This is a genomic window from Halobacillus sp. BAB-2008, from assembly GCF_000328325.1.
Classification (GTDB): domain Bacteria; phylum Bacillota; class Bacilli; order Bacillales; family Halobacillaceae; genus Halobacillus.
This window is the reverse complement of the sequence record NZ_ANPF01000018.1, coordinates 1-57671: the sequence shown is the minus strand read 5'-3', so window position 1 is coordinate 57671 and position 57671 is coordinate 1. Positions and strand designations below refer to the sequence as shown.

Sequence of the window (57671 nt, the reverse complement as noted above, 5' to 3'; positions counted from 1 at the left end):
GCTGTGTTTGGAGAAGAATATCGATCTCCCCGTTTCGGATGGCTGTAGTTCGTGCTGTTTCATCCGGAATCGAACGCCACACGACTTTATCTAAGTACGGCAGTCCATCTTTAAAGTAGTCCTCATACTTCTCCAGGACCATTTCCTGATCCTTCGTCCACTCACCCAATGTGAATGGGCCGCTTCCGGCATCCGCACCAGCCAGGTCGCCGCCGTTCTCATCGACGATCGTTTTGTTGACAATGGCATTCATCGGATAAGCAAGGAATGTCAGGAACGGAGCGACCGGCTCAGCTAAAGTCAGAACGACTGTCGTGTCATCCGGCGTCTCGATACTTTCCAGGGACTCAAACTGAGCCGCCCTTACTTCGTTTTCTATAATTCTTTCAATGGAGTACTTCACATCTTCTGAAGTCAAAGCGTCCCCATTATGAAACGTCACGCCGTCGTGGAGGGTCAAAGTATAGACCGTACCATCATCAGAAACTTCATAATCCTCTACTAAGTCTCCTTCGATTTCTCCGTAGGTCCCTTTCTCATACTTGAACAAGGTGTTGTACATGTTCTCGATATAGCGCATGGAGGCTGCATCTGTCACGACGTGAGGATCGAGACTCTGTCCTTCGGATAGATCTGTGATCGTCAATGTTCCACCTTCCGAAGCCTCCCCTTCCTGATTTGTCTCCTCCGAACCGGAATCAGATGAACCAGACTCCGTCGGGTCCTGACAGCCGGCAAGCAAGAGCAGCAGGGATACGAGCAGCAACAACCAGTAGATTTTCTTCATTCAATAATGGCCCCCTTTTTATTTTCAGTAAATTTAAAAAATACAGTAATTTTATTATATTGTAGAAACCTGTCGTATTTATATGGGAGATGTTCCAAAGAATAAAAGCAAATGTTAGGAAAGTTTACAAATCAGGTGATCTTCAAATTTTATGGATTTGAACGTTACATTTCGGAGAGGACAGGGAATGCTTACAATGGACATTCCATAAAATTCTGGAAGGAGCAGATAAGATGAACCAGCAACAGCTCGACCGAATTAAAAACGGAAAAGGATTTATTGCCGCTCTGGATCAAAGTGGCGGAAGTACGCCGAAGGCTCTGGCTGATTACGGCATTCCTGAAGATGCCTACAATAATGAAGACGAGATGTTCGATAAAGTCCACGAGATGAGGACAAGGATCATCACCTCCCCTGCTTTCGATTCCGAAAAAATTCTAGGAGCTATTCTTTTTGAGAAAACGATGGACCGTAAAGTCGAAGGGAAATACACAGGAGACTATCTCGCGGAGAAGGGCATTGTGCCTTTTCTGAAAGTCGATAAAGGGCTTGCCGATAAAGAAAACGGCGTCCAGCTCATGAAACCGATCAACGATCTCGACGAAACGCTTCGTCGGGCGAACGAGCGGAAAATATTCGGAACGAAAATGCGCTCCGTCATTCACGATCCGGATGAAAGTGGAATCGAAGCAGTGGTTCAACAGCAGTTTGATATTGCCAAACGGATCCTCGCTTCCGACCTGATGCCGATTGTCGAACCGGAAGTGAATATTCACAGCGAAGAGAAAGAGAAATGTGAAGAGCTTCTTCGCAATCATATTCTTAAACACTTGAACGAGTTGGAAGAGGATCAGCAGGTCATGTTGAAGTTGACGATTCCAACAAAAACGAATGCGTATAAGGAACTTGTCGACCACCCGAAAGTCATTCGTGTCGTCGCTCTCTCCGGAGGTTATGAACGGGAAGAGGCCAACGAGAAGCTGACAGCGAATGATGGGTTAATCGCGAGCTTCTCCCGGGCACTGGTCGGCGATGTGTATGCAGACCAGTCAGACGAAACGTTTGATCAGGCCCTGCAGAATGCCGTCGATTCCATTTACGCAGCTTCTGTACAAAAAGGCAGATAACAGAATCCAGAAAAGGCGTACACCGTGGTGTACGCCTTTTTCATGAACGGGAAACCTATTCTAAGGAAATAGGAAATAGTAACGATATTCCTCTTTCCCTTTTCCTATCATTTGTTCATGATCCTTCCAATCTTTTATACTTTACTTAAAGAAAGGTGGTCCCCACTTATGGAAACGATGGAACAGCTTTACCAATCCAACTTCAAAGATAACGCCTACCCTTTTTATGAAAAAATGAGAGATAAACAACCCGTATTTCAAATGTCTGATGGCACTCCCGCTACGTGGCTTGTCACCAAATATGACGATGTCAAAGAAATGCTGAAGGCGCCGGGTTTCCTAAAAGATCAGACGAAGCTGATCCAGAGGACGCCTGACGATGACGGTGACAAAGAAATCACTATCTTCGAAAACATGATGCTTGATGTCGACCCCCCTGACCACACGCGCTTACGCAAGCTTGTCCAGCCCTACTTCCACCCGAAAACGATCAAGGAATTGACTCCACGGATCAGTGAAATCGCAGATGATCTAATCGAGCAAATGAAAAAGAAAGGAGGACCGGTGGACCTGATCGACGATTATGCCTTCCCTCTGCCGATCATCGTCATCAGTGAGATGCTCGGTGTACCGGCAGAAGACCGGGATAAGTTCCGGAAGTGGTCCAATTCCATCGTGGCCGCCTCCAACGAAGAGGACACGGATTTTGCAGCGGATGTGGAAGCCTTCACTACCTATTTGACCGACCTCTTTGAGAAGAGAAAGCAGAATCCGACCGACGATCTTGTTTCCTACCTTATCCAAACAGAGGAAGACGGAGAACAGTTGAGCCGGCAGGAGTTATATTCGATGATCTTCCTTTTGATAATCGCCGGTCATGAAACCACCGTCAATTTGATCGGTAACACGATGCTCGCCCTTTTTGAGCACCCGGACCAGCTGGATTTAGTCAAAAAAGATGCTTCCCTCATCCCGGGAGCCGTTGAAGAAGGACTGCGCTACTACAGTCCTGTCGACTTCTCGACAGCAAGATGGGCCGCCGACGACATGGAGTTTCACGGGCAGACGATCCGGCGCGGCGATATGGTCTTAGCCTCCATCAGCTCCGCCAATCGGGATAACGATAAATTCGAAAAGGCAGACGCGTTTGACGTTACAAGGAAGAGCAACGGTCACGTCGCGTTCGGCTTCGGCATTCACTTCTGCCTCGGTGCCCCACTCGCCAGATTGGAAGGGAACATTGCATTGGAGAAGCTGTTTTCATCGCTCCCTGCCATCACAATCGACCCGAACGGAGAGGCGCCCGAATGGCGCTCGATCTTTCTTCTACGCGGCCTGCGCAGTCTCCCTGTCACCTGGTAAACGAAAGAGGCACTCGTTATAGAGTGCCTCTTTTCCTATTTATCAAAAAATGTAAAAAAACCAACTGAGATACGATAAAATGTAGAAAAAGGAGAGATGAAGATGGAACAAACGTTGATTCAAGCAGATGACACGTGGCTGTTGTGGGCATTTCTTGCCGGCTGGGCAGCTGTAAGCATTTATCTGGAGCAAAAATACAAATGGGCAGCCAAAATGACCGGAGCCATCATCGCCCTCGTCGGTGCCCTGATCCTCGCCAACATAAAGGTGATTCCGACAGACGCACCCGCCTACGATGCCGTATGGACATATGTCATTCCTCTGGCTATCCCGCTGCTCTTATTTCAAGCCAATTTAAGAAAAGTGATCAAAGAAAGCGGACGGATGCTGTTCATCTTCCTGATCAGCTCCATCGGTACCGTCATCGGTGCGTACATAGCCTTCTTCTTCCTGAAAGATACCATTCCAAACCTGGATAAGATAGCAGCAATGGAAACAGGCTCTTACATTGGCGGAGGTGTGAACTTCGCCGCCCTGTCCGGCAAGCTGAACCCACCCGGAGAGCTCGCCGCTTCCGCAATCGTTGCCGACAACCTGTTGATGGCTTTGTATTTCTTTGTGTTGATCCTGATCCCGGCCTCCTCCTTCTTCCGCAGGAAATTCCGGACTCCCTACATCGATGAGCAGGAACGCACCGTCGACTCGTCTAAAAATACGGCAGCAGATTATTGGAAGAGGAAGGACATCTCTCTTAAAGATATTGCGCTTGCAAGCGGGAGTGCGTTCGTTTTGGTGGGTGTTTCCTTCAAGCTGGCGGATTGGATCAGCGCCTGGATTCCATCAGGCGAAGGAGTACCGGTGTATTTAAACATAATGAACGGATTATTTGGAGATGGTTATTTGATGCTGACGACCATCACCGTTCTTGCTGTCACCCTATTTGATAAATTTTTCGATAACATACGTGGTGCACAGGAATTGGGGACCTACCTTATATACATTTTCTTCGTCGTCATCGGTGTACCCGCATCCATTCCATTGTTGGTCCAGAATGCTCCGCTGCTTATCATCTTTGTCGCAATCATCGTTTTCTTCAACATGCTCCTGACATTCGGAGTCGGTCGTTTGTTCCGTTTCAGCCTGGAGGAAATGATCGTAGCAAGCAATGCCAACGTCGGCGGGCCGACGACCGCAGCAGCCTTTGCTATTGCGAAAGGGTGGCAGCGGCTGATTGTCCCTATCATGTTGGTCGGCACACTTGGATACATCATCGGCAACTACGCCGGCAGTATGATGTACTATGTCTTTCAATCTATGTAAACGGGACCTGACTGCCTGAACTATCCCTCAGGTAAAGCCTTTTTCCCTTCCTATCACTTTTCCAACAAGCGAAAGGCCCCTCCAGAGAGGGGCCTTTTTTACTTATATAGAAAGTTTCTTCGCGAGCGAATACATGGATTCATTCCGAACCGGCGTTTCTTTATCAATCTCTGACAGCTCATAAGTGATGAGCTCCTCTTCCTTCAAGCTGACATAGAAGCCTGTCTGGCCAGAATTCAGAAGTTCGACCGCATAGGCACCGAGACGTGTCGCCATCATCCGGTCTCTTGCAGACGGCGTTCCACCATATTGGGTATCATCCAAAATCGTTACCCTCGCTTCCACGCCGGCTTCCTCCTTCAACCTTGCTCCGAAATCCGCTGCATTTCCGACTCCCTCCGCCATGATGATAATGCGGTAACGGTGGTCCTCCTGATCTTTCATTTCCTCGATCACCTCATCAAGCTCCGCTTTTCTCTCCGGGATGATGATGGTTTCCGCACCACCGACCAAGCCGGCTGATAGAGCAAAGGTACCGGAATCTCTCCCCATCACTTCGACGATGGTCGTCTTCTCATGAGAATCCGCCGTATCCCGAATACGATCGATATTCTCCATGATCGTATTCAAAGCCGTATCGAAGCCGATCGCCGACGCTACATGAGGAATCGTAGAATTGATCGCAGCCGGGACTGCTATACAAGCGACACCCTTGTCTGCGAGAACATGCGCCATCTGCAATGCTTCCAGACCGCCGATTACGATTAAGGAATCGATTTCAAATTTAGTAAGCTGCCGCTTGATTTGTTCCTGTGCTTCTTCTTCGAACATATCCATATCCTGAGAAGACTGTAGAATCGTGCCCCCTCGGGAAAGAATCGTCCGTACCGCTTCCTTGTCCAGTGTCTCTACGGATTCTTCTAATAATCCGTGAAATCCGTTATGGATTCCTACCACTTCCTTGCCGGAAGCCATTCCTGACTTCACTACTGCCCGAATGACAGCATTCATACCGGGAGCATCTCCTCCACTTGTCAACACGCCTATTCGATTCATTATCATCACTCACTTTCTGTCGTTCACATCTGGATGTTCAGAGGCAAAAGGAATTCCACCTTTTCCCTGACCTAATCCTTATGATAACATTTTGCACCTTTCAAAGTCGTGGGAATGCTCTTCATCCATGATTTATAAAAAAATCCCCCGCCCGGCAGGATCCCGGACGGAGGATTTCGTTCTTATTTAAATAATGCTAACAATCGCTCAAAGAACCCTTTTTCTTCTTTCTTTTTCGGTTTCTTCTCTTCTTTTTCCTCCTGCTTGACCGCTTCCGTCTTCATGACGAATTGGACAGAATTGACCTGCTCATTTTTCTCAGAAACGAAGGACACCGGTTCATAATCCGATTTGTCGTATTCCTCTACCATCTGATCGATTTCGGACTGCATCTGGCCCGGGAGATCACTCGTTGCAGAAGCCAGCTCTGAAGTGCCGCCTTTCAACCGGCCGGCCCCCTCTTCAAGCTCTGCCGTTCCATCCGTCAAACCGGCGATTCCCCCGTGGATATCCTCATAGGAATTCGTCAGTTCCGCTACGCCCCCCGTGTACTGCTTCAAACCCTGATGGAAGGTCGCATAATTGGAAGTGAGCTGATCGAAACCCGTCTGCAGTTCTGCAATGGACCCTGCAATATCCATTCTTTCAAGACCGGCTCCGACCTGATCTGCTACGTTGTAAAGCTGGTTACTCATCTCTCCGAGAGAAGCGGAGCTCTGTTCCAAAGCAGGAGACACTGCCTGGAATGCCCCCTCTGCATCCGTGAAGGCTCCTTTAGCCGCTTGGGCTGCTCTGTATGTTTCCAAAAGCTGGTCAATGATATCCTGATCCGCCCCGCTGTCACGAAGTGCCTGAATATCCGCTTCTGTAATGTCATATCCCGGAATTGCTGCGATGGCATCAGCCAGTGCCTGATTCGCTTTTCCATACTGAGCATTCAAATCATCGATTTCCGACTGGGCGTTCTTCAGGCTGTCCGCCAACTCACGCAGCCCGCCCTCTACCTTCGTCAAATCATTTAAATCGACGTCACCAGTGCCGCCCTGAACCGCTTCATTCATCTGCTGAAGGGCGGATTGTATGGAAGCAGATCCTTCCACGAGTTCCGATGACCGGCTGTTCAGGCTTTCCATCCCCTGTTTGTATTGCACAGAGCCGTCATAGAGGCTCGCCACCCCGCCGTTCAATTCTTTAATACCATTCTGTAAATCGCCGACACCGTTATCAATGCTGGCGGTTGCCTCTGCTAAAGACCCCATGTCGTTTTTCACTCCACCGATATCCGGTGCATCAATGGCCATGGAGGAAGGTACAGCGGTGAACTCGATACTTTCCATCTCCATATTGTCAGCGTCCGCCGTAACGGTGAAATCACCTTCTTCTTCGGGGAGAACGGTAAAGGTCACTTGCCGGTCCTTCCCGGCATTGGCCACCGTTCCTTCCTCCGCTTCAATATTCTCGAATTTAGAAGAAGCCATCGGAATCGTAATCTGCATTAAATAGTTGTTGAAGAAACTAGCGTCCGCCTTCTCATTCTTCGTCGTCTTAATTTTAATTTCGAGCTTTCCGTCCTTACCGGCAAGTTGATCCGCAGAGATCTCTTTGCCATTAAGCACATAGGTCACGTCCAGGTCCCAAGGAAGAGGGGTATCCCCTTTCAAGTTGCCTTGGTAATAGAACTCGTCTTCTTCTGCTGTCCATTCGACCTTTTGACCTTCCTGTTTGATTTCATTAACATCGGTCAGGTTCTGCACGCTCGTATAAGGACCATAATCGACAATGCTTCCTTTATCCTTTATATCAAAATTGTTGATGACATAGAGCTTTTCCTGGTCTCCATCCGGTTTCAAATTGGCGTAGACCACTTCATGTTTTGCTGAAAAGGATCCTTTGTCTCCCTGATCCTTCCCACCTTCTTCTGCTGCAACTGGAGAAACAGCTGTCAGCAGGAGAACACACGCAGAGCCGACTGCCGTCATACGTTTAATACTCATCGCTCATTCTCCTTTATAGAAATTAGCTTTGTACGTCGTCTTCCTGATGATTGGATCAAGAACGACCATCAGAGCCGGAAGTACGAATACAACCATCAGGAAGGCAAGCAGCGCCCCTCGACCAAGCAGCAATCCGATCGATGAGACGATCGGGTTGGAAGAGGTCATCCATAAGATGAATCCGACGCTCGACAAAATGGCAGCCGACACGAAAATTGAGAAGATCTTCTCATCAATCGTTCTCTTGATGGCCTGCAGGGCCGGCATGTCTTTACGCAGATGGTTGTAATTCTCTGTGAACAGGATCGCATAGTCCACCGTAGCTGCCAGTTGAATCGTACTGATCAGCAGGTAGCCGACATAGACAAGTGGCGTATCCGAGAAATACGGAAACGATAAGTTAATCCAAACCGACAGCTGAATCGTCACAAGCAGAATCAGCGGAATCGAAATGGAACGGAACGTCAACAGCAGCACAAGCGCAACCGTAATGATCGTCAGTGCATTGACAAGCGTGTTATCCTTCTGCACGATATTCTTCATGTCGTACAAGGTTACGCTTTCCCCAAGAAGGTGGTTCTCTTCATAATATTCATCCGCGGTTTCTTTCACCTTCTCAATCAGAGAGAAAGCTTCCTCTCCTTCCGCGTCCGTTTCCGTATATAACGTGATGCGGGCATAATGCTCGGAATAAAAGGCCTCGGTCATCGATTCCTCCAAAAATTCAGGCGGAATGGCCGGGCTTACGATATTCACGTAAGACATCACGCTCGAAATACCTTCCATATCCTCCAATTCCTGAACAATCTGCTCTTCTTTAGCCCTGTCTCCACGCGGGACGAGAAGCACCATCGGCATATTCTTGCCGAACTCCTGTTGAATCGCTTCGACATCCTGGCCTGCTCTCGTATTATCAGGCTGCTCCCCCGTTCCGTAGATGAAGCTCGTTTGCCCTTGCGCAAGGTATGCCGGGACAATAAGCAGGACGACAAGAATCAGACTGGGAACCTTGAACTTCATGACTCGGCGCCCGACATTCTTGAAATCAGGAATGAACGCTCTATGCTTGGTCCGGTCGATCCACTTATAGAACATAAGCGTAAGAGCCGGAAGGAAGATCATGACGCTGATGAAGCTGAGCAATATCCCTTTCAAAAGGTTCAGACCGAGGTCGGAACCGATTCCGAAATCCATGAATGTAAGGGCAGTGAATCCGAAGAACGTCGTGGAAGCACTGGCAATGATTGCGGGGAACGAACGTTTCATGGCCAACTGCATGGCTTCTTTCGGATCTTCCACCTGCTTGCGGTAATCGGAGAAACTGTGCAGCAGGAAGATGGCATAATCCAGGGATACAGCAAGCTGCAGAATCGGTGCCACCGACTGAGTAACGAATGATACTTCACCAAGGAAGATATTCGTCCCTAAATTAATCAGAACCGATACGCCGATCGCCACCAGGAAGAAGACAGGCTCCATCCATGACGTCGTCGACAGCACGAGAATAAGAATGATGATCGGAACGAGCAGAGCCGCCGCGTAGGCTGATTCACTACCGGTCATTTTCTGGGATGTCGCGGTATTGACCGCTTCCCCTGCAACCGCATTATCCTCTCCGATCAACTCATAAATCGCATCGGTCGCATCTACTTCAAATCCTTCCGCGATGTTCAACGAAAACAAAGCGGCGTTATCTTTATAGTAGGAGTCCGTCATATCGGCATCTGCCATTTCCAATGGAACTTTTAAATCAACCACATCGTCGAGCCATGTGACGCCGCTGACTCCTTCAATCGCCTCCAGGTCTTCTTTATACTGAAGTGCCTCGGTGATGGAAACATCCTGAATCATCACTCGCGCATTCTCCACCGGCTCATCGAACTCTTCCTCCATTAAATCCATCGCCTCCATCGACGGTGAATCCTGTGGAAGATAATCGACCATATTATAGTTCACCGATACAGCGAACTGTGCCACAGCACTTAGTAAGGTAAGTATCGTAAATAGGATGACAATGCTTTTCTTATGTTTGATTACTGATGATGTCCAGCCTATAAGGCCTCCCCCTCTCTTGCAAAACGCGTTGGTACACTTTAATATTTTATTGACACTGTGTTGGATATTCAACAAACAGTTTTATAAATTACGTCAGTTTCCCGACACGAACATGCCTTTGTGTTGGATTGTCACATAACTGTAACGGTTAAGGAGTGAAATCATGAGTGGAAAACTGGACCGCAGAAAGAAATACACAAGAAAAGTTCTCAAAGAAAGCTTGATCATCCTGCTCGCAGAAAAGAAGATAGCCGACATCACCGTCAAAGAAATTTGTGAAATCGCCGATATCAATCGTTCCACCTTCTATACCCACTATACGGATCACTACGACCTCCTTCATAAAATAGAAGCAGAGATTACCGAAGATATGAAGCAGTATTTACAAAATTACAGCTATGAAAAAGAAGAAGAATCCCAGCAGATGACGGAGAAGATCCTGGAGTATATCATCGACAACAAGCGTATGTTCCAAACCCTTCTTACGAGCGACTCCGCTTCCAGCTTCGAACAGAAGATGATGGAGCTCGCGAGGAGCTTCATGCTGAATAATTGGATGAGCGACAGTAAGGTAGAGAAAGAAGAATCCGAATACTTCAGCTCCTTCGTTATCAGCGGCGCCATTCATGTCATTAAGGATTGGATCAGGAACGACATGACCCAGCCGCCAGGGCAGATGGCTGCCATGATCCACACCTTCATCAACCACGGCTTCTCTTATGTAGAATAACCTGCAGACAAACTACGATACAAAAAAGAGCGGTAGAACCCTTGAGTTCTACCGCTCTTTTTGCAAGTTCAGATAGAGAGCTTGCCTGAACGGATATCATCCGTCATCCCTTTGTATGGAGCCTCAGAAACAACCGTCTCCTTATCTATTCCAACGTGCTTCTTAAAGGTGATATCCGCGAATTCAGGTACGACATATTTAGGATACGTCTCATACTTCTCTCTGGATTCCTCCATCAACTCGATATGATCGTTCTGATAACAAACTGTGATATCCGGACGTTCATGCACCCACTTAGGGAAGAAAATAACTCCGTGCATCCGGTCTTCATCGGGCATGAAATTCAGCGAAACGTCGGTACCTGTAGGCTCGGTCCAGGAAACCTTGAACACACCGTCGGTAATTTTGACGATATCTGCTTTTTGGTTACGGACCCAGCGTCCTCCGACCATACCGCTGTGGATCCGGTAGTCGATCGTATCCGCATTCTTAATGTACATTTCATATTCCCAGCCGTTCTCGTACGTATAGATCATTTGCGTTCCAAGAAATTCATTCAAGTTTTTCATGCTGATTTCACCTCTCCAATTATCAAAACATGTAACTATTTACATGTTTTATTTTACATGTAAAACTTTACTCTTATGCTATAATGTTGTCAAACGATCGAATCAGGAGGTCTCGGATGGGACGCAGAGTATTAAAATATGCAATTTTAGGTTTACTGAGTAAAGAAGATAAGAGCGGTTATGATATCACTGCTGAATTTAAAGGGGCGATCGGACAATTTTGGAGTGCCAAGCACAGCCAAATCTATGTAGAATTGAAAAAGCTCCTGGAGGAGAATTTAATTTCTCTCTATATTGAGATGGCAGGAGCCAAGCTGGAGAAGAAAATGTATCACCTTACCAGTGAAGGAGAGGAAGAATTGAAGAAGTGGCTGACCACCCTGCCGGCGGAGGTCGAAACAGAAAAAGATACTTTCGCTCTCCGGATGTATTTCCTGAAGGATATCCCCGAGAATAAACGGGCGGAGGTATTTGAAAACCAGAAGAAGCTTCGAAAAGATAAGCTGTGTGAGCTTAAATCAGAATTCCAGAGCCTTTTCGGGCCGGATACCGACCCACTTCAATTAAATGCAGAAGAACTCGGTCATTATTTCGTATTGACGAAGGCCATTACCAGAGAAGAAGGCTATGTTGCCTGGCTCGAAGAGAGTATTCACTTCCTTCAGAGATGATCATAAGAAGAAGSATCATTACAGCAGATGCCTTCCTTTTCTTAATTACTAAACATGTATTTTCCGTGATTTTTACGGAGCGACAGAGCGATTCCCACCATCATCATCGTCGAGAACAGGGAACTTCCCCCGTATGTAATGAAAGGAAGTGCGATCCCCTTCACCGGCATCAAACCGATGACCATTCCGATATTCTGAAAAATTTGTGCAGACATGCTGACCGCTATAGACACCATTAAACAAGTTCCGAAGAATACCTCCGTTTCTTCCGCAAACTTGAAGAACTTGTAGATGAGCAGAAAAAAGAGGAGTACAACGATAGTGGCTGCAATGAATCCTCCCTCTTCAGCAATGGCGGCAAAGATGAAGTCGGTGTGCTTCTCCGGAATGTAAATTTCTCCGTTCATCAGCCCTTTTCCGGTAAATTGACCACTTCCCGCCGCCAATTGCGCCCTGTGACTCTGATAAGACTGATCCTGACTCGTCGAAGGATCGAGAAAACCGACAATCCTATCCTGTTGGTGCGGCTTCAAAAGAGGCAGCACATATTCCTCCATCACTTCAGGCTGATACAGGAAAAGAGTGACCACCGAAACAAGGAGCACCACTGGGACGATCACTAAAACAGCCAAAATTCGTTTCGAAATGTTCGAGAGAAAGATCATACTCCCGATTCCGATGAAATAGAGTATGACCATTCCCGTATCCGGCTGCTGGTACACGAACAAGGCAGGCGGAACGGTCAACAACATAAGTTTCCCTAACATCCTTATATCTGTCCAGATAGTACGGGCTTTCCCGGCCTGGTAAGTGGCAAGGATGCTCGCGGTTAAAATAAACAGACTGATCTTCAGAAATTCCGACGGCTGTATGGAACCGATCAACGGGATATTGAACCAGCGCTTCGCTCCATAGATCACAGGCGCAATCCCCGGCGGTGCCCACCTCAACACGAATACCGATGCAAACGAACCGATGTAAAGGGGCCACGCCAGACGCTCAATTTGATCGATATCCAATTTAGCCACGATCAGCATTAATGTGACACCAATTGCATAATTGATGACTTGTCGACCCGCAAAGTTGATCGAATATACGCCTGCATTCTGACTGCTGTATATAAAAACAACACTGATCACAAAGAATGAAACGATTATACATAAAATCCCTTGGTCCAGCTTCTCCCAGTACGAAGCTTTCGTAGTCAATGATGCGCTCCTTCCGACTGTCCGAAACGCCGGAGTCCGTTCTTACCTTAGGTCATGACTTCGTAACCATCGACAGATACAACTGAACAGCTAACGCGTCATCCACATACCCGATTGGGAAGAAATAATCAGGGATGACGTCAACCGGGGCTATGAAGTACAGAAGAACTCCTCCAATAACCATAAGCTCCCGTCTACTCTTCTCTTTTTGAAAGAAAGCGTCATACATACGTTCCAGCTGTTGTATAAACGGGCCGGCGGCGCTTCCGACTTTCATTAATTTTTGTTTGAAATTTTCTTTTATGGACGCTTTTCCTTCCTCTGTACCGGCATAGGCCTGGTAAGAGGATAACTCTCCTTTAAGACGATCAAGGGAAAAATCACCATCATAACCTTCACTCACCTTCAGTAACTGATGGATCGTTTCGACGGATTGTGCAAGCTCATCGCTTCCCTTCTCCTCCTCATCCAAAGGATAATCCGCCAACCTATATAAATCTTTCAAAGGCACATCTAAAACTCCAGCGAGTTTTTCCAGATGTGCCGGTGTCGCTCTTCTTCTGCCGTTCATGATTTTAGAGACAACAGCAGGGTCGATTCCCGCCCTTCGTCCGATTTCTCTCATGGAAAGAGCAAGCAGCCCCATTCGTTCCTTTAAATATTCACCAAGTTTTGTTGATGAAGACAACAGCTTCACATCCTTACCGATTCATACATTTCATTTCTTTATTATAACATCTCAACCGTAGACAAATTGTCAACATTTTAAGCATACTTTTTCCTGACAGAAATCCTGCGGTATGTAGAGATATTAACAAGGATGCCTGCCGAGAGCAATAGAACGATCAAAGAAGAGCCTCCATAACTGATGAACGGGAGCGTTATTCCGGTAATCGGGAGTAATCCTGATACGGCACCGAGATTGAAGACCGCCTGCAAACCGATTTGGAAGGTCAGTCCGACAGCCAGCAGCTTCCCGAACGTATCCTTTGTTTGGACAGCGATACGTACCCCGCGGTACAAAATCGTCACATATCCCCCGAGGATGATAAGCAAGCCGATCAAGCCAAGCTCTTCCAGTACAATCGACATAATGAAATCCGTGTGCGCTTCCGGTAAATAGCCCATTTTCTCCACGCTGTTTCCAAGTCCTCTTCCTGTCCATCCCCCGGAAGCGATCGCTTTATAAGAGCCGATTAGTTGATACCCTTCCCCATTCGGGTCTGCCAACGGATCACGGAAAGAAAGGATGCGATCGAGACGATAAGAAGCAGTAAGGGCGAAATAGACGACGGCACTCCCGGCAATGGATCCAAGTATAAACAAATGCTTCCCCTTAACACCTGCACTCCATACGATGAACCCGCATGGAATGGCGATCGCGGATGCTGTCCCCAGATCCGGCTGCTGAAGCACGAGCAGGAAGACGACTGCCAGAAGAATCAAGGGCGGGGCGACCCCTTCCCGGAAATGATGGATCACCCGCTGGCGTTTCGAATAGAAATAGGCAAAATAGAGAAGCATGACAAGCTTGATCATTTCCGTCGGCTGAAGCAGAACGGGACCGATATGCAGCCACCTTTGAGAGTGATTCCTCTCTACGCCCACTGTCAGCACGGCAACCAGCAGCACGAGGGAAACGACGACCATCATGGTTATCCACTTCCCGTACCATCTGTAAGGGAGATAAGATGCTAAGGCCATGACAGAAATGCCGATTACAAGAGAGAACAGCTGCCTTTTGAAGAAGAACTGGGCATCTCCAAACTCCATGTACCCTTTGACGAAGCTCGCACTATATACCATCACCACACCGAAGGCTGCCAGAAGAATGACTACGACAATCAGCGCGTGGTCCATTTTCTTAAATTGATTCCACATCTCCTGTCACCATCTCACCGTTATATTTATTCCCTGGTGCTCGTTCATTATGGTACAAACGTTGACAAATTGTCAACATTGATCCGATAAAAAATAGACAGACCGAGCTGCCTATTTTAACTTTACAGAATTTCGTTGGACCAATTTCGTATGAAGCGTATATTTAGAATCGACATCCTGATTCTGGAGTGCTTGAAAGATGATATGGACGGCAAGTGCACCCACCTCATACTTCGGTTGAGATACCGTCGTCAGCGGCGGGGAAACGAATTCAGATATCTGGATGTCATCAAACCCGATGATGGAGATGTCTTCCGGCACCTTAATCCCGTATTCCTCAAAGGCCTTCAATCCACCGATCGCCATTTCATCATTTGCGAAAAAGACAGCTTCCGGCATCTCCTGCTGGGCAATCAACAATTTTGCAGCTCTGTAACCACCCTCCCTGGTAAAATCACCAGAGACCTTCCACTTGGATTGAAAAACGATGTTGTGCATATCCAATGCTTTCTTGAAACCCTCCAAGCGCCTCTTGTTATCATACGAATTCGAAGGGCCGCTTACATACCCGATTTTTTTGAAGCCGTACTTAATTAAATACTCGGTCGCAATGAAACCACCATGTTCGTTGTCTACCTCTACATGATAAATATTATCGTTATTCAACTTCCTATCGAGAACGACCAAAGGAAAACCTTCTCTCGCAGCTTCGACGGCGATATCATCGTCAATGTTGTGCGCGAGTATAATCGCTCCGTCGACTCTCTTTTCCCGCAGAAATTTAACCGCAGTAGACTCTTTTCCTCCCACGGAACTGCAGGCGATCAGGTCATAGCCGTTCGATACGGCAACATCCTGAACTCCTTTAATTAACTCGGAATAATACGGACCGGATAAATCACTTAATATCAACGCGATCGTATTCGTCCGATGCTTCTTTAAGTCGGAAGCAATGCCGTTTTTCTGATAGTTCAAGGCGCTTGCTGCTTCTTTCACGCGACGCTTTGTTTCCAGACTGATTTTATTACTGTCATTTAAAGCGTACGATACCGTCGATACAGCTACCCCGGCTAATTTAGCTACATCCTTAATCGTTGCCATTGTTCGTGCCCCCATCAAACTTATTTCTTCTGGTTCCTTATCGGCAACCACTCGAGCACGTGTCGAATAGCATAATCCCAATATTCCCAGTTGTGATCTCCCGGCTCGAAAGCAGAATCAATTTCTACTCCTTCCTGCTTACATTGCTCCAGGAACCGTACGTTATGTTCAAACAGAAAGTCATCTTCGCCGCACCGCTGATACAACAGCGGCAGACGTTTACCTGACTGTGAGATTTTGCTGACTCTATCCATTATATCGTTTTCCGTACCTCTTACATCCCCGTCCCCGAAAATCAATTGCAGCCAACGGGATTTATCACTATCTTCTTCTCGCATTTTGTCCAGGTGGAACACCATATCCGTCACCCCGGACATCGATGCGACTGCTTTAAATTGCTCCGGGCGATTCAATCCCCATTTCAACGCTCCGAACCCGCCCATGGAATGGCCGGCAGCGAATGTATCCTCCGCTTCCCCCGATACAGGAAACATGGACTGTACCCGCCTTGGCAGCTCTTCTGTCAGGAACGTCCAATATCTTCCCCCGTATTTCATGTCGGTATAGTAACTGTTATCCACTCCAGGCATAACCACAGCCAAACCGAGTCCTTCTACATAACGTTCCAGAGAAGTACTCCCTGTCCACGTGCGGTGATTGTCACTAAAGCCGTGAAGTAAATATAAGACCGGATATTTACTACTGTCTCCCTTTTCCAATTCTTCCAAAGACGGCTGCGGCAGCAGGACCGTGATCGTGGTTACTTTAGACAATACTTCTGAGAAAAAGCTGCACTCCATTTTCTGCATCGTCCTCGCTCCTTTCTTTTTTCCTCACTTAATTCCGGACACATTAAATCCTTCGACGATATACTTCTGAAAGATGATAAAAATAATTAAAATCGGGAGAACCATGAACGCTGAACCTGCCATCTGCAATCCATAGTTCGTTACATTTTCATCTTGAAGCAGCGCCAATCCTACCGAAAGGGTATAAAGCGACTCATCATTCGCTACGATTAACGGCCATAAGAAACTGTTCCATGATCCGATAAAGGTCAAAATGACTTGAACAGCAAGAATAGGTTTAGACAGAGGAATGATGATACGGGAGAATATATAAAACTCCCCGGCCCCGTCCAATCGGGCCGCCTCGATTAAATCATCCGGGATCGTAACCATGAACTGTCGAATAAGGAATATATTAAATGCAGCGATCAACCCAGGAAGAATAATACCAGCCATCGTATTGGTCAATCCCATTTCATTCAGAATCAAATAAGTAGGAATCATCGTCACCTGACCGGGCAGCATCATCGTAATCAATACCACCATAAACCATGCTTCTTTCCCTTTAAATTCGAATTTGCCGAACCCGTAGCCGGCCATTGTATTAAGGAGCAGCCCGAACATAGAAAATACAACAATAATTAACGTATTGATCAGATAAACATCGAAATTCAGTTCCTGAAACAGCTGTAAGTAATGCTGAAAGGTAGGATTTTCCGGAAAAATAGTAGGCGGAATCGCCAATACTTCGGTTTCCGTTTTAAACGAGCTTAGAATCATCCACAAGAAAGGCAAAGCCACCAATATACCGCCGATCAGCATGATTGCAACGACCAGCGTCTTTTCAAACCTATTCCTTAAATACATAGGAATCCTCCTTACACCGTTTGGTCTTTCCTAAATTTGAACTGCACTAAGGTTGCAATAATGACGATTGCAAACAAGACGAAGGAAGCGGCAGCTCCATATCCGAACTCACTATACTGGAAGCCTTCCTGATAGATGAATAAAGCGATAGAGTTCGTCCCGTTCAAAGGACCACCCTCTGTCATGACGAAAGGTTCCTCGAAGAATTGAAGCCAGCCGATCAAGGTCGTCACGGTAACAAAGAAGGTAGCAAAACTCATGGAAGGCAGAGTAATGTGAATGAGCTTGTGCCAACGGTTCGCACCATCAATATCAGCCGCTTCATAGTATGTACGAGGAATGGACTGTAATGCAGCAAGGAAGATGAGCATGCTTACACCATTACTCTTCCATACAGCTAAGAGAATGAGAGATAACTTCGCGATAAAAGGATCTTCCAACCACGGAACCGGATCGATGTGCAGCGTGTTAAGCACAAAATTAAACAATCCATACTGCTGGTTATACAGAAAGCCCCACACTACCGCGACTGCCACTATGTTGGTAATGGAAGGCATATAGTAGATAACCCGGAAGGTAGAGGAAAGCCATGAACTCAACAACTGCAGAAACAGTGCAATAATAAAAGAACTACCCACCGCAAGCGGTACACCGATCATGACATAAATGAATGTATTCCCTAAGGATTGTATAAACACAGGGTCTTTAAACAGCTCCACATAGTTGCTCAGTCCGGCAAAACTGATTGACGACCAGTCTGCAAGACCAGCGAGGTTCATGTCTGTAAAGCTGATTCCAAGAGCAATGATGATAGGTAAGAAAGCGAAAACCATTAATAATAAAACAGCCGGTCCTATAAATAGAAACGGCGTCCACTTTGTCTTCATGTGATTCATCCACGATCCCTCCAAGCCTCTTCCTTAATGTCTGAAAGACTCAGGTCATCCAGGCAGGTATCCTAGTACCCGCCCGATCGACCTGTCATGCAGATGTTTCCTATTAGTCAGTCTGCTAAGACCCTTTCCGTGTCAGCTTTATATTCCTGGATGGCATCATCTATATTCTTCCCGCCGCGATTGATTTCTTCGAGCTTTGTGATCAATTCCTGTCCTAGTCGTTCAAACTCCGGAATCAACGGAAGCGGCTGGGTGGACTCTAACTGTTCTCCGAAAGTACTGACCATCGGATCCTCGGAAAGCAACGGATCTTCCCACGCTTCTTTGTTAGCCGGGAGCTCACTGTTTTCTTCATACCATTTCAATTGCGTATCCTTATCAGCCATCCAATCAATAAATTCAAGAGCAAGGTCTTCCTTATCAGAATTATGGAAAACGGCCAAGTGCGCTCCGCCCATCATCGATTTGTTATTGTCTGCTTCCGGCATGACATGCACGTCCCAGTTCCCTTCAATTTCCGGGGCACGCTCCTTGATAGTCTTAATATCCCATGGTCCGCTGAAGAACATCGGTTTAGATCCGTCCGCAAAAGATTGGAAGAATTCTTTTCCCTCTTCCATTTGAGACAGTCCTTCATCATAGAATAAGTGATGAAGCTCTACCGCTTTCTTAAAGTCAGGACTGTCAAAGTTGTCCGCTCCTGCTCCGACTTCATACTCCCATCCCTGCTGCCATGCCATCATGAAAGGGAATTGAGGATCATTTGCAGGCAAATCGACCGCAAACTGACCTTCCCCGCGATCAGCAAGCTTACGGGAAGCATCGATCATATCCTCCCACGTTTCAGGCCCTTCCGGATAGCCGACTTCCCCCAGGATATCTGTACGATAGAAGAGAAGACGTGTATCTACATACCAAGGAACAGCTATCGTTTTGTCTTCATAAGTAGTGGTACCGATCGCTCCTTCATAGAAGTGATCCGGTTTCAAATTTTCATAGTCCCCGATTTTGTCTGACAAATCCATAAAGGCGCCGGCTTCTGCAAACTCAGCCACCCATGTCGTTCCGATTTGAATGACGTCCGGCCCTTTTCCGGAAGCAACCGCTGTTAATAGTTTGTCATGAGCATTCGCCCAAGGGATGGTCTGCACCTCCACCTTAGCACCGTTCGCATCTTCAAATTCCGTCACAAACTCCTTCAACCCACCGGACATGGTCCACACTTGGAGTGCGTCGGAATCTTCCCCTTCCCCGGAACTTTCATTGGAAGAACATGCCCCCAGAATGAATAGTCCACCGATAAATAAACATAAGACCAATCCTCTTTGCCACTTACTTATTTTTCTCTCCATTTCCGCACACCTCTCACTTTTTAAAAGAATTTAAAACCGAACCGTCGTCTAAACTCTTGCCACAAACAGGTGAAACGTTTCAATAACCAAAGTATAAAATAGCTTGCAAGCGGTTTCAAGTTATTTTTTAAAATATTCCGTATAATCCTTTAATTATAAGTTATATCAGCTATAAATCTTTTTATATCCGTGTGATGTTATATAAAAAACCAATTGAAACGTTTCAATAAATCCCGTATAGTTATCTACAAGTTCTTGGAAAGGAGACAGATTATCTTGGACATTACATCGATCTTGAACCAAATGACGTTGGAAGAAAAAATAAATCAATTGATGCAGTTGGCTACTCCATTCTTCCACGGATCTATGGATAGAGGGGAAATTACGGGGCCGATGAAAGCTATGGATGTATCAGAATCTGCAATTATCCAAGCCGGTTCTGTATTAGGCGCTTCCGGTGCAGAGCAGACCATTTCGATTCAACGGGAACATTTAAAACGCAATCGTCTCGGAATTCCACTCTTGTTTATGTCAGATATCGTACACGGATACAAAACCATCTTTCCGGTACCATTAGCATTAGGCTGTTCCTGGAATTTGAATCTTGCGGAAGAATGTGCCGAAATCGCAGCTAAAGAGGCGGCTGTATCTGGAACCCATGTAACGTTCGCACCGATGGTAGACCTTGTCAGAGATCCCAGATGGGGAAGAGTGATGGAGTCTACCGGCGAGGACGCCTATTTGAACAGCGAATTCGCCAAAGCCCAGGTAAAAGGTTTCCAAGGAGATCATTTGAAAGATGATCCTTACCGGGTCGCGTCCTGCGTCAAACACTTCGCAGCGTACGGTGCTGCAGAAGGCGGACGTGATTACAATACAGTAGACCTGTCGCCGCGTGAGCTCATGGAGTCCTATGTACCGGCTTTTCAAGCGGCCATTGACGCAGGCTGCGAAATGGTGATGGCGGCTTTCAATATAGTGGATGGCGTACCCGCTACGGCTAACGAGCCCCTGTTAAAACAGTTACTTAGAGAACAAATGGGGTTTGGAGGTGTCCTGATTTCCGACTGGGGAGCAGTCAAAGAACTCCTCCCGCACGGGGTGGCGGAAGATGAAGCCGATGCTGCCAGACTGGCCATGCAGGCTGGGATAGATATTGAAATGATGACGACCTGCTACTCCAACCATTTGCCAACGAAGGTAAAAGAAGGGACAGTCGAAGAACACCAGTTGGACGAGGCCGTACTTCGCATCCTGCGGTTAAAAGAAAAGCTGGGCTTATTTGAAAACCCTTACAGAGGGGCGGACATCGAAAAGGAGAAGGAATTTGTCCTTTCAGAAAAACATAGAGAGACCGCTTATGATGCGGCTGTACAATCAATCGTCCTTCTTAAAAACAAACGCCACCTTCTCCCTCTCGATCCAAAACGATCCCTCGCATTGATCGGACCATTCATCGACAGCACCGATATACTTGGTCCATGGTCATGGAAAGGATCACCGGAGGATACGGTCTCTGTACACGACGGGATTGGTAAACATTGCGAATCAACCAGGTTGGTATCCGCCGAAGGTTCCCATATCGAGAAGACTTCCTCTTCCCTTTTGGAAGACGCCCTGAAGAAAGCGGCACATGCAGATACCATCTTGTTAGGACTCGGGGAAGCATCCGAAATGAGTGGAGAGGCAGGCTCCAGAACGAACATCCAAATACCCGAAGCTCAAATGCTGTTGTTCCGGGAAATACAGAAGCTTGGGAAGCCGATCGTCGTCGTCTTGTTCAATGGGCGTCCCCTTGATTTAACGGAGATCGAAGCCGGGGCCGATGCCATTCTTGAAGCATGGTTCCCGGGTACAGAAGGCGGGAACGCCATTGGTGATATCCTGTTCGGACAGGCCAATCCCAGTGGAAAGCTTACAATGTCGTTTCCGAACTCAGTCGGACAAGTTCCTCTTTACTATAATCATTTCAATACGGGAAGACCGAAAGACGCTCCTGATGCACAGGAAAGGTACGCGTCCCAATACTTAGACAGTCCGAATGAACCGCTGTTTCCTTTCGGATACGGCCTTAGTTATACAAGCTATCGGTACGATAACATCAAGTCTTCTTCGGGCACTTTATGTTCCGGTGAGAGCATTACATTTTCTATCGATGTGACAAACACAGGAAACATGGCCGGTACAGAAATTGTTCAATTATATATTCAGGACCTCGTTGGAGAGGTCGTACGTCCGGTGAAGGAGCTTAAAGATTTCCAAAGAGTATCTCTGCTGCCGGGTGAAACGAAATGTGTATCGTTCACTATTACAGAAAAGCACCTCCGGTATGTCCATGCCGACCTGTCACGCTCCAGTGATCCAGGTGAATTCAAGACGTTTATCGGAACAAGCAGCCGGGATGTGTCCGAAGTATCCTTCCGTTTAAAAAAAGATGTTAAGGAGAGTCTCCAATGATAAATCACACGCACGAATTAGAAGCAGGACGTTTGAAATTCACTTTTCTCCCAACGGGCGATCTATACAGCATTCGTTATAACAACCTCTTAATCAACCAAGTTTTATCAAACGGAATAGATGGATCGTTGAATAACCTTTACCTCCGCATCCATCAAGATGATGGCACGTATGCAGCCACCCCTCTCCTCGGCATTCAATCACCCAGTACCGTCTGTTTCGGAAACGAAGCAGTAAGCTGGACCGGTGTTTTCGAATCTGTCGCGTATGAGGTCGTATTCCGGCTGTCCGACGATCATCTATGGTTTTGGGATGTGACATTGAAAGGAAATGCCAGGGCGGATCTTTTCTACACACAGGACGTCGGACTTGCAGATATTCAAGCCGTACGATCCAATGAAGCGTACACTTCTCAATACATCGAGCACACGATTTTCAATCAGGAGGAGAAGGGATATATTGTCTCTTCAAGGCAGAACCAGCCTCAAGGTGGTTCGTTTCCTTATCTGCAGCAAGGAGGATTGAGCAGAATTGCCGGATTCTCAACAGATGGATTTCAATTCTTCGGTTTATCCTATAAGGCAACCAACCGTCCTGAAGCTCTTGAAAAACCCACCCTGGCCAACCAGAAATATCAATATGAATTTACCCTGTGTGCCCTTCAGTCGGAGACCATAAAACTGAACGGAGAGGCCACTTACACGTTTTACGGTTTATTCAAAGAGAACCATGCCGAAGCAGTGGAAGAACCGTTTCATCCCGACCATATAGAGAAGGCCTGGAGCAAATCCCGCAATTCTGTACCAGACACGTCTTCCTCTGGCCAACCAAGGTTCAGCGAAATGATCGGTTCTCCTTTAATAACGACAGAACTATCGGAAACAGAACTGCAGGACCTTTACAGCGATCGCATATTGGAGGAGGAAGCAGACGGCACATTATTGTCCTTCTTCACACCGGACTATGCACATGTTGTCCTCAAGCAGAAGGAAGAAACGATGGAACGCCCGCACGGCCATATTTTAATGGATGGGCACAATGATCGCATCCGAAATGATGTGCTCACAACTACTTCCTACATGTATGGCATTTTTAATTCTCAAGTGGCCGTCGGCAATATTTCTATGAACAAGATGATGTCCAACAGCCGCAATCCTCTCAATCTGATTAAGACAGCCGGACAGCGGATATACGTGGAGATGGAAGGAACATACCGTCTCCTTACCATGCCTTCGTTATTTGAGATGGGGCTTAATTATGCGAAGTGGATATACAAGACCTCAGATGAGGTGTTTCTCGTTACGAATTTCATCGATACGGTCGGCAGAGGTATTCAGATGGACTTCCAGGCTGAAAGCGGCAAAAGCTATCGCTGCATCGTGACGAGTCAAATAGTAATGAATGCAAACGAATACGACGCCCCCTTTCATTACGACGTGGAAGAAGGCTCTCTGATCTTCAAGGCGGATGAGACAGCGGCTAGTTATCCCGTCCACCCGGGCCTTCGTTATAGAATGAGTATCTCAGGAACGGATTACGAAGTAGTAGACGAAGACTTCCTGACATCGGGAGTAAAGAAAGGAAGCACCTCCCTCGTCATCATGGCTCTGGAGTCTGCTTCAGAATGGACGCTGCATCTGGCAGGTCATTTAAGTAAGACCCCTGCCCCAACGAAGATGATGGACTTCGGTGTGGAAAAGAAACGCTATCGAAACTATATAAATCAGGTCAGGAACCATTTCCATTTATCTCATGCGGATGAACGGATCAATCGGGAAATGGAGAAGTTCAATGCTTTGAGCTCCTGGTACACCCACAACATGCTGGTCCATTTCTCCACTCCCCATGGTCTGGAGCAATACGGAGGAGCTGCCTGGGGGACAAGAGATGTCAGTCAGGGACCTTTTGAATTTTTCTTGGCGACAGAGAACTATCAAACAGCAAGAGATATCATTCTTCATGTGTATGCCCATCAATACGCCGGAGACGGCAACTGGCCCCAGTGGTTCATGTTCGATGAGTATTCTTCCATACAGCAGGCGGAAAGCCACGGGGACATTATTGTGTGGCCGTTAAAAATGGTCAGTGACTACCTGAAAACAACCGGGGATTACAGCATTCTGAAGGAAGAAATCCCATATACCGAAGCAGACACATATTCCTTCACAGAATCGAAGTTTTCGTTAATCGAACACATGGATCGACAACTATCCTATATGGACCAACATTTCTTACACGACACCTGCCTCCCCTCTTACGACGACGGGGATTGGGACGATACGCTTCAGCCGGCTAAGGAACAGTTGAAGAAGTACTTGGTAAGCAGTTGGACGACGGCTCTGATGTACCAGGCCGTCCATTCCCTTTCCAGCCTGCTCACCGACAAGGATCCCACACGCGCGGAACGTACAAAGAAAATGGCCGACGGAATTCGAAGAGACTACCACCGATTTATTAATAAGACGGATGTCATTCCAGGGTTCATTTATATGGAAGACAAGGAGCACCCGGAATACATGCTTCATCCCCAGGATCAAACGACCGGCATACACTACAGACTGCTCCCGATGCAGCGAAGCATTATCAGTGAATTATTTACGCCGGAAGAAGCTGCCCGTCATTATGAAATCATAAAAAACCAGCTTACTTATCCGGATGGAGTGAGACTGATGAACCGTCCCGCTACTTATCGGGGAGGAGTGAGCACCCACTTTAAGCGGGCAGAGCAGGCTTCCAACTTCGGACGGGAGATTGGTCTACAGTATGTTCATGCACACATCCGCTTCATAGAAGCAATGGCGAAGCTCGGAAAAGATCAAGATGTGTGGGATGGGTTGGCCGTGATTAATCCTGTCCGCATACAAGAAGTCGTACCGAACGCCTCACTACGTCAAAGCAACGCTTATTTCAGCAGCTCCGACGGGGCTTTCCTGGATCGTTATGATGCCCAGGAGCACTTCCATCAATTGAAGGACGGAAGTGTACCAGTCAAGGGCGGATGGCGGATCTATTCCAGCGGTCCCGGTATCTATATGAACCAGCTGATCAGTCAGGCTCTCGGGGTACGGCAGGAAAAGGACAGCATCGTCATCGATCCAGTCGTTCCACCCAATATGGACGGCTTACATTTTCATTTCGATCTTCTCCACCGGCCCGTTACATTCATCTACCATCTGAATTCCGAAGCATCTATGATCACGGCAAACGGAAATAAACTCACATTAAAAAGTACCTCCTCCCCTTACAGGCAAGGCGGATGGAAAATTGCAAAAGGAGAATTAGAACCATACCTTAGCAGCAAAGAAAATACGATCGACATCTATCTTTGAACAACAAAAAGGACTTCCGTCTCCGGAAGTCCTTTTTATTATATCCAGATCCAATCAACCATCCATATCGTCGATGCCATGACAAGAAAGCTCAAAGGCAGACCAACCTTTAAATAATCTTTGAATCGATATCCCCCCGGTCCGTATACAATCAAGTTCGTCTGGTATCCGATTGGAGACAGGAAGCTTGCAGACGCCCCGATGGTTACCAAGATGACAAAGGCCATCGGTTCTACTCCCAGCCTGTTGGCGGCCTCGACAGCGATTGGGAACATTAAGACAGCGGCAGCATTGTTTGTGATCATTTCTGTAAAGAGAGCCGTCAGAACATACAACAGAACGAGGGCTCCGAAAATCCCGAATGGATCGGACAGTCGGATCAGTCCGCGGGCTACCCATTCGGCAGCGCCCGTTTTGAACAAGGCCTGCCCGATTCCAAAGGCACTTGCGATGAGCAGAAGGACGTGGAACTGGACATTCTGCTTGGCTTCATCAGGAGTAACAATCTTGCACAGGAGATAAAAGACGACCAATATACTCATTGCCGTAAACATGGACAGGGCGTTCATGGTGACAAGGCCGATCATTGCGACCAGGGACAGGAGTGCCGTCCACGCCTTCCAACCGCTCATCTTATTTAAGAGCGGGTGTTTCTTAAGCGGTGTAACGACATAAAAATCTTTTGACTGAGCTGCTCTTTCCTGAAAATCAGCTCCTGTCAAAAGCAGGAGCGTGTCTCCGGCTCTCAACTCAATGTCACCAATTTTACTTTCAATCCGTTCATTGTTCCGATGAACAGCGACCACTCCTGCATCAAACGTCGCCCGGAATTGTGTTTCTTTTATCTTTCTATGCAGCAGAGAGGACTGGTGAGAGACGACGACTTCCACAAGTCGGCCGTGTCCGTTCTCCAATTGTTCCAGGGAGACGTCCGTTCCTGTTTTGATCGTCAATCCTTTCTTATCCTGCAGCTCAGCGATCTTGGAAATGATACCAGTGAAGATAAGGCGGTCCCCCGCTTTTATCGTTGTAGAATTCTTAACCGGACACACTTTATCTTTGGAGCGCGCAATTGCCAGCAGATAAACTCCTTCCAAATTACGGAGTCCCGCCTCTTCAACCGTCCGATTGACGGCTGGAAAGTGATTCTCTACAACCACTTCCATCAAATATTGCTTCCGTTCATCCCCGCTTCTTTTATTCAAAGGTTTGTAGTCAGGAAGAATACGGTAACCGACCGTCACCAAATAAACCAACCCGATCAAGCTTGCGGGAAGACTGACTTGTGCAAGAGTGAAAAGACTGTATCCCTCCATCCCCCGCTCCAGCAGCAATCCATGGACGACAAGGTTGGTGGACGTACCCATCAAGGTAAGTATTCCTCCCAAGATGGAAGCGTAAGATAACGGAATCAGAAATTTAGACGGTGATATATTATGATCGGCACACCATTCGCGAACGATCGGTGTCAGCGTTACGACGATCGGTGTATTATTCAAAAATGCCGAAGCACCGGATATCGGTACAAGAAACCGGAACAACGATCTCCTCTCCGACTTCCCTTTCCCGAGCAGGGCTGCCACCGATCTCTCAACCAACCCGCTCTTCTGAATGACACCAGCTATGACGAACAGCATAGCAACCGTCAGCATACCTTCATTGGAGAAGCCGGAAATCGCCTCTTCCGGTGTAATGATGCCCACTGCAAGAAACGCAATCAACGCGACGAACACGATAATATCCGGCCGCGCCACCTCTTTAAATAAGCAGATCATCATCACCAAGACGACCAGCAGCACAAACCCCATCTCCCAGGTCATTGTCAATCCTCCATACCCACCTGTTTATAGTCTTACGAAATTAAATATTCAGAATAATCATCAATTGATATTTAAGTCTATAGGTTTACTCGGAATTACGCAACTCTTTTATAGTAAAATATTTCAAAACTATTGGCAGTGTTCCTTAATTTTGAAAAAAATACGTACCTTCGCCCTGTCTGCAAGCAGGATATGTGGAGAAAATCGCGTCATATATATGAATTCTAGAGATTGGGTACACTACGAATACTTTCAAATCAAAGGAGATGCAGGAATGATGAATAACTGGAAAACACTATCCTTGCTGGCGGCAGTCCCTTTTTTCCTGTTAGCAGGATGTAACGATAATGATGAGGTAAGCAACCCACCTGAGGATGCACCTCAAGAGGAGCAGGCAGAAAATGGTGCAGCAGAGACGGATGAACAATCTTTTCCGTTCACCAGCTTCGACTTAGAGGTCCACTATCCGGAGAACAATACATTTGATGTGGATTATGAAAAGGAGAAAGATGGAATGGAAGCGAGTTATCAAGATGACATGGACGACCAAAACCTTCAGTCCGACGAGGCATTGGCACAAATGACACCTCTGTTCCAGGAGCTGACGTTCGACAAGGACACCGCAGACGATGAGGTCATCAAGCAAGTGAAGGAAGCCTTCAACCTGCCGGATGATTATGAGTCCTTCGAGCTCGACGTCGATTTCCCGGATGGTACGGAGAAAGAATACAGGGATCAGACAAAATAAAGGAAGAACACCTCCGGCAGGATGATCGGAGGTGTTCCTTTTTTATGAAATTATCCCCTCCTAAACTCCTGCCATTCATTGTAAAATAAAAGGAGTACATCCATTACATAATGGAAGCAGGAGGTCGTTCGACTATGTCGGAAGCAAACGCTGTCCAATTTTCAAAGCAGCCACAAACAAGGAAATCCCTCGCGGAGGACCTTAGAAATCTAGGAGTGGAGGAAGGCATGACGGTGCTTGTTCACAGCTCGATGAGTTCGCTGGGCTGGGTGTGTGGAGGACCTGTCACCGTCATCCATGCTCTGCAGGATGTTCTGACACCGACAGGGACCTTGGTCATGCCTGCCCATAGTGCCAACATGTCGGATCCAGCCGGATGGGGGAATCCACCCATCCCTGAATCGTGGTGGGAAACGGTGCGCGCAGAAATGCCCGCCTTTGATCCGGTCATCACTCCTAGTTACTTCATGGGACAGATCGCGGAGGCGTTCCGTTCTTTTCCTGATGTCAAGCGGAGCAACCATCCGGTCTCTTCCTTCGCAGTCTGGGGGAAATACAGCGAAGAAATCACGAAGGACCATTCGCTTGATTTCGGACTTGGGGACCAGTCTCCACTCGCCCGGATTTATGACCGGGACGGGTATGTCCTTTTACTTGGTACGGACTATGAGAGCAATACGTCCATGCATCTCGGGGAATATCGTTCCAAGTGTCTGAAAGAATGTACGAATGGAAGTCCGGTTTATGAAGATGGAAAGAGAGTATGGCGGACTTACAAAGATTTAGAGTATGAGGAAGAACGTTTCCCAACAATCGGAGAAGCATTCGAAAAGGTGCACCAGGTGAAGAAAGCACCGGTCGGAGAGGCAGAAGCCCGTCTGCTTCCCCAGCCCGCAGTGGTGGACTTCACAGAAGCATACCTCCTCCACGCACACCAATAAAAAAAGAGCTTGCGGGATTCAGCCCGCAAGCTCTTTCTCTTGTCTTATTCTTTTTTATCTGAGGAAGCTTTCTGCTCAATCATTTCTGTTTCGTCTAAATAGCGAAGCAGGTCGCCGTAGACGACAGAGTCAGATAGAGCAAGCTCTTCTTCCGCTTGTTTAAATCCGGAAGTACAAGCATCTTCCCCTTCTACCGGTTCGCCGGTCTCCCTGTCATAGCAGTTGCCATTGACACCGACGTACTTTTCATTTGCGAAGTTACCATCACGGTCGATCATCAATTCCTGACGATCTTCACTGAAGAGATCCTGTCCGAATTGAACGGGATTGTCATCTTCCACACCGAGCAGATTCATGATTGTCGGACGCAGGTCGATTTGACCACCGACTGTATCATATTCTTTCGGCTCAATGCCTTCTCCGATGATGAGAAGCGGTACGCGTTGAAGCTGGAACTGTTCGTATTCATTGATATCTTTATCCAAATACTCACCCATGGCTTTCTTATGGTTCTCAGAAATACCGAAGTGGTCCCCATAGATGACCAACACCGTGTCATCGGCCAGATCAGATTTCTTGAATTTCTCTACAAACTGTTTCAATGCTTCATCCTGATAACGAATCGTCTGGAAGTAGTTATTCAGCGTCTTACTGGATGTTTGTCCAGGCTCGATCATCTGTTTATCTTCCGGAAGCGTAAACGGATGGTGGTTCGTCAGTGTAATCATCTTATTATAGAAAGGCTGATCGATCTGTTCCATCTTATCCAGGGATTCATCAAAGAAGTACTCATCGAGAAGACCCCAGTTATAGGATTTATCCTCAGTTACATCAAAATCCTTCTTGGAATAGAAACGATCATATCCGAGTGAATCATACATCGTATCACGGTTCCAGAAGCTGGCATCGTTCGCATGCATAACAGAAGACGTGTACCCTTCTTTGCCTAGCACTTCCGGCGTTGCCTCATATTCATTCCCCGCATGCGTAAAGAATGCAGATCCACGGTTCAATCCATACAAGGAGTTATCCAACAGAAACTCGGAATCGGATGTACGCCCCTGCTTCACCTGGTGATAGAAGTTACTGAAATAAGCCCCTTCTTCTTTCAGGTCGTTCAAGTATGGCGTCAGCTCCTGTCCGTTCACCGTATTATCGACAACAAAGGTCTGCGTACTTTCCAAGGAAAGAGCAATAACGTTCTTCCCTTCTGCAATTCCCTTCATTTCTTCACTAGGCTCCGTCTTTTTCTCATTTAGATAATTCAAGACAGGCGCAAGTTCATTACTGTCAGCGAAAGAACGCTTCGCCTCTGTCTGTCCCTGTAGAACAAGGTCATACGCGTGGAAGTTCAGGACACCAAGGTACTTAACAAGCATGTTCCGGTCGAATGCCCGCTGCAGCAATTCCGTACGCTCAGTCTGTGCCCAGCCGAGGTTCACGACAAACAAAGGAACAGCGATCATCGCAAGGATCAAACCTTCCTTTCGTTTCGGCATGAAACTCTGCAAACGATTTTTTCTTAAGAAGAACAATAGAAATGCAGCGACGAAGACATCAAGGAACAGGAAAATGTCTGTGGCTGACATGATATCGGTGATACTTCCGCCAAGACCGGCAAGGTTTGCCGCCTGACCTAACATCGGAATCGTTAAAAAGTCGTTGTATTCTCTATAAAATAGGACGTTTACATACAATAGTAAGGACCCGAATATATACATCCCCAGCATTCCCTTACGGCCGCCAAGAAGAATACCGACACCGAATAGTAGGAAAATACTGCTCAGTGGGTTGAACGCAAGAATAGCCGCTTCATTGGCATTTTCAATATTCAACGTGAAGACACTGCCCTGAACGTAATACATCTTCGCCCAGAAAATTGCAATGACAGCAGCATAAATCATGAATTTCTTCTTGAATTCGGGGTTTTCCATCTTTGTTTTAAATTTAGAAAACATGATACAACCTCCGTAAATAGTGATCTAATTTATTTATGTTTCATCAATAGCTGATACCAATTAAAATTAAGCATGCGTAGGAGAACAAGATTGATAATACCACATTTACAATAAAAAAACGCAACAATAATGGAACTGTTATATGTTCTTAATACTATTACACCACTATTACACAACAGTTACCGTAAGATGATAAAAAACTCCAGAAAGCGACAGGCGCTTCCTGGAGTTCAGGGGGACTCTTTTTAAACTATATTCTTTACCAGCTCCACAAATGCATCCGCTTTGATTCGTTTCTTGCCGCCACCCTGGACAAAATGCGGTTTTCCTCCGCCTTTTCCCTCGATATGCGGCAACACTTGTTTCGCCACGTCATTCATATTTCTGTCCAGTCCGCTGCCACAGGCAAGTACAAACTGGAGGGCATCTTCCTGTTCACTGACGAGCAGGACACAGGCATCCGTCGTTTCGTTCAACACAGCCTGCCCTAAAGCCTGGAGCTGCTTAATAGAACGGTCCTGATATACTGCAGAGAGAAACTGTTTCTGCTCTCCTTGTTCCACAAGCTCCTTCGCTTCATAGCCGATCAGCTTACTCTCCAAATCCAAGATGTACTTATCCTTCTCTTTGCTTTTTTCATTCAGCTCAACGATTTCCTCCGGCAGCGCCTCCTCGGGACGGGCAACGAGCTGCTTCAACTCCGTCAACAGCCGGTGTTTCTTTCCGAACTGTCCAAGCAGGCGTTCTCCGCAGACAAATTCCAGGCGCACCTGACCCTTATTCTTAGTCCAGCCCAGAAGCTTAACAGCCCTTACTTCCCCGGTCGCCTGCGGATGTGTTCCGCCGCAGCCATTATAATCAACGCCCGGAATCATGACGAGACGGACATTTTCCGTGACGGCGAGTTTCTTACGCAAAGGATGCTTCCCCGCCTCTTCCGCCGTCATCCATGCTGTTTCCACCTTAATATTTTTCAGGATCAAGCGGTTGACCTCTGCTTCCGCTTCTGCAAGCGTTTCTTCCAGAAGCTCAGAAGTATCCAAATCGATCGTCACCGTTTCCTCACCCAGATGGAAGCTGGTCGTCTGCCACTGAAAACGATCTTCCATGACTGCAGAAAGGATATGCTGCCCGCAATGCTGCTGCATATGGTCAAAGCGTCTGGCCCAGTCAATTTCCCCATGGACGGTACCTCCGACGACCATCGGCTCCTCCAAATAATGACGGATATCGCCGTCCACTTCTTCCACACCTGAAACCGGTGCTCCGTTCAAAGCTCCTCGATCACTCGGCTGACCGCCGCCGGTTGGATAAAAGGCTGTTTCTTCAAGTATGACGAAAAATCCGTTATCATCCTGCCCGGTACGGGCAATGGTTGTATCAAATGCTGTCAAATAAGCATCTTCATAATATAATTTCCGTGTCATATACTTTCCTCCTATGTATATCCTACGGGAATCGTAGCATTTTTTCACATGGTGCCGCCACATATTTCCCGGGAAATCGACGAAACAATAAAGAAGACTCCGCTGTTTCCAGCAGAGCCTTCGAGAGTCTTCCTGATAATTATAAAGATCCTACAGCATCGCGGACGGTCGTATTTCCCCCGACCACTTGGAATTCCTTACCGATTGTCGCCTCATTTTCCAATGTCGCAAGAATGACGCTCGCCACGTCTTCACGGGAAATTTCCCCGCGTTCGACTTTCTCTGCCGCTTCCACTTCACCCGTACCCGCATCGTTCGTCAACATTCCCGGGTGGATGATCGTGTAATCCAGATCCGTTCGTCGCAGCCAGTCATCTGCATAGTGCTTCGCAATGACATAAGGAGCGAAAGAAGCCGGTGCTTCCTGAATCGCTTCCCGCGTCGTATCGAAAGAACTGATCATGACGTAGCGCTTCACACCTGCCTGCTTCGATGCTTCGATCGTCTTCACCGCACCGTCAAGGTCGATCATTACTGTTTTATCAGGGCCGGTATTCGGACCGGATCCCGCTGTAAATACGACAGCGTCCACTCCTTTAAACGCTTTTGCAATGGTTTCCGTGTCGTCTTCCAAGTCAATAAGGACCGTTTCGGCTCCTAAATCTTTGAAGTAGGACGCCTGCTCCTCTTTGCGGATCATAGCGACGGCTTCTACTTTTTCGCTGTCCTGGATTTTCTCAACCAGATGTTTACCGACTTGACCATTTGCACCTACTACAAGAACTTTCACTCTCACTCATCCTTTCTATGGAAAACATACATGGTATAGTTTGTTCACCTGTAAGATATGTAACCTTTTTTTATAAAAAGCAAACATCCCAGCTGTTCCTACCACGGGGAAGAAAGGAAAATATTGTTTATTTCTGGATTGTTTGATATATTGAACTGTGACAACTGAATACGTTTTGATTCGGGTGCAGGCGCACAAATGCTGCCTGCTTAAAAGGGAAACCGGTGAAAAGCCGGTGCTGTCCCGCAACTGTAATTGGGAGCGAACTGAAGGACCACTGTCCCCGCCATCAGGTGGGAATGGGAAGGGTTCAGGGAGCGATGATCATAAGCCAGGAGACCTGCCCGTTTCAGCGAGCATCATGTACCTACGAGGATAGGGGGTGTGAAGTGCCGTTTCAGGAGAAGGATGGATACGCATGGCTGCGGATCTTATTTGCTTTTCCTAGGAAGAACGCAGCTTGACAACTTCTTGGGGAAGTTGTTTTTTTATTGGCTTTATTTCCGAATGAAATAGAGGTGTCTCTATGAATGATCCGATAGACAGCTATATCGACCTTTTTAAAGCATCTATTATGAATCAGTTCTACGCCTCTCTTCCAAGTACACTGGAGGAGACGTTCGAACAATGGCAGAAGGAATGCCGTGACTCGGAGGAACGAATTCGTTTAGAAAAAGCATACGCCCTTGTCCGCGAAGAACTTTTCGGTAAGCATTCGCTGTCCTGATCTTATTTTTGTAAGCGGTTACTATAAGGAGGATGTCTATGCCTGATCAAATGATCTATCGACCTGGTCTTGATGGTGTGATTGCTGCTGAGACGCAGCTTTCCTACCTGGATACAGAGAAAGAGGAAATTGTCATCCGCGGCTATGAACTGATTGAGCTTGCCGGCTGTAAGACCTATACAGACTTGATTCATCTTCTGCTTCACGGCAGTCTCCCTGCAGGTGCAGAACGATCAAATATCGAAGCTAATTTAATAAAGGAATATTCCCTGCCGCAAGGTTTTTTTACGCTTTTCGAAAAGCTTCCGTCCTCTACACACCCGATGGATGCGCTGCGCACAGGTGTTTCCGCCCTTGCCGGTCACGATGAAAGGCTGGAAGACCGCTCACCGGAGGTCATGCGTACGACAGCGCTGCGTTTATTGGCTAAAATTCCGAACATCGTCGCTAACAGTTACCACATCCTGCAGCAGGAACCGGTCATCGAGCCCACGGAGGAACTCTCTTACAGCGCGAATTTCTTATACATGATCACCGGTACGATACCATCGGAGCAGGAGGTGAAGTTCTTCGACCTTTCCCTGTTGCTCTACAGCGAGCACGAAATGCCGAACTCGACCTTCACCGCCCGGGTCATCGCATCGACGAATGCCGACCTGTATGGTGCCTTGACCGGTGCCGTCGCCTCCTTAAAAGGGAATCTTCACGGCGGTGCGAATGAAGCGGTCATGCATATGCTGCTTGAAGGCAAGACGACCGACGGATTCCGTCACCTGCTCTATGAAAAGCTCCAGAAGAAAGAAAAGGTGATGGGATTCGGTCATCGAGTGTATAGGAATCGCATGGACCCACGGGCTTCCCTCATGAAAGAAGCTCTTCGGGAACTCGCAAAAGAAAAAAAACGTGAAGACCTGTTTGACATGTGCGAAGCAGGAGAAGCCGTCATGAAAGAAGAAAAAAATCTATATCCGAATCTGGATTACTACGCTGCTCCTGTCTATTACCTTCTTTCTGTTCCAATCGCTTTGTACACGCCGATCTTCTTTGCTGCAAGAACCCTCGGCCTCTGTGCCCATGTCACAGAACAATACGCCAACAACAAGTTGTTCCGTCCCCGTGTCCTTTATTCCGGCCCGCGGGATCTGCATCCATAAAGGAAGAAAGCCGGGCTGCCTGCCCGGCTGTATGGTACATATTCTTTGTAAAGGTGGAGATGAAATGGAAGAAGTGAAAATGAATACCCTCAAGGAAACCGATCCATTATTGGAGGAAATCGCTGCTTATGCGGTTCACGAAGAAGTTACCAGCGAGGAAGCGTTGCAGACAGCCCAGTACGTCCTGATGGATTCGCTTGGCTGCGGGTTTCTCGCCCTTCGATACCCGGAATGCACGAAACACCTCGGTCCCATCGTTCCTGGTACTATCGTTCCTGACGGCTCGCGTGTCCCGGGGACTTCCTATGAATTGGATCCTGTTCATGCCGCCTTCAATATCAGCTGTATGATTCGTTGGCTCGACTACAATGACACGTGGCTCGCTGCCGAGTGGGGGCATCCCTCCGACAACCTGGGAGGAATCCTGGCCATCGCCGACTATATCAGCAGGAGGCGACTGGCCGCAGGGGAAGCTCCGCTCCACATGAAGGACGTGCTCGTGAACATGGTGAAGGCCCACGAAATTCAAGGTGTCCTTGCACTTGAGAACAGCCTGAACAGAGAAGGTTTGGACCACGTCCTTTACGTAAAAGTCGCAACAGCCGCCGTTGTTACAGCGATGCTCGGCGGGACGAAGGAAGAAGTCACCGATGCCGTCTCGCAGGCATGGGTCGATAATTCCAGTCTCCGCACATACCGCCACGCGCCAAACACCGGATCACGGAAATCCTGGGCTGCCGGTGATGCGACAAGCAGGGGTGTCCGTCTGGCTTTAATGACGAGAAAAGGAGAAATGGGATATCCCACAGCACTATCTGCGCCAGGGTGGGGCTTTCAGGATGTCCTGTTCAGCGGGAAAAAGCTGACACTGGCCCGCCCGCTCGGTTCCTATGTCATGGAGAATATCCTGTTTAAAATCGCATACCCAGCCGAGTTTCATGCCCAGACGGCTGCGGAAGCCGCCGTCCAGCTCCACACGGAAGTAAAAGACAGACTTTCCGACATTGCCAGGATTACCATCACAACCCATGAATCGGCGATTCGGATCATTGATAAGAAAGGACCGCTGCACAACCCTGCGGATCGCGATCACTGCCTGCAGTACATCACAGCTGTCGGATTGATTTACGGCACCCTGAACGCCGACCACTATGAAGATGACACGGCCCGGAATCCGGATATCGACCGACTAAGAGGGTTGATGACAACGGTGGAGTGCGAGGAATACAGCCGCGATTACCTCGATCCGGATAAACGTTCGATCGCCAATGCTGTTCAGGTATTCTTTACAGACGGTTCCTGCACTGAACAAGTGGCAATTGAATACCCCCTTGGCCACCGCAGACGCCGGGATGAGGGAATCCCGCTTCTTTTGAACAAGTTCCAGGACAATTTGAAGACACGCTTCCCATTCCGTCAGGTGAACCGGATTATGAATCGATGTGAGGATTACGACCAATTAGTCGATACATCCGTGCCTCAATTCATGGAATTATTCCGTATATAAGGAGGAGAACGTATCATGACATGGATAGTGGAACCTACATCGACCCAGCCGGAACGAGCAGCAGCGTTCAAGCGATTGATGGAAGAACAGGAACTGCTCAGGATTCCCGGTGCCCATGACGGCATGTCTGCCAAAATAGCCAAAGACGTCGGGTTCAAGGCCCTTTACTTATCAGGTGCCGCCTATACTGCCAGCCGTGCACTGCCCGACCTCGGCATGATTTACTCCAACGAAATGGCAGCAAAGGCACAAGAGTTGATCCGTGCCTCCGACCTTCCCTTACTTGTCGATATCGACACCGGATACGGCGGGACCATCACCGTCGCCCGCGCAGCGATGGAAATGGTAGAGGCAGGAGTTGCTGCCGTTCAAATCGAGGATCAGCAGCTCCCGAAGAAGTGCGGCCACTTAAACGGAAAAACACTTGTCGATACAGAAGAGATGATGCAGAAAATCCGCACGATTAAAGAAACGGCTCCTACCCTCCTGGTCGTCGCCAGAACAGATGCTAAGTCAGTGGAAGGAATGGATGCGGCGGTCGAACGTGCGAATGATTATGTAAAAGCGGGCGCAGATGCTGTTTTTCCAGAGGCTTTGACAAGCGAGGAAGATTTCAAAAAGGCGTCCGATGCCATTCACGCCCCTCTTCTGGCCAACATGACGGAATTCGGGAAAACCCCGTATTTCACCGGGGAAGACTTCGAGGCATTCGGAATGAACATGGTGATTTATCCTGTCACCTCCCTTCGCGTCGCTGCTAAAGCCTACGAACGGATTTTCACGGAAATCCTGACCCAAGACACACAAAAGCACAAATTGTCCGACATGCAGTCCCGTGAAGAGTTATACGAAACGATCAACTATTATGATTATGAAGCACTGGACAAGAAAGTAGCCAAAACCATCCTCCCTGAAATCGGAAGGGAATCAAAATCATAAAAAAAGCCCCGGGATGCCTCTCCCGGGGCTTTTCATCAGCCGCGATGCTTGATCGCAAGGCCTTTCAGGAAATTCCTCGCATACTTATCGCCGCATGGTTTGTAGTTTTTATGCCCTTCTTTTCTAAGCAGCGCACTCAATTCGCCTTTTGTTATCGTCACACCGGCAAGTCCGATGATGTCGATCACATCTTCGTTGGTGAGTTTCAATGCTATTTTCACTTTCTTCAGCATGACGTTATTGACGCTGGAATAGTTCTTGATGGAACGGTCCGGTTTGACAGGGGTGCCATCCTTAGAAAGCTGAGGGCCCCTTTCAAATGTAATCAACCCGTTCAGGAAGGACTCCAACATGCTGTTCGTACACTTGATATGCATCTCGTCCTCGTACGCTTCATCATCGTATTCCTCATACTCTTCCTCCGGCTTGGTGAGAACTTTACGCACGTCCTCTTTCGTCAGCTCTACACCGCCGAGCTTGAATATTTCAACCATGTCCATGTCGCGGATATCGAGGGCATATCGCAGCCGTATCAATATATCATTATTATCCATATCATAACCTCCATGTAGTGTCGCGGATTCTTTTGCAGCAAAAGACGACCGGCCTGTTAAAGGACTATTTTAACACAAGTATCCCATTATCCATATCCCCTTCATCTTACCCAAGAACACACCGAAAAAACCGCCCCCGTAGCGGGAAGCGGTCTATCGGGTTACGTCTCTGTTTTCAGCAGCCGCCTTAGTATTTTTCCTGCGCTCGTCTGCGGCAGCGAGCGGCGGATTTCGATGGCTGAAGGTACCTTGTAGCGGGCCATATGCTCCTTGGCCCATCCTGTCAGCTCTTCTTCCGTTACGTCGGCCTCCTGCTTCAGAACGAGGAACGCCTTCACAACCTCCCCTTTTCGCTCATCCGGGATACCGATGACGGCTGCCTGTACGACAGCCGGGTGCTTCTTCCACAGCGATTCCACATCTTCCGGGAAAATACTGAACCCGGAGGACTTGATCATCTCCTTACTCCGACCTTGAAAATACAGATAGCCGTCCTCATCGAAGTAACCGATATCGCCCGTATGCAGCCAATCATCCTTCCTAACCTCTGCTGTAGCCTCCGGACGATTCCAGTAGCCCTTAAACACACCCGGGCTTCGGATAACAATCTCCCCGGACTCCCCTGGTGGACAAGCTTCTCCTGTCCATGGATCATGGATCTCTATCCTGGAACCAGGAACCGGAACGCCGACGGAACCGAATTTCACCTTTTCCGCAGGCATATACGTATCGACCGTATATGATTCACTCAAGCCGTACGATGCTTCAAACAAACGGCACCCCGGCGCTAGCTCCTTCCACCTTTCCGCAAGACTATCCGTCACCGGCATACCGAAACTGGTACACAGGTTCAACCGCAAGTGTTCAAGCGTTCCTTCTGTTCCCATGTCAAGTATCGCTTCATTCATCGGTGCGGTGCTGTACCAGACCGTCACTTCATAATGTTTAAGCATCCTCAACGTTTCAACCGGATCAAAGCGTTCCATCAACACACACGGAGCCCCTGTGTAGACAGGGATATTCACGCCCATCACCATTCCCGCTATATGGCACAGCGGCATGACCGCAAGCCACGTTTCCCGATTCTCCACTCCGTTGGCGCTGACTGCAGCCGCCGTTTTGTAAAGGGCATTGCCGTAGGTAAGCATGGCCGCTTTCGGACGCCCGGTCGTCCCGGATGTAAAAGCAAGCAGAGCGGTCTCATCCATATCAACGGCGGTTGGCTTTTGTAACGAAGGGCCTTCAAGAAGGACATCTCTCCATGCTACTTCCCGCTGCTGCAGGGTTGAATCCTTCTCTGAAACGGCGTCTGCTCGGTACTCGCTGTTTCGAACGGCAATGACACGGGCGAGCGTATGCTCCATTTTTCTCACTTCCGAAAGCAGTTCGCTGCCCGCGAAAACGGCGCACATTCCTACTTCTTCCACGAAGTAATCCAACTCTCCAGCCTTATACATCGGACTGAGCGGACAGACGACTGCCCCGATGTACTGAATGGCATAATGAGCGATCACGTATGGTGGTCCGTTCTGCATGAAAAGCCCGATCCGATCGCCTTTTGTAAATCCAGCGGAGGTTAAGAACCCTGCGACCTTCTGAACCTGCTCCAGCACGTCTCTCCAGTTCCAAGCCTTTCCGTAGTAAATGTACGCCGGATCGGTCGGACGCTCCCTGGCATGGTCCTGTAAGTATTCCGTCAAAGGTTTCTTCCCCTTTTTATACATCACCGTATCGTTTCGTCCCTGCTTCTTCATTCCATCCCTCCTACTGCGACATCGGCCAATCAGCGAGACGTCTGTCGCTTTTCACTGGACCGGAAGCCGTCGCCGATCGAAGGAAACGGAGAAGAAAGGAACGGGTATCTTCCGGTTCAATAATATCTTCAATCAGAAATTTGGCTGCTGCCTTCATCGGGGAGCTGTCGAAATTCCACTGCTCTAAATATTTGGCTCGTTCCTGCTTCGGATCTTCTGCCTGTTGAATATGCTTTCCATACACCACATTCACACCGACCTCAGGACCGGTGAAGTTGATTTCCGCCTCCGGCCAGGCAGCGACGACGTCTGCTCCCATTCCGGGTCCGCACATATTTCCATAAGCGGCTCCAATACTCTTTCGGAGAACGACCGAGTATTTCGGCACCGTCGACTTAGCAAGGGCCGTGTTCCAGTTCATAATCTTCGAAGCCATCTTCCGCTTCTCCGCCTGGCTGCTGATCCGGAAACCAGGCGTGTCATGAAGAAAGACGAGGGGAATATGGTAGGAATCGCACAGGCAGATGAAATCCACCGCTTTATCACATTCCTCCGGTCCAGGTGCACCTGCCATCTGCATCGGTTGGTTTGCGACGATCCCGATTACCTGCCCGTCCAGACGCGCAAAACCGGTGATCAGTGCTTTTCCGTAAAACGATCGGTATTCCATGAACGTATGCAGATCGAACAGAGCTGCGATAACCGCCCTCACATCATAAGGGCGCCGCAAATTGGCAGGTACGATGTCCGTTACATCAATCCTCCGATCGCCATCCCCGCTGTGCACGACCGGCGGGGTGTCTTCTGCATTGGAAGGTAGGTAACGGAAAAATGTGCGCAGCATCTCGATGGCATCTTCCTCAGTTTCCGCTATGTGATCGATGTGACCCGTGTGGACGGCATGGACGCCTGTTCCGCCAAGATCGTCCGCTGTCAGTCGCTCCCCGCTTGCCATTTCGAGCATCCTTGGTCCTGCTACGGCCATCCCCGTTCCCTTCACCTGAGTGACAAAATCGGAGGTGACGGCCATCCATGTCGGACCGCCGTAGCATTCTCCAAGTATGGCAGTCAGGACCGGTGTTTCCCTCCCATGATCGAGCATGCAGCGAGGGAACAGTTTGTCACTGATGCCGTCGGAACCCATCCCGTCCGGCATTCGCAGTCCTCCGCCTTCACATAAGTTGAACAGCGGCAGCTTTCGTTTCTTCGCATAGGAATAGAAGAACTCATTCTTTCGCAGGTGTACTTCCCCCTCTGTTCCGGACAGCACGCGGACGTCCATCGCCTGAACGACCGCCTCTCTCCCTTCCACGCGGATCATGCCGCCGATCAGTCCGTCTGCCGGTGTCCGCTCTTCCATACCAGGTACCGGAGAATGTGCGGCCGCCCCTAGTTCCCAGAACGACCCGGCATCCGCAAGCAGATCGACTCGTTCCCTTGCACTTAATTTCCGCTGTTTCACTAAGCTTTCCTGTTTTCCCTCCACTATCGTATCCCCCTCACATACTAACCAGTCGGTATGTTTCGATTATACGTTTACTGTTCTGAAAATTCAATTATATTCCAAGTCAAATAAAGACGCTCCTCTCTTCCAAAGGAGCGCCTACTTATCTTCTTCCGGACGATACGTTTTCGTGAGATAGATCACGACGGTAAAGAAACATCCTCCGAAAATAAAACCGAGCTTCAGCCATACGTTCGGAGCAATGAAAAAAGCGGAGAAAAGAAAGGAAAACCATATCATGATCAGGACAGATACCTTCGCTTTGACAGGAATTCCTCTGCCCGATTTATAATTTTGGATATAGGAACCGAACCATTTATTCGTCATCAGCCAATTGTACAGACGGTCGGAACTGCGCACATAGCAAGCTGCTGTCAACAGCAGGAACGGTGTCGTCGGAACCAGAGGGAGAACGATTCCCAACACGCCAAGACCGAGTGATATACTGCCAATGACGATCAACAGTACCTTTACAAACTGTTTCATCGATTAACCCCTTACTACATTCGTCGTATCTCTTCTTATGTTAACCTGATTCCCTTCATAATTTCCATTCGTAACCGTCAGTAATTGTTTCCATACAAAAAAAGGCCGCCCTACGCCAAAGGTGCGACCTATTAATACCTTCTTTCCTTTATATATGAAAGAAACTTCAGATTCCTCTAGTTCACGGTAATGGCTTTCTCTTTATGGGTATGCCAGTCCCCTTTTTCCACATGCAGCTTCACTTGATAGGTTCCGGATTCCGGGAACACATAGTCAGCCGTATACGTCTCTCCCGCTTCCTCCGCATCGACGAAATCATGGGACTCTTCCCCTTCTTTCCACACTTCGAAACGGACGTCCGCACCTTCCACCGGCGCTTCTGCTTCCATCAGATGCGCGGTCAAGGTCGTCTCTCCCCCTTTTTCAACAGGCTCCTCCATCATGATATGGACCATCCCACCTTCCTCTTCCGAAGGCTCTTTCTGTGCAGAATCGACATCTCCGATGACAAGCTCGTCCTTCGGCATGTTGTGAGATCCTCTTGCCTGGACGTGGGAAACGACATAGTACAGACCCGCTTCCTCTACAGAGGTCTCCACCTCATACATTCCGTCCCCCGTTGATTCGCCTTCGAGCATTTTGTGGTCTTCCTCATCCTGACCGTCCTGCCACATCTCGAATTGGACCTCGTCGGCATCATTTACAGCTTCTTCCCCTTTCGTTACATGGGCCTGTAAGGTGAAAGTGTCACCAGGTTCCAGCTGTTCTTCCGGAGTCGTTGAGAAACGGACGTCGAGAGGTACCAGATCACTATCCGCCGCCTGCTGTTCCGCGTTGTCTTCCCCTCCGCATGCCGTGAGCATCAGCAGTATACCAACCATAAGAAAAGTTCCGATTATTGACTTCCTGCCCATTCCGAAGCACTCCCTTTCATTATTGGACTTTCTTCAGATCTTCCACAATCTTGTCCATTTCGCTCCGCTTCGTTCCATCATACTTCTTGATGACCTTCCCTTCCGGATTGACGAGGAAGAAGCTTGTCCCGTGCATGTACTGATCAGAATCCGGGATCTCGTCGACCAGGTTGCTGAACGACTTGATGGATAATTCCTTAATCGTCTGGAATTCATACCCTGTCAAGAAGGACCAGTTGTCGTAGTCCGCTCCGAATTTGTCGCCGAATTCTTTCAACGCTTCCGGTGTATCATTTTCCGGATCGATGCTGAAAGACACAAGCTGGGCATCGATATCTTCTTCCTCCATTTTCTGCTGCAGCACAGCCATATTATTCGTCATCGGAGGACAGACCGTCTCGCAATTTGTGAAAATCGTATCAGCCACCCACCAATCTCCTTCTAAATCTTCGTTACTTAACTTACCGTTATCCTGCGTCGTGAAGGAGAAAGACTGGACAGAGCCTGACATGTTCGACTCGATTTCCCCGCCGCAACCTGCCAGCAGCAATAATACAAACACAATCATACATCCATATTTCTTCATGAGGCCACTTCCTTCCTACTTGTATTCACTCGTCTCACACGTTCCGTATGTATCCTGCAATGAAAAAACACCCCGCCGAATCTTACTGTTCAGGGAGGTGTTTCTTTTCATAAAAAACTGGAAAATCAGCGATACTGCTGCCTCCGTACCCACATCGTTGCCGCCCACTTCTCTCCGGCAGTGACCGGCGAACCTCCATGAAGCGTACGCTCATTGATCGCAGGATCGTTATAGAAATACTCGAAATAGACCGCCATTCCTTTGTGAGGGGAGACGGTAAGGTTCATTTCCGGGAAATATGTTTCCCCGCCTTCTTCGACATCATTCAAGTAGAGGACGAGGGTGCTGATCCTCGGGTTTTTCGCGGCTCTGGAAGTAGAACGGAAATAGTCATGGTGCGCTTTATATTCCTGACCCGGTTTATAATGAAGGATATGAATCCCTTCTCCATGCTCCACCGGCACATTCATAATCTGAGCGAGTCGCTTCTCGATCCTGCCCGTCAACTCATCGTCCGGTAGAAAAGCACTGCTGCTCGTACGGATATCACTCACATCATGATCGGAACCGATTTTGGAACGGTTCACCTTATCCTTCGACAGACGGATCAACGCTTCACACTCTTCCTCACTGACGACATTTCCCAATATAGCGATCTTCGGTTCTTCCATCTTCGCAAGAATCGTCACGTCACGATCCTCTGTCACAATCCTGCTTCCCGTATGATCGAAAATAGATGCTTCATTTACATGTGTTGCCACTTATTCATCAACCTTTTCTCATTTGATAAAACGCTTACAAAACAAAGGCATATCTTTATGGATATAAAAGCTATTCTATCATTTTTCTCTCCTTTTTTCTGCTGGTTTTCATAAAATTTACAAAATTGTTCACATATGAAATCGGACATCCAAAAAAAGCTCTTCCTGCCTCATGGACAGGAAGAGCCTTCAACAAGCTGCTTCAATTCGGAGAAGTTTGAGGTCCGCCCCATCGCCCACATCAGCTTCGGCAGCAGCGCCTCGGTATTCATTTCGTTCGAAAGGATGACCTTCTCCTGATCGATCACCCTGCCGACCTTATAGAGCGATAAGTCCGCTCCTTCTTCCAGGCATTGTGTCGTGATGACGACAATCTTCCCTTCCCCGATCAGTTCCTCTACGGTTTTGGTGAGATCGCGCTCGAGAAACGGCAGTCCACCGCTTCCGAATGTTTCAATAATGACGGCCTGAAAATGATCTTTGATGAGATTTAACATTTCCGGTTTGACTCCCGGATACAGCTTGAACAAATGAACATCCGTGCACAGACCCGTTTCCAGGCGAAAATCACCTTCCACACGATCCGGCACATCCATATTAGGCTCAATACGGTCGCCCTCGATATAAGCAATATAAGGATAGTTGATACTTTCAAACGCATCATAGCTTTCGGTCCTCATTTTGACCGCATGCGTCCCTTCAATGACCCGTCCGCCGAAGACGACGAACACACCGGGTTCTCCTTGTTTTGCATAGGTAACAGCATCCGTCAAATTCCGCACTCCGTCCGTCTTCTGTGCATCGATCGGCTGGATGGAGCCGGTCAATACCACCGGCTTCTGCAGATTCGGCAGCATGTAGGACAAGGCTGCGGATGTATAGGACAGCGTATCCGTTCCATGAGTGATGACGAACCCATCGTAGTCCGGGTAATGCGCATAGACAGCCTTTGCTATCTCTTCCCAATGCTCCGGCTGCATGTTCGTACTATCGATGTTGAGAACCGTATCCGTATCAATCTGTACGTCCTCTTCCTTCAATGGCAGATAACCGACCAGATCCTGGATGGGAATGCCCGGGATCAGCCCCTCCTCCGTTTGGATACATCCGATCGTTCCACCTGTCGACAAGAGAAGAATTCGTTTCATTATCTCCACACCTTTTTTATAAAATCCTAAAGCTCTATCTACTATAACAGACAGGAATGATTTTGGTATGCACTCCAATTAAGCTATACTAAGTCATGGGAGGATTACCAAATGAAATTAACCAGACTCACTGAACTTCGCAAACAAAAGAAATGGACGATGCAGGAAACGGCCGACCAGCTCGGCATCGCCAAAAGTACATATGCCGGTTATGAATCCGGATACCGCCAGCCTTCGCTGGATTCCCTGATCAAACTGGCCGATATCATGAACACCTCGATCGATTATCTATTGAACCGCACCGACGATCCCCGCTCTCCCGATGATCAAAAAATGGTTCTGTTGGACGATTCCAACCAGCCGCTGGATTGGGAAATCCGCATTGACGGTGCCGCCGCTACGGAAGATGAGCTTCACGATTTCCTGGCATTCGTAAGGACAAAACGTCAGCTCAGACAGTAATCAATCCATACTGACGATGCCGGGGCTTGTCATCTTATGCGTATCAAGAATACGGTTCAGTTCCAATTCTGTCAGCACCCCTTCTTCTAAACAGATATTCCTGATTGTCTGTCCTGTACGCAGGGCCTTTCGAGCAATTTCCGACGCTTTCTCATATCCGATATAAGGATTCAGTGCGGTAATAATACCGATACTGTTCTCTACATTGTTTTTCATCACCATATCATTCGCCTTAATATCTTTCACACAATAATCGGTGAATACTCCGAAACCGTTCTTCATGATTTTGATGGACTCCAACAAATTGAACACGAGCACCGGCTCCATGACGTTCAGCTGCAGCTGCCCTGCTTCTGAGGAGAGGCTGATCGTCTGATCATTGCCGATCACCTGGAAAGCGATCTGATTGATCACCTCTGCCATGACAGGGTTCACCTTCCCAGGCATGATGGAGGAACCAGGCTGGCGCGCCGGAAGATCGATTTCATTCAAACCGGCACGTGGACCGGAAGCCATTAATCGAAGATCGTTCGCAAGCTTGGACATGTTTAACATGCACGTCTTTAAGTAGCCGGAAATCTCCGTATATAAATCCGTGTTGGCTGTAGCGTCCACAAGGTTCTCCGCGGAAACAACCGGATAGCCGCTGATGTCCCGCAGGCGGTCCACGACTTTGCTGACATAGGCAGGGTCGGCGTTCAACCCGGTACCGACCGCTGTCGCCCCTATATTAATTTCGTATAATTTCTCCAACGAACCTGAAATTCTTTCGATGTCCCGCCCGATCATTCTGCCGTAGCTGGCGAATTCCTGTCCGAGACGAATCGGAACAGCATCTTGTAAATGCGTCCGTCCCATCTTGATGACGGTATCAAACTCTTCCGCCTTCTCCATAAATACCACCTGCATACGGCGCATCGTTTCAAGAAGCAGATCCAGCTGTGAAAGCACGGCCAGGTGAATCGTTGTTGGAAACGCATCGTTGGTGGACTGAGACATGTTCACGTGCGTATTCGGACTTAAAAATTTATAGTCGCCTTTTTCACGGCCCAGGATTTCCAATGCCCGGTTGCTGATTACTTCGTTTGCATTCATATTAATCGACGTACCTGCTCCACCCTGAATCGGATCGACGATGAAGTGATCGTGATGCTTCCCTTCAATAACCTCTGAAGCCGCCTCAATGATGGTGTCTCCCAAATGGGCGGACAAGCGCCCCGTGAAAACATTCGCTTCCGCCGCAGCCTTCTTCACCATGGATACGGAGGTGATGAGAGATTCATGGATTCGGTAACCTGTAATCGGGAAATTCTCGGATGCCCGCAGTGTCTGAATCCCGTAATAAGCGTCTGCCGGAATCTCTCTTTCTCCTAAGAAGTCTTTTTCTACTCGAGTTGTCTGTACTTTATACATGATGAAACCTCCTTCATTCTTTTATGAAATTCACAGCGAGATGTCGCAGCTGAACAGCGAATCGTCGCTTTCTTTCTCAATATCCAAATGGATGTTATCGATGACTTCCTGCATATTAACGTATTTTCCAAGATAGATCATCAATTTTGCAAGCAGAGCTTCCGTATTCAAGTCTTGGGAAATGACGACCTGGTTTCGATCGATCTTCCTTCCCACTTCATACAAGTCGATGTCGATTCCTTCCTCCAAGCATTGCGTCGTCAGCACAACGACGACTCCGGCGTCGATCAAGGCCTTCACTTCTTCTGCCAGGTCGACTTCGTAGAATGGAATCCCTCCGCTGCCGAAACATTCGATGATGACACCCTTGTAGTTAGTAGAAATGAAGCGGAAAATCTCTCGGTTGATACCCGGATAGAGCTTCAGGACGAAGACATCCGTACACAACCTCGTCTCCAGCTCCAACCGACGTCCGCGTTCCGCGTCCAACGGCTTTGAATGGTAAGTAATGCGTGTATTATCAACATAGGCGACGTAAGGATAATTGACGCTCTCGAACGCGTGCTTACTTTTCGTCCTCATTTTCATCGCCCTCGTCCCCTTGATGACACGACTGTTGAAGACGATATACACCCCGGCCAGACCATCCGCTGCATAATGAACGGCATCCATCAAGTTCTGTTCTCCATCGGAATCGACCAGTGTCATTGGTATTTGTGAACCTGTCAGGACGACCGGCTTATCCAAATGCATCAGCATCGAATCGAGCGCTGCTGCCGTATAGGCCATTGTATCCGTGCCGTGGGTGATGACGAACCCGTCATAGTGGTCGTAATGGTCATGGATCATTGTCGCAAGCTTGACCCAATGATTCGGGTAAATATTCGTACTGTCCAAGTTCAAGGACACAATACAATCTACATCACACTGAAAGCGAAATTCGAGCCTCCCGACCATTTCCTCCGGACTCAGCCCCGGCGTGAGTCCCTGCTCGCTTTCGACCGAGGCAATGGTTCCGCCCGTACCGATAAGAAGAATTTTTTTCATTGATGAACACCCTTTCCCTGCTTCCTTTTTCTTCTCTATCATTTTGCTATATCAGATACATCCTCTTCCATATCCGTTTCTATTTCCGTTTCTGCTCCATCCGTATACCAGATGAATTTTCCTGTGTACCCGTAGATGATGACAAGCGCAATCGATACGAAGCTCATCCACATGAACGGCAGATAAGACAACGTCGACACACCGAGGATTCCAGCCATGAAAATCCCGTTATCCGACCAAGGCACCATTCCGGATGTCATCGTCCCGCCGACCTCCGTATTCCTTGATAGAACCCTGCGATCGATATGTAGTCTGTCATAACTGCTTTCCATCAGCTTCGGTGTCAAAATCAGCGACACATACATCGCACAGCCGAAAATATTGGTGAACAACCCGGTAAAAATTGTTGATACAGAAAGGCTCCCGGCATTCTTGATCTTGTCCACGAACGTGTTCATGATGACGGTCAATACGCCCACCTTCTCCAGCATACCTCCGATACCAAGACCGAGAATGATGACCGCAATGGAGCCGAGCATGCCGCTTATTCCTCCCCTGTTCAGTAATTCATCGATGAATTCAGAGCCGGAGCTGATCTGGAATCCATTGTAAGCTGTCTCAATGGATGACACGACATCCGCATTCTGAAACAATACGGCCCATATGATCCCGACCAATGCACCGAAGGAAATCGTCGGGATGGACGGCTTCTTCATGATCAACAATCCAATGACAATAACCGCGGGTGCAAGCATAAGCGGACTGATGTTGAAGGTATCATTCAAGGACGTCATGATCGATTGGACCCTGTCCAGATCGATATTGCCGCTGCCATGGTAGAACCCTGCTCCTGTAAAGAGAATAGCCGTAATGATAAACGCTGGTACATCAAGGTACAACATCGATTTCACGTGGGAAATGACGTTGACTTTCGACATCGATGCAGCCAGCACCGTACTGTCTGAAAGCGGTGACAATTTATCTCCGAAATAAGCACCGGACAAGACTGCACCTGCTACTAACGGAAGCGGAAGCCCCAGCCCCTCACCGATTCCCATCATTGCAATCCCGGCGGTGCCGACAGTTCCCCAGGACGTTCCTGTGGAAAGAGATGTCAACGCACATATAATTAAAGTAGCTAATAAAAAGATAGAAGGATGAATGAAGTCAAGACCATAATAAATGATCGTTGGAACGACCCCTCCGGCAATCCACGTACCGATTAAAGCACCAACCGCCATCAAGATGATGACCGCTTCCAACCCGTTCGATATTCCTTTGATGATCGAACCCTGCAAGGAATCATACGTAAAACCCAATCTCAACCCAAGTAACATGACGATAAACCAACCGACAAACAGCGCCAGCTGAATCGGCAGTTCCAACAGCGCGGTAAACGAAAACACCACAGCCAGAAACGCAGCCAGCACACAACAGACTTCCAATAGAGACGGTAACCTTGCTTCCTTCATTGCAATCTCCTCCTATTTTCTTTTTAAAAACAAGCCAAGTACGCAATACGAGAACAATTTTCCTCATAATAACATAGGAATCTACTTTTTTGAATGCGTTTTTACGCATTTTGAGAATAATAAAGATTCTGGGATATTCTACAATAAAAAAAAGCCCTCCTGCCGCAGCGGCAGGAAGAGCCTTTTTGTCATATCTCTATCAGTGAACGGAATCGGACAAATCTTCTTCCGCTTCCTCTTGATTGGTATACCAGATGAATGTACCTGTGTATCCATATAGGATGACAAGCGCGATCGATACGAAACTCATCCACATGAATGGTAGATAGGATAACGTCGACACGCCAAGAATACCGGCCATAAAAATGCCGTTATCCGACCACGGTACCATTCCGGAGGTCATCGTCCCGCCGACCTCCGTGTTCCTAGATAAGACTCTCCGGTCGATTCGGAGCCTGTCATAACTTTTCTCCATCAGCTTCGGTGTCAGAATCAAGGAGACGTACATCGCACAACCGAATATATTCGTAAACAATCCGGCGAAAACCGTCGATACAGACAAGCTGCCCGCACTTCTGATTTTATCTACGAACGTATTCATGATGACTGTAAGGACGCCGACCTTCTCCAGCATGCCGCCGATACCAAGGCCCAGGATAATTACCGCGATGGATCCAAGCATGCCGCCGATACCACCCCTGTTTAACAGTTCATCGATGAATTCGGATCCGGATTCAATTTGAAAGCCATTGTAGGCCGCATCGATCGAAGAAACCACATCCGCTCCCTGGAAGACCACCGCCCAAATGACTCCTACCAGCGCCCCGAAGGATATCGTAGGAATAGACGGCTTCTTCAAGATCAGCAAGCCGATGACGATCAATGCCGGCACGAACATGACAGGATTGATGGTGAACGTCTCATTCAAGGACGTCATAATCGACTGGACTCTGTCCAAATCTACATCTCCCGTCCCGTAATAAAAACCGGCAGCCGTAAACAGAATCGATGTAATGATGAATGCGGGCACATCCAGATACAGCATCGACTTCACGTGCGAAATCACGTTAACCTTCGACATCGATGCCGCAAGGACGGTGCTGTCTGAAAGCGGTGATAATTTATCACCAAAGTAGGCCCCGGATAACACAGCACCCGCTACAAGTGGAAGCGGCAGTCCGAGTCCTTCCCCGATCCCCATCATTGCAATCCCCGCTGTACCGACCGTTCCCCAGGACGTTCCTGTGGATAGGGAGGTCAGTGCACATATAATTAATGTAGCTAATAGAAAAATAGAAGGGTGGATAAAGTCCAAGCCGTAATAAATGATTGTGGGAACGATCCCACCTGCAATCCAGGTACCAATCAAAGCACCGACCGCCATCAGGATGATGACTGCTTCCAACCCGTTGGAAATCCCTTTGATCATGGAGTTCTGTAGAGAATCATACGTAAATCCTAAACGCAAACCTAGTAAAATGACAATGAACCACCCGACGAACAGTGCAAGCTGGATCGGCAGTTCAAACAGTGCCGTAAATGAAAATACGACAACTAGAAATGCAGCTAATACGAGAAATACTTCCAATAAAGACGGTAATCTTCCTTCCTTCACTTCAATCTCTCCCTATATCCTTTTCATATAATTTAAGTATTTTCTCATCATACCAACATAGAGAGCTTTTTTGAATACGATTTGTCATATTTGCTGACATTGGACAAGAAAAATTGTTCGGAATGAACACATATCCGAGAGGCTTGAGGTGTAGAATCCACCCATTGCGGGTATATGAATAAACAAATGCTTCTTCAGGAGGTGACGCAGCATGGCAATGGATGTTCTGTGTGACGTGAAGAACTGTGTGCATAATGAAGACGGTCAGAAGTGTGGAGCAGAAACAATCTTCATCATCAGTGAATCAGGAAAAACCGCCTCGTCTCAAAACGAAACGGACTGCAAGACATTTGAAGCGAAGCACTAGACACATAACCGAATAGAAGGTATTCCTGGTAGCCGATGAGGGCTACTTTTTTTAGTTAAGACTGATAAAGATTATCGTTATCATGTTGTGCTTACAAACAAAATTTTGTAAAACAACCTCCCCCTCCAGCTCTATGGATATCGGAAAGACTACTTCCCTTTCCTCACAAATCGGCCGCCTCATGATTATTTGTTTATTCTTGTTTTATTTTGTTTATATAAAGGGGCCGTTTACGCGGCCGTCCCAAGGACCGCTTCTCCGGCCATTTCCGGGGGTTAGTCCGGCCCTAGGCCATTATCGCAAACCGTCTCCCCTCATTTTTTGATCGGCTATTTCGACGCAGGCTTGTGTATGTATAATCGACTAACGGTACCTTAATGGTGTCTAAAGACAGAAGAAAAAAGCAGACATCCATGTCAAAAGATGTCCGCTCTGTTTTCTTATATATCGTACGGCTGGGGATCCCTTTTCGTAAAAGTATAGAGGCGCTTAAATCCTGCCTGTTTCGCCATGCTGACCGCGCTCTCCCAGTAATCTCCCGTTGTCTCCGGCTTGTGCGAGTCCGACCCGATTGTCAGGATCTCGCCGCCCACCTCTTTATAAAGCTTCAAAATATCCATCGTAGGAAAAGCCTCTCCGACTTTCTGGTTGGATAAGCCGGACGTATTGATTTCGATCCCGATGCCGCGATCGACCGCCTTCCGCAGAATTTTCCTTAACAATGCTTCGTAGTCGCGGAATGCGTATTTCTCTCCTGCCGTCCCGTCGTAGCGTTTCATCAAATCCAGGTGAGCGAGCACGTCTATATCGGCACATTCGACAAGCGCGTATATTTCCTCGAAGTAGGCGCGGTAAGCCGCTTCCCGCTCCCTCTCCTGCAGGACTTTCCTAAGCTTTGTTTCTTTTATGTTGTGAACGGAACCGAGGATGAAATCGAGATCTTTATCCCGTAAGACCTCCTCGTATTCCGCTTTCATCAAGTGCGGTTCGCATAATTCGATCCCTGCTTTGATGGTCAGCCTGCCCTCAAACTCCTCGCGGCATCTCTCTATCTCAGAAAAGTACCTCTCGAAGTCCATGTGTCCATATGTCGGCACATTCGGATTGACAGAGAAGTGTTCGGTAAAGCAAATCTCGTTAAACCCTTTATCCACTGCACTCGCACAAACGTCCTCCATCTCTGCCTTTGAATCAAACGAATGGTTCGTATGATGATGATAATCCGCTGCGTACATTATGCTTCCTCCTTGCCTTCTTCTAGTAAAAAAAGAAATAAGGTAACCCAGAAAAAGGTTACCTCATACAGGAACTTACTTCAACAGAGACTTGAAGTTATGAACGACGTTCTCTACGGTGAAACCGAACGCGGCGATCACTTCATCTCCAGGACCTGACGTGCCGAAAGTATCGACACTCATTACCAAGCCTTCGTCTCCTGCATACTCTCTCCAACCAAGCTTCGATCCCATCTCGACGACCAGCCGCTTTTTAATGGCCTCGGAAGCACGTGCTCTTTGTACTCCGGCGCTTGTTTTTCAAACAGATCCCATGACGGCATGCTGACGACCCGGACATACAGCCCCTCCGCTGCCAATTGTTCCTGCGCTTCCAAAGCCAAAGGCACTTCTGATCCAGCCGCTATCACTATCCCCGACGGTTCTCCAGCTGCTTCAGAGAGGATGTAGGCACCTCTTCTCACGCCGTCTGCTGCATGCGAATCCGTATGTTTAAGCGTTGGTACGCCCTGCCTTCCCAACACCAGCATCGTCGGCTGATCTTGCTGCTCTACAGCAATCTTCCAAGCTTCCTTCGTTTCATTTGCATCCGCCGGACGGAGGACACACAATCCCGGCATTGCCCGGAACGAGGCCAGCTGTTCGACCGGTTCGTGCGTAGGTCCATCCTGTCCTACCGCTACACTGTCATGGGTAAATACGTACGTGACCGGTATTCCCATGAGTGAGGCAAGCCGGACAGCGGGGCGCAGGTAATCCGAGAAAACGAAGAACGTACTGACAAATGGCCTTAAATGGTGCAGAGCGAGACCGTTGGCGATCGCTCCCATAGCGAATTCCCTGACACCGAAGTGGATGTTTCTACCCGCGTAGTCGGAAGGAGTGAAGTCCGGGTACTTTTTCAATCGCGTCTTCGTTGAGGAATCTAAATCAGCAGACCCTCCGACAAATTCGGGCATTACATCAGCAAGTGCATTCAGCAGTTCTCCAGAAGCCGCTCTGGTAGCAAGCGTCTCCCCCTCCTCATAGGAAGGAAGCACCCGTGACCAGTCCTCCGGGAGCCTGCCCGCCAGGAGCCTTTCTAATTCCACAGCCTGCTCCGGGAAGGCTTTTTTATATTCACCGAAGGTCGCTTCCCATTCCTGCTCCTTCGCTTTCCCTCTTTCTTTGATCGACCGAAAATCCTGGTAGACTTCTTCCGGAACGAAGAACTCCTCTTCATACTCCCACTTGTAGAATCGTTTCGTCCGCTCCACTTCTTCTTTCCCAAGCGGATCGCTGTGCGCATCGCTCGTTCCTTGAATACTGGATGCTCCGTAACCGATAATCGTTTTGATCTCGATAATCGTCGGCTTCTCCGTCTCCGCCTTCGCTTCCTCGATGGCACGCTCCACTGCCGAAATATCGTTGCCGTCTTCTACTTTAAGATAATGCCAATGACAGGAGGTGAACCTGCTTTCCACATCTTCCGAGAAAGAAAGGTCGACATCACCATCCAAGCTGACATCATTGGAATCATAGAGGACGATCAGGCGCCCAAGCCCTAAGTGACCTGCGAGAGACGCAGCTTCATAGGATACGCCTTCCATCAAGTCGCCGTCCCCGCAGATCGTGTACGTATAATGGTCGACAACCGGATATCCATCACGGTTGTAGGTTTCCGCCAGGTGCCTCTCCGCCAAGGCCAAACCGACACTTGCCGGTATTCCCTGACCGAGCGGCCCTGTCGTTACCTCTACTCCCGGAGTGATGCCGTATTCCGGGTGGCCGGGCGTTTTACTGCCAAGCTGCCGGAAATTTTTCAGATCATCGATCGATACCTCATATCCGGAAAGGTGAAGCAGGCTGTAAAGCAGTGTCGAGCCATGCCCTGCCGAGAGGACGAACCGGTCTCTATTGAACCAATTGGGGTTGTCCGGGTTTACGTTGAGGAAGTTCTTCCACAAGGCATAGGCCATAGGTGCAGCCCCCATCGGCATCCCAGGGTGACCATGGTCGGCTTTTTCTACACTATCGATATTCAACGTACGGATCGTATTGATGGACAACTCGGATACCTTATCTGTCGAAATGGACATGCTATCGCCTCCGTTATTTGTATTGGCACAAGATCAACTGGTTTTCTTCTTGAACGGGATGACCATAAGCGCCAGAATGACGACAAGACTGATGACAATAGCCAGCGGCCCGGCGTAGTTGGCAAGTGTTCCGAAGAAGATTCCACTCACACCGAAATCGGCATCCGAGAACGTCGTGTTGGCGAATCCAAGCTCTCCCAGGACCGGCAGCAGGAAGATCGGCAGAAACGAAATGATGATACCGTTTACAAAAGATCCCCCAACGGCTCCTCTTACCCCGCCCGTAGCATTACCGAACACGCCGGCAGCTGCTCCTGTGAAGAAGTGTGGAACGACGCCCGGAAGAATGATGGTACTTCCGACAAGTGCCATGACGACCATACTGAAGAGACCTCCGATGAAACTGGAGAAGAAGCCGATCAATACGGCATTCGGCGCGTACGTATAGACAATCGGAACGTCCAAGGCAGGCTTCGCATTAGGAACAAGCTTCGTAGAAATCCCTTTGAAAGCCGGGACGATTTCCGCAAGAACGAGACGTACTCCGGACAAAATGATGAATACACCAGCAGCAAAATTACCTGCCTGAATGAAAGAGAAGACAAGGAAGTTCGTGCCGTCGCTGAGTTCCGCTTCAATGAAAGACGGACCTGCTGCCAAAGCGACAATCAAATACATGACGACCATTGTAAGTGCAATACTTACCGTACTGTCCCGTAAGAAACCAAGACCTTTCGGAAAGTTGATTTTCTCTGTCGATGTGGACTTCTCTGATTTCAAGGCTTTCCCGACTAAGCCGCTAATTGCATAACCGACCGCACTGAAGTGACCTAATGCGACGTTATCGTTCCCTGTCAGCTCCCGCATGAACGGCTGAAGAATCGCAGGGGATAAGGTCATGATGATACCCAACGCAACCGCTCCGGCGGCGATTTGCGGAATCGTGTTGAAGCCGGCCACGGCCATGATGACGGCGAGCATACAAGCCATATATAACGTGTGATGCCCCGTCAGGAAAATGTATTTAAACCGGGTGAAACGGGCAATCAGAATATTTACAATCATTCCGAAGAACATGATAAGTGCTGTATTGGAACCATACTCATTTAAGGCAAGGGCTACAATCGCTTCATTATTCGGTACAACCCCGGAGACGTTGAACGCCTCCTGGAACATGGAGCCGAACGGTACCAAGGACGTTTCCAAAATACCGGCTCCCGCTGAGATGACGAGGAAACCGACGAATGTCTTCGTCGTTCCCTTCATCGTGTCTGACACGTTTTTCTTCTGGGCGACTAACCCGATCAAGGCAATCATAGCAACAAGAATCGCCGGTTGACTTAATATATCCACCAACACCGTCAGAAAGCTGTTCATTTTCTATCCTCCCCTTCCGCATGTTTCAACTGTGTTTATGCCAGGTTCTTCTCTTCGACGATCTGCTTCACTTTGTCACGCAGTTCATCCATATCAACGATGTTCTCCAGAACGACAACTTCTCCAAGATGCTGTCCGCCTTCTGCTATATCTTTAGCCAGGAAGAAGACATCCGCATCTCCGGGTGCTGCCGAGCTCAAATCCGAGTGTGACACTTCTACACCAGTAACCCCAAGCTCGCTCAAAATTTGATTAATATTCATTTCCACCATAAAACTCGTTCCCAGACCTGATCCACATACCGCTAAAAATTTCATTATAATTCCTCTCCTTCTTTTATAATCTCCATGATTTCTTCTTCACTTGCTGCATCCTTGATGGCCGCAAGCTTCGTATTATCACCAAGCAGCTTCGTTAAATGCGCCAGCGCCTTCAGGTGTGCTTCATTATCGATCGCAGCCAGACAGATGAACAGATCGATCGAATGCTCCGGTTTATCCAACAAAAGCACAGGCTCCCTCGTTCGGAGGAAGGACATACCGACTTCTTTCACTCCCGCATCGGGTCTCGCATGGGGAATCGCAATTCCTTTCCCGATGTGAATATAAGTCCCTACCTCTTCGACATTCTGAATCATGGCGTCGATGTATCGCTGTTCAATCTTCTCTGTATCAAGCAGCGGCTCTGCCGCCTTGGAGATGGCTGAACGCCAATCCAGTTTTTCATTTGTAAAATGTATCGTTTCTTTCGTTAATAGATCAGAAAGCAATGGCTTCTCCCACCTTTTCTCGGTATTTTTGAAGTACATGATTTCTATTAATTCGGAGACCAATTTCTTCTCATTCTTGATGTCGGTGTTCCTTCGGATGACTTCCATCACCTTTTCCAAAGGCACGCTGTTCTCGTGCAGCGAAGGAAACTCTTCCCTTACCGACTGGATCAAATGAGTCTTCTCCACCGATGACAACAGCGGCTTGACGAGGAACACAGGCTTGATGGAGGTCAACGCCACCGTGGAGAAAATCAAATCATAACTGGAAGGCGGAACGCTCCCAATGCTGTCGGCTGTATGAGCCCGGGAGAATTGAACAGCCGGAAACATCTCCTTCAGCTGGGCCCGCAGCATGATCGAGGAACTAACCCCGTTGGAGCAGATGACTAACGCCTTGACATCCTCCGGCTTCTCTCGTCTGTCCCTCTCCAGATAACCTCCGAAATGAAGAGTGAAATATCCGATTTCCGCTTCGCTGATTTGTTTACCGGTCCATTCCGCCAGAGGCTTCAGCGACCTTCTCACAAACTGGAACAGCTCTCCATACTCCCCCTTGATCACTTCT

Annotated in this window: 48 protein-coding genes, 1 pseudogene and 1 riboswitch (1 of these 50 running past the window's edge); of the genes and pseudogenes, 15 read left to right on the top strand and 34 right to left on the bottom strand. The window is 48.1% G+C overall.

Features of this window, described 5'->3' with window-relative positions:
• Positions 1-787 carry the 5' portion of an ABC transporter substrate-binding protein gene (locus tag D479_RS05275; protein WP_008634465.1) on the bottom strand. The gene continues 779 nt to the left of window position 1, outside the view, so 787 of the gene's 1566 nt are visible here — the first part of the coding sequence; its start codon is at positions 785-787; its stop codon lies beyond the left edge, outside the window.
• A gap of 233 nt (positions 788-1020) precedes the next feature.
• Between D479_RS05275 and D479_RS05270 the strand changes: the two genes are divergently transcribed.
• The 3 genes from D479_RS05270 (at position 1021) to D479_RS05260 (ending at position 4596) form a co-directional block, all read left to right on the top strand.
• Complete coding sequence (locus D479_RS05270; protein ID WP_008634463.1) at positions 1021-1914, top strand: fructose bisphosphate aldolase; 894 nt, start codon at positions 1021-1023, stop codon at positions 1912-1914.
• A gap of 168 nt (positions 1915-2082) precedes the next feature.
• A complete protein-coding gene (locus tag D479_RS05265) occupies positions 2083-3276 on the top strand; it encodes a cytochrome P450 (RefSeq protein WP_008634461.1) in 1194 nt (397 codons plus the stop codon).
• 102 nt (positions 3277-3378) lie between these two features.
• Positions 3379-4596, top strand: coding sequence for a DUF819 family protein (locus D479_RS05260; protein ID WP_008634459.1), 1218 nt, complete (start codon positions 3379-3381; stop codon positions 4594-4596).
• Between the two features lie 102 nt (positions 4597-4698).
• Here the strand turns inward: D479_RS05260 and D479_RS05255 are convergent, their stop codons facing one another.
• The 3 genes from D479_RS05255 to D479_RS05245 all read right to left on the bottom strand — a co-directional run bounded on the left by D479_RS05255 (position 4699) and on the right by D479_RS05245 (position 9590).
• Positions 4699-5652 (bottom strand): ATP-dependent 6-phosphofructokinase, encoded by a 954-nt coding sequence (locus tag D479_RS05255; RefSeq protein WP_026578794.1) that lies wholly within the window; start codon positions 5650-5652, stop codon positions 4699-4701.
• A 182-nt stretch (positions 5653-5834) separates the two neighbouring features.
• Positions 5835-7646, bottom strand: a complete 1812-nt coding sequence (locus D479_RS05250; protein ID WP_008634456.1) for a hypothetical protein — start codon at positions 7644-7646, stop codon at positions 5835-5837.
• Positions 7647-7649: 3 nt separating this feature from the next.
• A complete protein-coding gene (locus D479_RS05245; protein WP_008634454.1) occupies positions 7650-9590 on the bottom strand; it encodes an MMPL family transporter in 1941 nt (646 codons plus the stop codon).
• Positions 9591-9864: 274 nt separating this feature from the next.
• On the opposite strand from D479_RS05245, the gene D479_RS05240 reads away from it, so the two are divergent.
• The gene (locus D479_RS05240; protein ID WP_008634452.1) at positions 9865-10431 is read left to right on the top strand and encodes a TetR-like C-terminal domain-containing protein; all 567 of its coding nucleotides are present in this window, start codon (positions 9865-9867) and stop codon (positions 10429-10431) included.
• A gap of 68 nt (positions 10432-10499) precedes the next feature.
• Here D479_RS05240 and D479_RS05235 read toward each other — a convergent pair whose 3' ends face one another.
• Complete coding sequence (locus D479_RS05235; protein ID WP_039870852.1) at positions 10500-11000, bottom strand: phenolic acid decarboxylase; 501 nt, start codon at positions 10998-11000, stop codon at positions 10500-10502.
• A gap of 116 nt (positions 11001-11116) precedes the next feature.
• Between D479_RS05235 and D479_RS05230 the strand changes: the two genes are divergently transcribed.
• Positions 11117-11671 carry a PadR family transcriptional regulator gene (locus D479_RS05230; RefSeq protein ID WP_008634448.1) on the top strand — a complete coding sequence of 185 codons (555 nt, stop codon included), beginning with the start codon at positions 11117-11119 and terminating at the stop codon, positions 11669-11671.
• 41 nt (positions 11672-11712) lie between these two features.
• Here the strand turns inward: D479_RS05230 and D479_RS05225 are convergent, their stop codons facing one another.
• The 8 genes from D479_RS05225 to D479_RS05190 form a co-directional block, all read right to left on the bottom strand.
• Positions 11713-12879: an FtsW/RodA/SpoVE family cell cycle protein gene (locus D479_RS05225; protein WP_008634447.1), complete on the bottom strand. Its 1167-nt coding sequence runs from the start codon at positions 12877-12879 to the stop codon at positions 11713-11715.
• Positions 12880-12931: 52 nt separating this feature from the next.
• The gene (locus D479_RS05220; protein WP_008634445.1) at positions 12932-13567 is read right to left on the bottom strand and encodes a DUF1232 domain-containing protein; all 636 of its coding nucleotides are present in this window, start codon (positions 13565-13567) and stop codon (positions 12932-12934) included.
• Positions 13568-13644: 77 nt separating this feature from the next.
• The gene (gene ftsW, locus D479_RS05215) at positions 13645-14760 is read right to left on the bottom strand and encodes a putative lipid II flippase FtsW (RefSeq protein WP_008634440.1); all 1116 of its coding nucleotides are present in this window, start codon (positions 14758-14760) and stop codon (positions 13645-13647) included.
• Positions 14761-14871: 111 nt separating this feature from the next.
• Positions 14872-15861, bottom strand: coding sequence for a LacI family DNA-binding transcriptional regulator (locus D479_RS05210; RefSeq protein WP_008634438.1), 990 nt, complete (start codon positions 15859-15861; stop codon positions 14872-14874).
• Between the two features lie 20 nt (positions 15862-15881).
• A complete protein-coding gene (locus D479_RS05205) occupies positions 15882-16670 on the bottom strand; it encodes an alpha/beta hydrolase family protein (protein ID WP_008634435.1) in 789 nt (262 codons plus the stop codon).
• Between the two features lie 24 nt (positions 16671-16694).
• The gene (locus D479_RS05200) at positions 16695-17516 is read right to left on the bottom strand and encodes a carbohydrate ABC transporter permease (RefSeq protein WP_008634433.1); all 822 of its coding nucleotides are present in this window, start codon (positions 17514-17516) and stop codon (positions 16695-16697) included.
• Positions 17517-17527: 11 nt separating this feature from the next.
• Complete coding sequence (locus D479_RS05195; protein WP_008634431.1) at positions 17528-18412, bottom strand: sugar ABC transporter permease; 885 nt, start codon at positions 18410-18412, stop codon at positions 17528-17530.
• 107 nt (positions 18413-18519) lie between these two features.
• Positions 18520-19764, bottom strand: coding sequence for a sugar ABC transporter substrate-binding protein (locus D479_RS05190; protein WP_008634429.1), 1245 nt, complete (start codon positions 19762-19764; stop codon positions 18520-18522).
• Positions 19765-20037: 273 nt separating this feature from the next.
• Between D479_RS05190 and D479_RS05185 the strand changes: the two genes are divergently transcribed.
• On the top strand, positions 20038-22221 hold the full coding sequence (locus D479_RS05185) for a glycoside hydrolase family 3 N-terminal domain-containing protein (protein WP_277422401.1): 2184 nt from the start codon (positions 20038-20040) through the stop codon (positions 22219-22221).
• On the top strand, positions 22218-25550 hold the full coding sequence (locus D479_RS05180; protein ID WP_008634425.1) for a hypothetical protein: 3333 nt from the start codon (positions 22218-22220) through the stop codon (positions 25548-25550). Before D479_RS05185 ends, D479_RS05180 begins: the two co-directional genes overlap by 4 nt.
• A 38-nt stretch (positions 25551-25588) precedes the next feature.
• On the opposite strand, the gene D479_RS05175 is transcribed toward D479_RS05180, so the two are convergent.
• Positions 25589-27370: an SLC13 family permease gene (locus D479_RS05175; protein ID WP_008634422.1), complete on the bottom strand. Its 1782-nt coding sequence runs from the start codon at positions 27368-27370 to the stop codon at positions 25589-25591.
• 274 nt (positions 27371-27644) lie between these two features.
• Here D479_RS05175 and D479_RS05170 point away from each other — a divergent pair, with 274 nt between their 5' ends.
• Both D479_RS05170 and D479_RS05165 read left to right on the top strand, forming a co-directional pair.
• On the top strand, positions 27645-28118 hold the full coding sequence (locus tag D479_RS05170) for a YusW family protein (RefSeq protein WP_008634420.1): 474 nt from the start codon (positions 27645-27647) through the stop codon (positions 28116-28118).
• Between the two features lie 134 nt (positions 28119-28252).
• The gene (locus D479_RS05165; protein ID WP_008634418.1) at positions 28253-29059 is read left to right on the top strand and encodes an AAC(3) family N-acetyltransferase; all 807 of its coding nucleotides are present in this window, start codon (positions 28253-28255) and stop codon (positions 29057-29059) included.
• Between the two features lie 44 nt (positions 29060-29103).
• Here the strand turns inward: D479_RS05165 and D479_RS05160 are convergent, their stop codons facing one another.
• The 3 genes from D479_RS05160 to D479_RS05150 form a co-directional block, all read right to left on the bottom strand.
• The gene (locus tag D479_RS05160; RefSeq protein ID WP_008634417.1) at positions 29104-31017 is read right to left on the bottom strand and encodes an LTA synthase family protein; all 1914 of its coding nucleotides are present in this window, start codon (positions 31015-31017) and stop codon (positions 29104-29106) included.
• A gap of 245 nt (positions 31018-31262) precedes the next feature.
• On the bottom strand, positions 31263-32444 hold the full coding sequence (locus tag D479_RS05155; protein ID WP_008634414.1) for a DHHA1 domain-containing protein: 1182 nt from the start codon (positions 32442-32444) through the stop codon (positions 31263-31265).
• A 139-nt stretch (positions 32445-32583) separates the two neighbouring features.
• On the bottom strand, positions 32584-33234 hold the full coding sequence (locus D479_RS05150) for an SDR family oxidoreductase (protein ID WP_008634412.1): 651 nt from the start codon (positions 33232-33234) through the stop codon (positions 32584-32586).
• A gap of 165 nt (positions 33235-33399) precedes the next feature.
• Positions 33400-33597, top strand: a riboswitch (cobalamin riboswitch).
• Between the two features lie 163 nt (positions 33598-33760).
• On the opposite strand from D479_RS05150, the gene D479_RS05145 reads away from it, so the two are divergent.
• From D479_RS05145 to prpB, 4 genes are all read left to right on the top strand, one after another.
• Positions 33761-33961 (top strand): hypothetical protein, encoded by a 201-nt coding sequence (locus D479_RS05145; protein ID WP_008634409.1) that lies wholly within the window; start codon positions 33761-33763, stop codon positions 33959-33961.
• A gap of 38 nt (positions 33962-33999) precedes the next feature.
• Positions 34000-35115 carry a citrate synthase gene (gene mmgD / locus D479_RS05140; protein ID WP_008634407.1) on the top strand — a complete coding sequence of 372 codons (1116 nt, stop codon included), beginning with the start codon at positions 34000-34002 and terminating at the stop codon, positions 35113-35115.
• Positions 35116-35179: 64 nt separating this feature from the next.
• Positions 35180-36622, top strand: a complete 1443-nt coding sequence (locus D479_RS05135; protein WP_008634405.1) for a bifunctional 2-methylcitrate dehydratase/aconitate hydratase — start codon at positions 35180-35182, stop codon at positions 36620-36622.
• Between the two features lie 15 nt (positions 36623-36637).
• The gene (gene prpB, locus D479_RS05130) at positions 36638-37561 is read left to right on the top strand and encodes a methylisocitrate lyase (RefSeq protein ID WP_008634403.1); all 924 of its coding nucleotides are present in this window, start codon (positions 36638-36640) and stop codon (positions 37559-37561) included.
• Positions 37562-37596: 35 nt separating this feature from the next.
• Here prpB and D479_RS05125 read toward each other — a convergent pair whose 3' ends face one another.
• From D479_RS05125 to D479_RS05090, 8 genes are all read right to left on the bottom strand, one after another.
• Positions 37597-38115, bottom strand: a complete 519-nt coding sequence (locus D479_RS05125) for a DUF1456 family protein (protein ID WP_008634401.1) — start codon at positions 38113-38115, stop codon at positions 37597-37599.
• Between the two features lie 161 nt (positions 38116-38276).
• A complete protein-coding gene (locus D479_RS05120) occupies positions 38277-39869 on the bottom strand; it encodes a class I adenylate-forming enzyme family protein (protein ID WP_008634398.1) in 1593 nt (530 codons plus the stop codon).
• 10 nt (positions 39870-39879) lie between these two features.
• Positions 39880-41355 carry a carboxyl transferase domain-containing protein gene (locus D479_RS05115; protein ID WP_008634395.1) on the bottom strand — a complete coding sequence of 492 codons (1476 nt, stop codon included), beginning with the start codon at positions 41353-41355 and terminating at the stop codon, positions 39880-39882.
• A 117-nt stretch (positions 41356-41472) separates the two neighbouring features.
• On the bottom strand, positions 41473-41859 hold the full coding sequence (locus D479_RS05110; protein ID WP_008634393.1) for a YbaN family protein: 387 nt from the start codon (positions 41857-41859) through the stop codon (positions 41473-41475).
• A gap of 176 nt (positions 41860-42035) precedes the next feature.
• Positions 42036-42773: a FixH family protein gene (locus tag D479_RS05105; protein ID WP_008634392.1), complete on the bottom strand. Its 738-nt coding sequence runs from the start codon at positions 42771-42773 to the stop codon at positions 42036-42038.
• Positions 42774-42792: 19 nt separating this feature from the next.
• Positions 42793-43359, bottom strand: coding sequence for an SCO family protein (locus D479_RS05100; protein ID WP_008634391.1), 567 nt, complete (start codon positions 43357-43359; stop codon positions 42793-42795).
• Positions 43360-43484: 125 nt separating this feature from the next.
• Entirely contained in the window at positions 43485-44120 is a 636-nt protein-coding gene (locus D479_RS05095; protein WP_008634390.1) for a 2OG-Fe(II) oxygenase, read from the bottom strand.
• Between the two features lie 170 nt (positions 44121-44290).
• Entirely contained in the window at positions 44291-45268 is a 978-nt protein-coding gene (locus D479_RS05090) for an asparaginase (protein WP_008634389.1), read from the bottom strand.
• 111 nt (positions 45269-45379) lie between these two features.
• On the opposite strand from D479_RS05090, the gene D479_RS05085 reads away from it, so the two are divergent.
• On the top strand, positions 45380-45730 hold the full coding sequence (locus D479_RS05085) for a helix-turn-helix transcriptional regulator (RefSeq protein WP_008634387.1): 351 nt from the start codon (positions 45380-45382) through the stop codon (positions 45728-45730).
• Here the strand turns inward: D479_RS05085 and aspA are convergent, their stop codons facing one another.
• From aspA to nhaC (D479_RS05065), 4 genes are all read right to left on the bottom strand, one after another.
• On the bottom strand, positions 45731-47143 hold the full coding sequence (aspA, locus tag D479_RS05080; protein ID WP_008634386.1) for an aspartate ammonia-lyase: 1413 nt from the start codon (positions 47141-47143) through the stop codon (positions 45731-45733).
• Positions 47144-47173: 30 nt separating this feature from the next.
• Positions 47174-48190 (bottom strand): asparaginase, encoded by a 1017-nt coding sequence (locus D479_RS05075; RefSeq protein ID WP_039870857.1) that lies wholly within the window; start codon positions 48188-48190, stop codon positions 47174-47176.
• A gap of 38 nt (positions 48191-48228) precedes the next feature.
• Positions 48229-49662 (bottom strand): Na+/H+ antiporter NhaC, encoded by a 1434-nt coding sequence (nhaC, locus tag D479_RS05070; RefSeq protein WP_008634380.1) that lies wholly within the window; start codon positions 49660-49662, stop codon positions 48229-48231.
• Between the two features lie 199 nt (positions 49663-49861).
• Positions 49862-51277, bottom strand: coding sequence for a Na+/H+ antiporter NhaC (gene nhaC / locus D479_RS05065; protein WP_008634379.1), 1416 nt, complete (start codon positions 51275-51277; stop codon positions 49862-49864).
• Positions 51278-51488: 211 nt separating this feature from the next.
• Here nhaC (D479_RS05065) and D479_RS20145 point away from each other — a divergent pair, with 211 nt between their 5' ends.
• A complete protein-coding gene (locus D479_RS20145; protein WP_008634378.1) occupies positions 51489-51644 on the top strand; it encodes a DUF1540 domain-containing protein in 156 nt (51 codons plus the stop codon).
• A 440-nt stretch (positions 51645-52084) separates the two neighbouring features.
• Here D479_RS20145 and D479_RS05060 read toward each other — a convergent pair whose 3' ends face one another.
• The 5 genes and pseudogenes from D479_RS05060 to D479_RS05040 all read right to left on the bottom strand — a co-directional run.
• Complete coding sequence (locus D479_RS05060) at positions 52085-52879, bottom strand: histidinol-phosphatase HisJ family protein (RefSeq protein ID WP_008634377.1); 795 nt, start codon at positions 52877-52879, stop codon at positions 52085-52087.
• Between the two features lie 75 nt (positions 52880-52954).
• Positions 52955-54957 (bottom strand): annotated as a pseudogene (tkt, locus tag D479_RS05055) (transketolase).
• Between the two features lie 33 nt (positions 54958-54990).
• Complete coding sequence (locus tag D479_RS05050) at positions 54991-56334, bottom strand: PTS ascorbate transporter subunit IIC (protein WP_008634374.1); 1344 nt, start codon at positions 56332-56334, stop codon at positions 54991-54993.
• Between the two features lie 35 nt (positions 56335-56369).
• Positions 56370-56651: a PTS sugar transporter subunit IIB gene (locus D479_RS05045; RefSeq protein ID WP_008634373.1), complete on the bottom strand. Its 282-nt coding sequence runs from the start codon at positions 56649-56651 to the stop codon at positions 56370-56372.
• A partial coding sequence (locus D479_RS05040) for a PTS sugar transporter subunit IIA (RefSeq protein WP_008634372.1) occupies positions 56651-57671 on the bottom strand: 1021 nt, incomplete at its 5' end. The genes D479_RS05045 and D479_RS05040, both read right to left, overlap by 1 nt.

What these genes read in the sequence shown, in the direction of transcription:
- D479_RS05270 (WP_008634463.1), top strand. Translation starts at nt 1,021, where the DNA reads ATGAACCAGCAACAGCTCGACCGAATTAAAAACGGAAAAGGATTTATT.
- D479_RS05265 (WP_008634461.1), top strand. Translation starts at nt 2,083, where the DNA reads ATGGAAACGATGGAACAGCTTTACCAATCCAACTTCAAAGATAACGCC.
- D479_RS05260 (WP_008634459.1), top strand. Translation starts at nt 3,379, where the DNA reads ATGGAACAAACGTTGATTCAAGCAGATGACACGTGGCTGTTGTGGGCA.
- D479_RS05255 (WP_026578794.1), bottom strand. Translation starts at nt 5,652, where the DNA reads ATGAATCGAATAGGCGTGTTGACAAGTGGAGGAGATGCTCCCGGTATG.
- D479_RS05250 (WP_008634456.1), bottom strand. Translation starts at nt 7,646, where the DNA reads ATGAGTATTAAACGTATGACGGCAGTCGGCTCTGCGTGTGTTCTCCTG.
- D479_RS05245 (WP_008634454.1), bottom strand. Translation starts at nt 9,590, where the DNA reads ATGGTCGATTATCTTCCACAGGATTCACCGTCGATGGAGGCGATGGAT.
- D479_RS05240 (WP_008634452.1), top strand. Translation starts at nt 9,865, where the DNA reads ATGAGTGGAAAACTGGACCGCAGAAAGAAATACACAAGAAAAGTTCTC.
- D479_RS05235 (WP_039870852.1), bottom strand. Translation starts at nt 11,000, where the DNA reads ATGAAAAACTTGAATGAATTTCTTGGAACGCAAATGATCTATACGTAC.
- D479_RS05230 (WP_008634448.1), top strand. Translation starts at nt 11,117, where the DNA reads ATGGGACGCAGAGTATTAAAATATGCAATTTTAGGTTTACTGAGTAAA.
- ftsW (WP_008634440.1), bottom strand. Translation starts at nt 14,760, where the DNA reads ATGTGGAATCAATTTAAGAAAATGGACCACGCGCTGATTGTCGTAGTC.
- D479_RS05210 (WP_008634438.1), bottom strand. Translation starts at nt 15,861, where the DNA reads ATGGCAACGATTAAGGATGTAGCTAAATTAGCCGGGGTAGCTGTATCG.
- D479_RS05205 (WP_008634435.1), bottom strand. Translation starts at nt 16,670, where the DNA reads ATGCAGAAAATGGAGTGCAGCTTTTTCTCAGAAGTATTGTCTAAAGTA.
- D479_RS05200 (WP_008634433.1), bottom strand. Translation starts at nt 17,516, where the DNA reads ATGTATTTAAGGAATAGGTTTGAAAAGACGCTGGTCGTTGCAATCATG.
- D479_RS05195 (WP_008634431.1), bottom strand. Translation starts at nt 18,412, where the DNA reads ATGAATCACATGAAGACAAAGTGGACGCCGTTTCTATTTATAGGACCG.
- D479_RS05190 (WP_008634429.1), bottom strand. Translation starts at nt 19,764, where the DNA reads ATGGAGAGAAAAATAAGTAAGTGGCAAAGAGGATTGGTCTTATGTTTA.
- D479_RS05180 (WP_008634425.1), top strand. Translation starts at nt 22,218, where the DNA reads ATGATAAATCACACGCACGAATTAGAAGCAGGACGTTTGAAATTCACT.
- D479_RS05175 (WP_008634422.1), bottom strand. Translation starts at nt 27,370, where the DNA reads ATGACCTGGGAGATGGGGTTTGTGCTGCTGGTCGTCTTGGTGATGATG.
- D479_RS05170 (WP_008634420.1), top strand. Translation starts at nt 27,645, where the DNA reads ATGATGAATAACTGGAAAACACTATCCTTGCTGGCGGCAGTCCCTTTT.
- D479_RS05165 (WP_008634418.1), top strand. Translation starts at nt 28,253, where the DNA reads ATGTCGGAAGCAAACGCTGTCCAATTTTCAAAGCAGCCACAAACAAGG.
- D479_RS05160 (WP_008634417.1), bottom strand. Translation starts at nt 31,017, where the DNA reads ATGTTTTCTAAATTTAAAACAAAGATGGAAAACCCCGAATTCAAGAAG.
- D479_RS05155 (WP_008634414.1), bottom strand. Translation starts at nt 32,444, where the DNA reads ATGACACGGAAATTATATTATGAAGATGCTTATTTGACAGCATTTGAT.
- D479_RS05145 (WP_008634409.1), top strand. Translation starts at nt 33,761, where the DNA reads ATGAATGATCCGATAGACAGCTATATCGACCTTTTTAAAGCATCTATT.
- mmgD (WP_008634407.1), top strand. Translation starts at nt 34,000, where the DNA reads ATGCCTGATCAAATGATCTATCGACCTGGTCTTGATGGTGTGATTGCT.
- D479_RS05135 (WP_008634405.1), top strand. Translation starts at nt 35,180, where the DNA reads ATGGAAGAAGTGAAAATGAATACCCTCAAGGAAACCGATCCATTATTG.
- prpB (WP_008634403.1), top strand. Translation starts at nt 36,638, where the DNA reads ATGACATGGATAGTGGAACCTACATCGACCCAGCCGGAACGAGCAGCA.
- D479_RS05125 (WP_008634401.1), bottom strand. Translation starts at nt 38,115, where the DNA reads ATGGATAATAATGATATATTGATACGGCTGCGATATGCCCTCGATATC.
- D479_RS05120 (WP_008634398.1), bottom strand. Translation starts at nt 39,869, where the DNA reads ATGAAGAAGCAGGGACGAAACGATACGGTGATGTATAAAAAGGGGAAG.
- D479_RS05110 (WP_008634393.1), bottom strand. Translation starts at nt 41,859, where the DNA reads ATGAAACAGTTTGTAAAGGTACTGTTGATCGTCATTGGCAGTATATCA.
- D479_RS05105 (WP_008634392.1), bottom strand. Translation starts at nt 42,773, where the DNA reads ATGGGCAGGAAGTCAATAATCGGAACTTTTCTTATGGTTGGTATACTG.
- D479_RS05100 (WP_008634391.1), bottom strand. Translation starts at nt 43,359, where the DNA reads ATGAAGAAATATGGATGTATGATTGTGTTTGTATTATTGCTGCTGGCA.
- D479_RS05090 (WP_008634389.1), bottom strand. Translation starts at nt 45,268, where the DNA reads ATGAAACGAATTCTTCTCTTGTCGACAGGTGGAACGATCGGATGTATC.
- D479_RS05085 (WP_008634387.1), top strand. Translation starts at nt 45,380, where the DNA reads ATGAAATTAACCAGACTCACTGAACTTCGCAAACAAAAGAAATGGACG.
- aspA (WP_008634386.1), bottom strand. Translation starts at nt 47,143, where the DNA reads ATGTATAAAGTACAGACAACTCGAGTAGAAAAAGACTTCTTAGGAGAA.
- D479_RS05075 (WP_039870857.1), bottom strand. Translation starts at nt 48,190, where the DNA reads ATGAAAAAAATTCTTCTTATCGGTACGGGCGGAACCATTGCCTCGGTC.
- nhaC (WP_008634380.1), bottom strand. Translation starts at nt 49,662, where the DNA reads ATGAAGGAAGCAAGGTTACCGTCTCTATTGGAAGTCTGTTGTGTGCTG.
- D479_RS20145 (WP_008634378.1), top strand. Translation starts at nt 51,489, where the DNA reads ATGGCAATGGATGTTCTGTGTGACGTGAAGAACTGTGTGCATAATGAA.
- D479_RS05060 (WP_008634377.1), bottom strand. Translation starts at nt 52,879, where the DNA reads ATGTACGCAGCGGATTATCATCATCATACGAACCATTCGTTTGATTCA.
- D479_RS05050 (WP_008634374.1), bottom strand. Translation starts at nt 56,334, where the DNA reads ATGAACAGCTTTCTGACGGTGTTGGTGGATATATTAAGTCAACCGGCG.
- D479_RS05045 (WP_008634373.1), bottom strand. Translation starts at nt 56,651, where the DNA reads ATGAAATTTTTAGCGGTATGTGGATCAGGTCTGGGAACGAGTTTTATG.